The 56,478-nt window shown below is 61.3% G+C and carries 53 protein-coding genes, 1 tRNA gene, 1 other RNA gene and 2 pseudogenes (2 of these 57 running past the window's edge); 33 read left to right on the top strand and 24 right to left on the bottom strand.

Features of this window, described 5'->3' with window-relative positions; genetic code table 11:
* The 5 genes from LKE65_RS02605 to LKE65_RS02585 all read right to left on the bottom strand — a co-directional run.
* Positions 1-738, bottom strand: the 5' portion of a protein-coding gene (locus LKE65_RS02605; RefSeq protein ID WP_278740346.1) for an AGE family epimerase/isomerase. The gene continues 429 nt to the left of window position 1, outside the view; 738 of the gene's 1,167 nt are visible here — the first part of the coding sequence; its start codon is at positions 736-738; its stop codon lies beyond the left edge, outside the window.
* On the bottom strand, positions 731-2,185 hold the full coding sequence (gene rfaE1, locus LKE65_RS02600; RefSeq protein ID WP_278740344.1) for a D-glycero-beta-D-manno-heptose-7-phosphate kinase: 1,455 nt from the start codon (positions 2,183-2,185) through the stop codon (positions 731-733). Before rfaE1 ends, LKE65_RS02605 begins: the two co-directional genes overlap by 8 nt.
* 37 nt (positions 2,186-2,222) lie before the next feature.
* A complete protein-coding gene (gene rfaD / locus LKE65_RS02595) occupies positions 2,223-3,236 on the bottom strand; it encodes an ADP-glyceromanno-heptose 6-epimerase (protein ID WP_278740342.1) in 1,014 nt (337 codons plus the stop codon).
* 210 nt (positions 3,237-3,446) lie between these two features.
* Positions 3,447-4,613 (bottom strand): nucleotide sugar dehydrogenase, encoded by a 1,167-nt coding sequence (locus LKE65_RS02590; protein WP_086646139.1) that lies wholly within the window; start codon positions 4,611-4,613, stop codon positions 3,447-3,449.
* 139 nt (positions 4,614-4,752) lie between these two features.
* Positions 4,753-5,280: a hypothetical protein gene (locus tag LKE65_RS02585; protein WP_086646138.1), complete on the bottom strand. Its 528-nt coding sequence runs from the start codon at positions 5,278-5,280 to the stop codon at positions 4,753-4,755.
* A gap of 308 nt (positions 5,281-5,588) precedes the next feature.
* Here LKE65_RS02585 and LKE65_RS02580 point away from each other — a divergent pair, with 308 nt between their 5' ends.
* Positions 5,589-7,163: a glucoamylase family protein gene (locus LKE65_RS02580; RefSeq protein WP_278740341.1), complete on the top strand. Its 1,575-nt coding sequence runs from the start codon at positions 5,589-5,591 to the stop codon at positions 7,161-7,163.
* Between the two features lie 58 nt (positions 7,164-7,221).
* Here the strand turns inward: LKE65_RS02580 and LKE65_RS02575 are convergent, their stop codons facing one another.
* From LKE65_RS02575 to ssrA, 6 genes are all read right to left on the bottom strand, one after another.
* Complete coding sequence (locus LKE65_RS02575; RefSeq protein ID WP_278740340.1) at positions 7,222-7,713, bottom strand: hypothetical protein; 492 nt, start codon at positions 7,711-7,713, stop codon at positions 7,222-7,224.
* Between the two features lie 142 nt (positions 7,714-7,855).
* Positions 7,856-8,248 carry a VOC family protein gene (locus LKE65_RS02570; RefSeq protein WP_086646135.1) on the bottom strand — a complete coding sequence of 131 codons (393 nt, stop codon included), beginning with the start codon at positions 8,246-8,248 and terminating at the stop codon, positions 7,856-7,858.
* 68 nt (positions 8,249-8,316) lie between these two features.
* Positions 8,317-9,972: a fumarate hydratase gene (locus LKE65_RS02565; protein WP_278740338.1), complete on the bottom strand. Its 1,656-nt coding sequence runs from the start codon at positions 9,970-9,972 to the stop codon at positions 8,317-8,319.
* Positions 9,973-10,021: 49 nt separating this feature from the next.
* Complete coding sequence (locus LKE65_RS02560) at positions 10,022-10,555, bottom strand: SspB family protein (protein WP_086646185.1); 534 nt, start codon at positions 10,553-10,555, stop codon at positions 10,022-10,024.
* A gap of 58 nt (positions 10,556-10,613) precedes the next feature.
* Positions 10,614-10,757: a hypothetical protein gene (locus LKE65_RS02555; protein WP_158093036.1), complete on the bottom strand. Its 144-nt coding sequence runs from the start codon at positions 10,755-10,757 to the stop codon at positions 10,614-10,616.
* Between the two features lie 2 nt (positions 10,758-10,759).
* Positions 10,760-11,086: a transfer-messenger RNA gene (ssrA, locus tag LKE65_RS02550) on the bottom strand.
* Between the two features lie 115 nt (positions 11,087-11,201).
* On the opposite strand from ssrA, the gene thyX reads away from it, so the two are divergent.
* Positions 11,202-12,119: an FAD-dependent thymidylate synthase gene (gene thyX, locus LKE65_RS02545; RefSeq protein WP_278740336.1), complete on the top strand. Its 918-nt coding sequence runs from the start codon at positions 11,202-11,204 to the stop codon at positions 12,117-12,119.
* Positions 12,120-12,460: 341 nt separating this feature from the next.
* Positions 12,461-12,685, top strand: coding sequence for a hypothetical protein (locus tag LKE65_RS02540; RefSeq protein WP_143296460.1), 225 nt, complete (start codon positions 12,461-12,463; stop codon positions 12,683-12,685).
* Between the two features lie 220 nt (positions 12,686-12,905).
* On the opposite strand, the gene LKE65_RS02535 is transcribed toward LKE65_RS02540, so the two are convergent.
* Positions 12,906-14,051 (bottom strand): Mrp/NBP35 family ATP-binding protein, encoded by a 1,146-nt coding sequence (locus LKE65_RS02535; protein ID WP_408744019.1) that lies wholly within the window; start codon positions 14,049-14,051, stop codon positions 12,906-12,908.
* 186 nt (positions 14,052-14,237) lie between these two features.
* Between LKE65_RS02535 and LKE65_RS02530 the strand changes: the two genes are divergently transcribed.
* From LKE65_RS02530 to LKE65_RS02495, 8 genes and pseudogenes are all read left to right on the top strand, one after another.
* On the top strand, positions 14,238-15,485 hold the full coding sequence (locus LKE65_RS02530; RefSeq protein ID WP_095349692.1) for an OpgC family protein: 1,248 nt from the start codon (positions 14,238-14,240) through the stop codon (positions 15,483-15,485).
* 88 nt (positions 15,486-15,573) lie between these two features.
* Entirely contained in the window at positions 15,574-17,103 is a 1,530-nt protein-coding gene (locus LKE65_RS02525; RefSeq protein ID WP_278740335.1) for a DegQ family serine endoprotease, read from the top strand.
* Positions 17,104-17,132: 29 nt separating this feature from the next.
* Entirely contained in the window at positions 17,133-18,179 is a 1,047-nt protein-coding gene (locus tag LKE65_RS02520; protein ID WP_233129096.1) for an FUSC family protein, read from the top strand.
* A 97-nt stretch (positions 18,180-18,276) separates the two neighbouring features.
* A complete protein-coding gene (locus LKE65_RS02515; protein WP_278740333.1) occupies positions 18,277-19,260 on the top strand; it encodes a quinone oxidoreductase family protein in 984 nt (327 codons plus the stop codon).
* Positions 19,261-19,297: 37 nt separating this feature from the next.
* Entirely contained in the window at positions 19,298-19,501 is a 204-nt protein-coding gene (locus LKE65_RS02510; protein ID WP_086646130.1) for a hypothetical protein, read from the top strand.
* A gap of 304 nt (positions 19,502-19,805) precedes the next feature.
* Positions 19,806-20,024, top strand: a pseudogene (locus LKE65_RS02505) (hypothetical protein); the annotation flags it as partial.
* 91 nt (positions 20,025-20,115) lie between these two features.
* Entirely contained in the window at positions 20,116-21,729 is a 1,614-nt protein-coding gene (locus LKE65_RS02500) for an ISL3 family transposase (protein ID WP_075624942.1), read from the top strand.
* 35 nt (positions 21,730-21,764) lie between these two features.
* Positions 21,765-22,148: pseudogene (locus LKE65_RS02495) on the top strand (hypothetical protein); the annotation flags it as partial.
* A 154-nt stretch (positions 22,149-22,302) separates the two neighbouring features.
* Here the strand turns inward: LKE65_RS02495 and LKE65_RS02490 are convergent.
* Both LKE65_RS02490 and ilvD read right to left on the bottom strand, forming a co-directional pair.
* Positions 22,303-23,556 (bottom strand): cation:proton antiporter, encoded by a 1,254-nt coding sequence (locus LKE65_RS02490; protein ID WP_278740330.1) that lies wholly within the window; start codon positions 23,554-23,556, stop codon positions 22,303-22,305.
* 159 nt (positions 23,557-23,715) lie between these two features.
* Positions 23,716-25,584 (bottom strand): dihydroxy-acid dehydratase, encoded by a 1,869-nt coding sequence (gene ilvD / locus LKE65_RS02485; RefSeq protein WP_086646128.1) that lies wholly within the window; start codon positions 25,582-25,584, stop codon positions 23,716-23,718.
* A gap of 327 nt (positions 25,585-25,911) precedes the next feature.
* Here ilvD and pstC point away from each other — a divergent pair, with 327 nt between their 5' ends.
* The 4 genes from pstC to phoU are packed head-to-tail and all read left to right on the top strand — an operon-like array spanning position 25,912 to position 29,351.
* Positions 25,912-26,895 carry a phosphate ABC transporter permease subunit PstC gene (pstC, locus tag LKE65_RS02480; protein WP_086646127.1) on the top strand — a complete coding sequence of 328 codons (984 nt, stop codon included), beginning with the start codon at positions 25,912-25,914 and terminating at the stop codon, positions 26,893-26,895.
* A 2-nt stretch (positions 26,896-26,897) separates the two neighbouring features.
* Positions 26,898-27,773: a phosphate ABC transporter permease PstA gene (gene pstA / locus LKE65_RS02475; protein ID WP_086646126.1), complete on the top strand. Its 876-nt coding sequence runs from the start codon at positions 26,898-26,900 to the stop codon at positions 27,771-27,773.
* Between the two features lie 29 nt (positions 27,774-27,802).
* Entirely contained in the window at positions 27,803-28,603 is an 801-nt protein-coding gene (gene pstB / locus LKE65_RS02470; RefSeq protein WP_165925700.1) for a phosphate ABC transporter ATP-binding protein PstB, read from the top strand.
* A 31-nt stretch (positions 28,604-28,634) separates the two neighbouring features.
* A complete protein-coding gene (gene phoU, locus LKE65_RS02465; protein WP_086646124.1) occupies positions 28,635-29,351 on the top strand; it encodes a phosphate signaling complex protein PhoU in 717 nt (238 codons plus the stop codon).
* Between the two features lie 111 nt (positions 29,352-29,462).
* On the opposite strand, the gene LKE65_RS02460 is transcribed toward phoU, so the two are convergent.
* Positions 29,463-30,350 (bottom strand): SDR family oxidoreductase, encoded by an 888-nt coding sequence (locus tag LKE65_RS02460; RefSeq protein WP_278740328.1) that lies wholly within the window; start codon positions 30,348-30,350, stop codon positions 29,463-29,465.
* Between the two features lie 35 nt (positions 30,351-30,385).
* Positions 30,386-31,726: a hypothetical protein gene (locus tag LKE65_RS02455; RefSeq protein WP_278740327.1), complete on the bottom strand. Its 1,341-nt coding sequence runs from the start codon at positions 31,724-31,726 to the stop codon at positions 30,386-30,388.
* Positions 31,727-31,929: 203 nt separating this feature from the next.
* Here LKE65_RS02455 and rplM point away from each other — a divergent pair, with 203 nt between their 5' ends.
* Positions 31,930-32,406, top strand: a complete 477-nt coding sequence (rplM, locus tag LKE65_RS02450; RefSeq protein ID WP_086646121.1) for a 50S ribosomal protein L13 — start codon at positions 31,930-31,932, stop codon at positions 32,404-32,406.
* A 4-nt stretch (positions 32,407-32,410) separates the two neighbouring features.
* A complete protein-coding gene (rpsI, locus tag LKE65_RS02445) occupies positions 32,411-32,899 on the top strand; it encodes a 30S ribosomal protein S9 (RefSeq protein WP_086646120.1) in 489 nt (162 codons plus the stop codon).
* A 198-nt stretch (positions 32,900-33,097) separates the two neighbouring features.
* On the opposite strand, the gene LKE65_RS02440 is transcribed toward rpsI, so the two are convergent.
* Positions 33,098-34,624, bottom strand: coding sequence for a S10 family peptidase (locus tag LKE65_RS02440; RefSeq protein WP_408744078.1), 1,527 nt, complete (start codon positions 34,622-34,624; stop codon positions 33,098-33,100).
* Positions 34,625-34,831: 207 nt separating this feature from the next.
* Here LKE65_RS02440 and LKE65_RS02435 point away from each other — a divergent pair, with 207 nt between their 5' ends.
* A complete protein-coding gene (locus LKE65_RS02435) occupies positions 34,832-35,362 on the top strand; it encodes a hypothetical protein (RefSeq protein ID WP_086646118.1) in 531 nt (176 codons plus the stop codon).
* Between the two features lie 114 nt (positions 35,363-35,476).
* Here LKE65_RS02435 and LKE65_RS02430 read toward each other — a convergent pair whose 3' ends face one another.
* Positions 35,477-37,240: a DEAD/DEAH box helicase gene (locus LKE65_RS02430; RefSeq protein WP_086646117.1), complete on the bottom strand. Its 1,764-nt coding sequence runs from the start codon at positions 37,238-37,240 to the stop codon at positions 35,477-35,479.
* Positions 37,241-37,366: 126 nt separating this feature from the next.
* Positions 37,367-39,232 carry a hypothetical protein gene (locus tag LKE65_RS02425; RefSeq protein WP_244896416.1) on the bottom strand — a complete coding sequence of 622 codons (1,866 nt, stop codon included), beginning with the start codon at positions 39,230-39,232 and terminating at the stop codon, positions 37,367-37,369.
* 220 nt (positions 39,233-39,452) lie between these two features.
* Between LKE65_RS02425 and LKE65_RS02420 the strand changes: the two genes are divergently transcribed.
* The 11 genes from LKE65_RS02420 to LKE65_RS02370 all read left to right on the top strand — a co-directional run bounded on the left by LKE65_RS02420 (position 39,453) and on the right by LKE65_RS02370 (position 48,128).
* Positions 39,453-39,854, top strand: a complete 402-nt coding sequence (locus tag LKE65_RS02420; RefSeq protein WP_086646116.1) for a VOC family protein — start codon at positions 39,453-39,455, stop codon at positions 39,852-39,854.
* 127 nt (positions 39,855-39,981) lie between these two features.
* Positions 39,982-40,797 (top strand): diaminopimelate epimerase, encoded by an 816-nt coding sequence (gene dapF / locus LKE65_RS02415; protein WP_086646115.1) that lies wholly within the window; start codon positions 39,982-39,984, stop codon positions 40,795-40,797.
* Entirely contained in the window at positions 40,794-42,041 is a 1,248-nt protein-coding gene (gene mtaB, locus LKE65_RS02410) for a tRNA (N(6)-L-threonylcarbamoyladenosine(37)-C(2))-methylthiotransferase MtaB (RefSeq protein ID WP_086646114.1), read from the top strand. The genes dapF and mtaB overlap by 4 nt, the downstream gene beginning before the upstream one ends.
* A gap of 1 nt (position 42,042) precedes the next feature.
* On the top strand, positions 42,043-42,972 hold the full coding sequence (gene ftsY / locus LKE65_RS02405; protein ID WP_086646113.1) for a signal recognition particle-docking protein FtsY: 930 nt from the start codon (positions 42,043-42,045) through the stop codon (positions 42,970-42,972).
* Positions 42,973-43,092: 120 nt separating this feature from the next.
* Positions 43,093-43,398 (top strand): AtpZ/AtpI family protein, encoded by a 306-nt coding sequence (locus LKE65_RS02400; RefSeq protein ID WP_278740321.1) that lies wholly within the window; start codon positions 43,093-43,095, stop codon positions 43,396-43,398.
* Between the two features lie 50 nt (positions 43,399-43,448).
* Positions 43,449-44,198, top strand: coding sequence for a F0F1 ATP synthase subunit A (locus LKE65_RS02395; protein ID WP_086646111.1), 750 nt, complete (start codon positions 43,449-43,451; stop codon positions 44,196-44,198).
* A gap of 52 nt (positions 44,199-44,250) precedes the next feature.
* The gene (locus LKE65_RS02390; protein WP_025828682.1) at positions 44,251-44,475 is read left to right on the top strand and encodes an ATP synthase subunit C family protein; all 225 of its coding nucleotides are present in this window, start codon (positions 44,251-44,253) and stop codon (positions 44,473-44,475) included.
* A 28-nt stretch (positions 44,476-44,503) separates the two neighbouring features.
* Positions 44,504-45,106 (top strand): F0F1 ATP synthase subunit B family protein, encoded by a 603-nt coding sequence (locus LKE65_RS02385; RefSeq protein ID WP_086646110.1) that lies wholly within the window; start codon positions 44,504-44,506, stop codon positions 45,104-45,106.
* Between the two features lie 35 nt (positions 45,107-45,141).
* Complete coding sequence (gene atpF, locus LKE65_RS02380) at positions 45,142-45,636, top strand: F0F1 ATP synthase subunit B (protein WP_369823033.1); 495 nt, start codon at positions 45,142-45,144, stop codon at positions 45,634-45,636.
* Positions 45,637-45,663: 27 nt separating this feature from the next.
* Positions 45,664-46,431, top strand: a complete 768-nt coding sequence (locus tag LKE65_RS02375) for a glycosyltransferase (RefSeq protein WP_086646108.1) — start codon at positions 45,664-45,666, stop codon at positions 46,429-46,431.
* A complete protein-coding gene (locus LKE65_RS02370; RefSeq protein WP_278740315.1) occupies positions 46,425-48,128 on the top strand; it encodes an ArnT family glycosyltransferase in 1,704 nt (567 codons plus the stop codon). Before LKE65_RS02375 ends, LKE65_RS02370 begins: the two co-directional genes overlap by 7 nt.
* Before the next feature lie 206 nt (positions 48,129-48,334).
* Here the strand turns inward: LKE65_RS02370 and LKE65_RS02365 are convergent.
* Positions 48,335-48,410: transfer RNA gene (locus LKE65_RS02365), tRNA-Thr, on the bottom strand.
* Between the two features lie 226 nt (positions 48,411-48,636).
* Here LKE65_RS02365 and LKE65_RS02360 point away from each other — a divergent pair.
* The 4 genes from LKE65_RS02360 (at position 48,637) to LKE65_RS02345 (ending at position 53,457) form a co-directional block, all read left to right on the top strand.
* Positions 48,637-50,115, top strand: coding sequence for a paraquat-inducible protein A (locus LKE65_RS02360; protein WP_278740314.1), 1,479 nt, complete (start codon positions 48,637-48,639; stop codon positions 50,113-50,115).
* A complete protein-coding gene (locus LKE65_RS02355; protein ID WP_086646104.1) occupies positions 50,112-51,818 on the top strand; it encodes a PqiB family protein in 1,707 nt (568 codons plus the stop codon). The genes LKE65_RS02360 and LKE65_RS02355 overlap by 4 nt, the downstream gene beginning before the upstream one ends.
* 4 nt (positions 51,819-51,822) lie before the next feature.
* Positions 51,823-52,539 (top strand): PqiC family protein, encoded by a 717-nt coding sequence (locus tag LKE65_RS02350; protein WP_278740313.1) that lies wholly within the window; start codon positions 51,823-51,825, stop codon positions 52,537-52,539.
* A gap of 135 nt (positions 52,540-52,674) precedes the next feature.
* Positions 52,675-53,457 carry an acetoin reductase gene (locus tag LKE65_RS02345; RefSeq protein WP_095349704.1) on the top strand — a complete coding sequence of 261 codons (783 nt, stop codon included), beginning with the start codon at positions 52,675-52,677 and terminating at the stop codon, positions 53,455-53,457.
* An 89-nt stretch (positions 53,458-53,546) separates the two neighbouring features.
* On the opposite strand, the gene purF is transcribed toward LKE65_RS02345, so the two are convergent.
* From purF to metH, 4 genes are all read right to left on the bottom strand, one after another.
* Entirely contained in the window at positions 53,547-55,034 is a 1,488-nt protein-coding gene (gene purF, locus LKE65_RS02340; RefSeq protein ID WP_086646102.1) for an amidophosphoribosyltransferase, read from the bottom strand.
* A gap of 46 nt (positions 55,035-55,080) precedes the next feature.
* Positions 55,081-55,605 (bottom strand): CvpA family protein, encoded by a 525-nt coding sequence (locus tag LKE65_RS02335; RefSeq protein WP_095349705.1) that lies wholly within the window; start codon positions 55,603-55,605, stop codon positions 55,081-55,083.
* Positions 55,606-55,671: 66 nt separating this feature from the next.
* Positions 55,672-56,001, bottom strand: a complete 330-nt coding sequence (locus LKE65_RS02330) for a phosphoribosyl-ATP pyrophosphatase (RefSeq protein ID WP_278740310.1) — start codon at positions 55,999-56,001, stop codon at positions 55,672-55,674.
* 47 nt (positions 56,002-56,048) lie between these two features.
* Positions 56,049-56,478 carry the end of a methionine synthase gene (gene metH, locus LKE65_RS02325; protein WP_278740308.1) on the bottom strand. It continues 3,077 nt past the right edge of the window, so 430 of the gene's 3,507 nt are visible here — the last part of the coding sequence; its start codon lies off the right edge, out of view — the gene reads right to left on this strand; the stop codon is at positions 56,049-56,051.

The raw sequence follows: 56,478 nt of genomic DNA, 5'->3' as shown, positions 1-56,478 counted from the left end.
CCACTCAAACAGGTGCCCCGGTTCCACCGGGTTCTGGCCATATGCGTGGCAGGGTGTCCAGTCGGGGCCAAAAAATTCCAGCAGCAGGCCCGAACGCGGGCTGATAAAGCGCTCGCGCGCCAGAGCGACCAGAGACTGCGCGCGGTCGAGGTAAAACTGGTCCGCCGTGGCCTCAAAAAGCGCAAGATACGCTTCCAGCAGGTGCATGTGCGGGTTCTGGCGGCGGGTGGCATCTGGTGCGGGCACGGCATCGGCAAAGCCGCCGTGGGGGGCATGGAAAATGCTTTCCACCTCCAGCACGGTTTTTTGCGCAACCGCAAGCAGTGCGGGCTCCCCGCTCAGGCGGTAGGCCCATGCGTAGGCAAACAGGATGAAGGCGTGGGCATACAGGTCACGCACGGTGCTGGACGGGCGGCCATCTGGCCCGATGGCAAACACCCAGCCCGGCTGGCCATCGGCCTGCCAGTAGCGGGCCTGCACTGTGGCCAGAGCGTGCAGGGCGTTGTCTGCCGCGTTAAAAACACCATCCAGCCGGGCCTGGCAGAAGGTGGCAATCTGGCGGGCCTGCACCATAAGGCGCAGATGCGGCAGGGGCAGTGGGGTGGCATCAAATCCCAGCCGCTCGTGGTACAGGTGGCGGGTGGGGTCGTAGCCCGCGCTGCTCCATAAGGGGAGCGCCTGATGGGCCAGCCACGCGGCCCATGGCGGTGTGCCGGGCTGCGCCATATGCTCAGACATTGGAAGGCTTGGCGTGCGGCGCGTTCATTTTCCGGACCAGATTGCTGGTTGAACAGCCCGCGACCAGCGAGACCAGTTCCACCCGCCCCCCGGCGGCCTTGACCACATCGGCCCCGACTACGGTATCCTCTGTGTAATCCGCTCCTTTAACCAGCACATCGGGCTGGAGGGCGGTAATCAGCTCCAGTGGGGTATCTTCTTCAAAAATGACCACCATATCCACGTCGCGCAGGGCGCGGATTACCGTGGCGCGCGCCATTTCGTCCTGCACGGGGCGGGTTGGGCCCTTGAGCCTGCGGACGGAGGCATCGCTGTTAATGGCCACCACCAGCTTGTCCCCCAGTTGTGCCGCAGCATGAAGGAGGGAGACATGCCCCGGATGCAGCAGGTCAAAACAGCCATTGGTGAACACAACGCTGGCCCCGTGCTGGTGCCACCGACGCATGACCGCACAGGCCTGTGGCCATGTGGCGATCAGCCCCGTATCGGGGTTGTCTTCCTTGAGCTCCTCGGCCAGCTCGGCGCGGGTAACGGCGGCGGTGCCCAGCTTGCTGACGGCAATGGAGGCCGCTACCGTGGCAATGACAATGGCGGTATCCAGGTCCTGCCCGGCGGAGAGCACGCTGCCAATGGTAGCGACCACCGCATCCCCAGCCCCCGAGACATCATACACCTCGGACTTGCGGGCGACCTGATGGCGGATATGCCCGTTGCGCTGCCACAGGGTCATGCCCTCTTCGGAGCGGGTGATCAGCACATCGCCCCCGAACTGGACGGAGGCTGCCTGAGCCGCGTGTTCCACCTCTGCGTTCGTGTGCAGGGGCAGGCCGGTGGCCACGGCCATTTCCGCCCGGTTGGGGGTTATCAGGCTGGCGCCACGGTATGCGGCAAAGGTCTTGCGCTTGGGGTCCACAATAACGGGAATATTTTTGGCCCGTGCATGTCCGATAACCGCCTGTAGCACCGGCTCGGACAGAACACCCTTGGCGTAATCGGAGCAGATCAGCACGTCTGCCGTATCCAGTGCGGCAATGCAGTGCGCGATCAGGCTGTTCCGGGTGGCGGGGGAAAAGTCGATAATGGTTTCATCATCAATGCGCACGATCTGCTGGTGCCCGCTGACAACCCGCATTTTGGAAATGGTCGCCCAGCCCGGTTCAGCCACAAGGCCGTGCACGTCTATGCCGGGCCATGCGGCAAGGGCGTTGCGCAGGGTCTGGGCGTTTTCATCCTGCCCGACAACGCCAATCAGGCTGACTGTACAGCCCAGTGCCGCGGCATTGACGGCCACATTGGCGGCCCCGCCGGGTACGGCACTCTGGCGGGCCTTGCGCAGTACCGGCACGGGGGCCTCGGGCGAGATCCGCTCCACCGCGCCAAAAACATACTGGTCCAGCAGCAGGTCGCCGATAACAACAAGCCGTCCGAATTCAAAATTTTCAATCATGGATGCTCATGCTCTCGGGGGGCGGGGGGTATGGCGGTCATGGTGTGTGGTCTGGCCGGGTGCGCAGCAGGTGGTGCACATAGTCGGCCACGCCGTTGGCCACATTGTCCAGTGCTACGGTGCACCCGGTGGCGCGCAGGGCGCGCATGTCCGCCTGTGTGTAGCACTGGTAGCGGCCACGCAGCGTGTCGGGGAAGGGAACATACTCCAGTAGGCCGGTGCGTACCATTTCGGCCCGGTCCAGCGGCGGCAGGCTGCGCGCGGCGCGCACGGTGTTCACGACTGTTGTGGCAACATCATTAAACGGCTGTGCCTTGCCTGTGCCCAGGTTGAACACGCCGCTATGCCCGGGGTTGTCAAAGAACCAGAGCTTGGTGGCCACCAGATCCTTGACCGCAATAAAATCGCGCATCTGCTCGCCCGGCTGGTACGGCCCGTATTCCCCAAACAGGCGGACGCGCCCTTCGGCCATGAACTGGTTGAAGTTGTGGAACGCCACGGAGGCCATGCCGCCCTTGTGCTGCTCGCGCGGGCCATACACGTTAAAGTAACGGAAGCCCGCAACCTGCGTGCTCAGCCCGGGCAGGGCGCGCCTGACCACCTGATCAAACAGCAGTTTGGAATAGCCATAGACGTTGAGCGGCTTTTCGTTGGCGGGGGCTTCGGTAAAGGTGGTGGACGCGCCATAGGTGGCCGCACTGGAGGCGTAGAGCAGGCGGGTGCCCGTGTTCTGGCAGTAGGCCAGCAGTTTTTTGCTGGGCTCGTAATTGCTGGCCATCACGTAGCGGCCATTGCGCTCGGTGGTGGAGGAGCAGGCCCCTTCATGAAAAATCGTATCTATTGGCCCGTAATGGCCAGCACTCAGGGCATCGTAGAACGTGTCCTTGTCCACGTAGTCGCTGATCGCAAGGTCGGCCAGATTAAGCGCCTTGTCGCCGTTGGTCAGGTTGTCCACGGCAATAATGTCGGTCAGCCCGCGCTGGTTGAGGGCATGGATGATGTTGCTGCCAATAAACCCGGCACCCCCGGTGACAATAAGACGTCTGGCCATATCAGCACGGCACCATGTGCTCGGGGGGAGGAACGGTTACGGTCATAGGCGCCAGCTCTGGGTTCTGTGTCTTTGCACGGTGGTTCAAAACAGCGGACGCGCCCATGGTGCTTCCAGCCTGAGCCGATACTAATTGCACAGGCATGAACAGGCAAATACAACCCCGCCCCCCACCCGCGGCGGGTGCGCCGGGGTGTGCTTGGGGGGTGCTCAGTCGCTGCCGAACAGGTCGCGGGTGAACACGCGGTCCTTTACATCAGCCAGTTCGGGGTGGTGGCGGTTGCTGACAATAATGGACGACACAGCCTTGAACTCATCCAGATTGCGCAGCACGCGCGAGCCAAAGAACTGTTCTTCCGCCATGGCGGGCTCATAGACCACAATCTCGATCCCCTTGGCTTTGAGCCGCTTCATGATCCCCTGAATGGAGCTTTGCCGGAAGTTATCGGATGCCGTTTTCATGGCCAGCCGGTAAATGCCGACCACCTTGGGCTGCATGGCCAGAATCTGGTCGGCCAGAAAATCCTTGCGGGTGCGGTTGGCGTCCACAATGGCGCGGATCAGGTTCTGGGGGACCTGCATGTAGTTGGCCAGAAGCTGTTTGGTGTCTTTGGGCAGGCAGTAGCCGCCATAGCCAAAGGAGGGGTTGTTGTAATGCTGGCCTATGCGCGGGTCGAGGCAGACACCCTCTATAATCTGGCGGGTGTCCAGCCCACGGGCCAGTGCGTAGCTGTCCAGTTCGTTAAAAAAGGCCACGCGCATGGCAAGGTAGGTGTTGGCAAACAGCTTTATGGCCTCGGCCTCTGTGGCTTCGGTAAACAGCAGGGGCACGTCTTTTTTGATCGCCCCTTCAAGCATAAGGGCGGCAAAGCGTTCGGCCCGGGCGCTGCGTTCCCCCACAATAATGCGCGACGGGTGGAGGTTGTCATACAGTGCGCGGCCTTCGCGCAGGAACTCGGGGGAAAAGATGACCTGCTCGGTGTTCAGCTCCGCGCGGATCTGGTCCACAAACCCGACCGGAATGGTGGATTTGATAACAATGGTCGCCTCGGGGTTGAGCGCGCTGACACGGGCAATCACATCCGTTACGGAGGATGTGTCAAAGTAGTTTTCCTGCGCGTCATAATTGGTCGGGGTGGCAATGATGACAAAGCTGGCATCTTGGCTGGCTGCGGTCAGGTCTGTTGTGGCACTCAGGCTGAGTGGCCTGTTGTGCAGGTAGTCCTCGATCTCGGTATCAATAATGGGGGAGACCCGGTTATTCACCTTGTGGACCCGCCCGGCATCCACATCCACGGCCATTACGTCATGGTGCTGGGCCAGCAGAATGGCGTTGGACAGGCCAACATACCCAAGACCGACAACTGCAATTTTCATGGTGTTCTTTCCCCCACACCCTGCGTGATCGGGGCGTATTGTCCCGGTGCGTCAAGGCGTTGCAATACATGAGCCGCCAGAATCCGTCACGCTGTTTTGCAGGGCGTTGTGCCGCGGCCGGGGGCTTAAAAGGCCCGGCCTAATGGGCCTGTGCGCGCAGGCGGAATGTTGGCGGGCGCGGGGGTATGGCGGTTTTTTTGGAAATAACCAGATACTCATGCGGGTAACGGCCCAGTTTGATGGCGCGCATATGGGCCTTAAGGGCCAGCAGGGTTTCAAACGAGTGGGGGTGGTACTCGGCTATTGTGTCTTCACGCCCGACAACCAGAGTGGAATCCGCAAAGGCAATCAGCAGGCAGTGCTGGGTGTTTTGCAAGAACAGGTGGTCTTTCCCCTGGGCAAAATATCCGCTCAGTCGTTCGCGGGTTTTGGAAAACAGGTAATAGGCGGGCTTGTAAAAGGTTCTGCCCCCTTTTTCCTCCGCGGTCATGACCAGAAATGAGTGGCTTTTTGCTGGTGGGGGAACCAGCACATGGCTGGTGGCAAGGCCACGCAGGCCATATTCCAGCCGGGATACCAGAATATCCACAAGCTCATAAACAAATCGGAAAATGTTGTAGCGGTATGTCATGGCGGAATCATATTCGGGGCTGGAATGATCAGGCACTCCTTATATCCTTAACAGGAGGAGCTGCGCACGGTGTTGTTTTGCATGCTTGTGGGGCGGTCAGGGCTGGGCAGGCATGCTGTATGGGTGGTGGCCGCCCACATAGCCTTTGAGGCACACATAAAACGTGAATATTTTCTGAAATTCGGCAGATTCCGTGGCGCAGGCCCCCGCTCCGCTCTGGCGGGGTGCGGGACATGGCCCCTATATTCAACGCCCGTTCCGGTGCAGCGCGGCAACCGGGCCGGACAGAAAACAGCCCGCTGCGGCAGTGGCGCTGGTGTGAACAGATGAGGAATGCAAGGCTTATGGTACTGAGGCGCTTTTTTGCACATGGCAAGACAAAAACCAGCCTGCCCGCACAGGGGCAACGCCAGAGGAACGGTCGGGTTTGTCTGTCCTTGCTCATGCTCTGTAGCGCATTGACCGGCCTTGCAGCAGGGGGGGGCGCACAGGCGGCAGCGACATCCTCTGTTGTGGCGCGAGCCCCCAGCCCCTTCCACCCTGACCAGACAGACAGGGCTTTTCTGGCGGATCTGGAGCACCGGACCTTCCTGTGGTTCTGGGATTCGGCAGACCCTGCAACCGGGCTGGTGCCCGACCGCTACCCATCGGACCAGACCCAGTCCAGCGTTGCGTCCATTGGCTTTGCGCTGACCGCCTACGGCATTGGTGCGGACCGGGGCTACATTAACCGCCAGCAGGCCGTGGACCGGACCCTGACAACCCTGCGCTACCTGTGGAAGCTCCCCCAGAACGACAGCCCGGACAAAGCCGCGGGCTTCCATGGCTTTTTCTACCACTTCCTCAAGCGTGAGAACGGGCTGCGCCTTAACCCGGATATTGAACTGTCGAGCATAGACACGGCCCTGCTCATGCAGGGGGTGCTGTTTACGACCAGTTACTATACGCATGATTCCGCCGCCGAGGCCGAAATACGTGACCTGGCCGCCAAGCTGTTCAACCGCGTGGACTGGCGCTGGATGCTGCGCCCGGATAACCGGCTGAGCATGGGCTGGTCGCCCGAACGTGGCTTTTTATCCAATTACTGGGAAGGGTATAATGAGGGCATGATGCTGTATGTGATGGGCCTTGGCTCCACCACGCATCCGCTCGACCCGTCATCATGGCAGGCATGGATTTCCACCAACAAGAGCCGTTGGGGCGAATCTTATGGCCAGACCTTCCTCAACTTCGCCCCCTTGTTCGGCCATCAGTACACCCATGCATGGATCGACTTCCGGGGTATCAAGGATGACTGGAGCCGTTCGGCCGGGATTGATTATTTTGAAAACAGCCGCCGCGCCGTGTACGCCCAGCAGGGCTACGCGACCCAAAACCCCGGCAAATGGCAGGATTACGGGCCAAATATCTGGGGCCTGACAGCAAGTGACGGCCCGGCAGAAACCACAAAGGTGGAAAACGGCCAGCAGCGCAAGTTCATGGCCTATACCGCCCGTGGCGTCGGGCGTGACTACACGCTTGATGATGGCACACTGGCCCCAACAGCGGCGGGTGGCTCCGTGGCGTTTGCGCCAGAACTGGCCATTCCCGCCCTGCGCACCATGCGCGACAAATACGGGGACCGCATCTACAGCACCTACGGCTTTGTAGATGCCTTCAACCCCAGCTACCATGATGGCAAACAGGCCTACTGGGCGGATGATACCTATATTGGTATCGACCAGGGGCCCATTCTGCTCATGGTGGAAAACTGGCGGGATGGCATGGTGTGGAACACCATGAAGGATAATCCCATTATCTGCCGTGGCCTGCTGCGCGCGGGCTTTAGAGGGGGCTGGCTGACCACCCGCCACGGGATTGTGGACCATGATGATGCCGTGCGGCTCAAGCAGCAGCAGGCACAGACCAAGGCAGGTTAGGTCAGGGCAAGGCCCGCGGCCGGGAAAGTAAAAACAGACTTCTTTCCCGGCCTATCGGTTAGTATTTTTCGGCCTGTATGGGCGCGCTAAGGGGCTCGCGATGATTTTTTTCGTCATCCGTGTCATGGCTCAGGCGGTATAGGCTGTACACGTCGGGGTCATCCTTATCGAGTTTGTGCATTTTGATCCGGATGCTCTCGCCGTACACATCATCTGCGGAGGTGGAGAGATCCACAATCGTGCCGATCAGAGTACCGATCACCATATTGCCAAAAATCCAGCCTGCGTTGTGGCTTTCATCCACACCGGTAACGGGGGCATAACCGGGCTTCTGGCACCGGATGATCAGGTTGTTGTGGCTCTTGGCAACCGTAAATTCGCCCGGCGTATGGAATGTGCTGATCGGTTTGCCCGCTCTGGTTACGTCGCAGACAGCCCCCGGAGGGTCAGAGTTGATGGAGATGGTCTGCTTGGGAGGTTCCAGAATTGTTGCACAGCCTGATAATGCCATCAGACCCAGTAAAAAGAGTTTCTGCTGAGATTTTTGCATATTCCGGGAACCTAGAAATTATTTTCAAAATCAATACAAAATAATTTGTTACCGGACTATAGCGCGCCCCAGCATAGATGAACAGCATACTCTGGCCTGAGTCCTGCTGTTCATTCTCTGCTTTGGGGGAATCTGTTGTGTTTTATCCTTGGTAAGATGCAATTTCGATCAGGTTTTCATCCGGATCGTGGCAGTAAACCGAGGTAATGGGGCCAATGGCGCCAAGGCGGGCGACGGGGCCATCCACAATGGTAATGCCGCAGTTCTTCAGGTGCTCTACCACGTCATCACTGGTAATGGCGGTAATAAAGCACAGGTCATTACCACCGGGCAGGGCATGGGTTGCCGTGTCCCAGCCGGTGGCATCGTGCGGGCGGAGGTTAAGCTTCTGCCCGCCAAAGCGCAGGGCGGTGCGGTTGTTGCGCCCGTATTCTTCCCGCTCCATGCCAAGTACACGCTGGTACCATGATGCGGAAATTTCGACATCGCGCACGGTCAGGACAACATGATCCAGACGATCGACTGTAAAGCGCATGAAAACCACACAGCTCCTCTTCTGTCTGCCCCGCCATGGTGTGGCGGCGGGGCAGCCCCGGTGGGGGGTTACAGTTCAGCGTAGAAGTCGTTGCCTTTATCATCAATAACAATAAAGGCGGGAAAATCCTCTACCTCGATCTTCCACACTGCTTCCATGCCCAGTTCGGGGTATTCCAGCACCTCCACCTTGCGGATGCAGTCCTTGGCCAGCCGGGCGGCGGGGCCACCAACGGAGCCGAGGTAGAAGCCGCCGTATTGCTGGCATGCATCCCGCACGGCCTTGGAGCGGTTGCCCTTGGCAAGCATAACGTAGGAACCGCCATTGGCCTGCAATTCGGCCACGTACGAATCCATGCGCCCGGCCGTTGTGGGGCCAAAGGAGCCTGTGGGCATGCCTGCGGGCGTTTTGGCCGGGCCTGCGTAGTAAACGGGGTGGTCTTTCAGGTACTGGGGCAGGCCCTCGCCGCGCTGGAGCCGCTCACGGAACTTGGCATGCGCAATATCACGCGCAACAACCACGGTGCCGGTCAGGGCCAGCCGGGTCTTGACCGGGTATTGCGAGAGGGTCTTGCGGATTTCATCCATCGGGCGGTTGAGGTCAATGCGCACGGCTTCGCCCTCAAGGTGTTCGTCCGTGGTTTCGGGCAGGAAGCGCGCGGGGTCGTGTTCAAGCTGTTCCAGAAAGAACCCTTCCGCCGTGACCCGCGCCTTGATCTGCCGGTCGGCGGAGCAGGACACACCAATCCCCACGGGGAGCGAAGCCCCATGCCGGGGCAGGCGCACCACGCGCACGTCGTGGCAGAAATACTTGCCGCCAAACTGTGCGCCAATACCCAGCTTGCGGGTAAGCTCAAGCACCTTCTGCTCCATCTCCAGATCACGGAAGGCGTGGCCGGTCATGTCGCCTTTGGTGGGCAGGGCGTCATACCAGTGGGTGGAGGCCAGTTTTACGGTCTTGAGCGTCTGCTCGGCGGACATGCCGCCAATAACAATGGCAAGGTGGTAAGGCGGGCAGGCGGAGGTGCCCAGCGTGCGCACCTTTGTATCCAGCCAGTCCAGCAACTGCTGCTCGGACCCCAGCAGGGCGCGCGTTTCCTGGAACAGGAAGGTCTTGTTGGCCGAGCCGCCACCCTTGGCCACAAACATCAGGTCCATCTGCTCGTCATGCACGCCGGCGGGGCTGGCGAAGATGTCGCATTGCACGGGCAGGTTGGTGCCTGTGTTCTTTTCCTCGAACATGGTGAGCGGGGCCATCTGCGAATAGCGCAGGTTGGTGCGGGTATAGGTTTCGTACACACCGCGGGAAAAGGCGATTTCCTCGTTCCCTTCCACCCAGACGCGCTGGCCCTTTTTACCAAATACAATGGCGGTCCCGGTGTCCTGGCACATGGGCAGGATGCCCCCTGCGGCAATGCAGGCGTTCTTGAGCAGGTCAAGCGCTACAAAGCGGTCATTGTCCGAGGCTTCGGGGTCTTTGAGGATATTGGCCAGTTTCTGCAGGTGCGAAGGGCGCAGGAAATGCGCAACCTCATGGAAGGCGCGGGCTGTCAGCTCGGTCAGCGCTTCGGGGGTAACGTGCAGAACGGTTTTGCCACCGCAATGCGATGTGCTGACACCACCTGCAATATCCACCTTGCGGTATTCTGTTGTGTCCTCCCCCAGAGGGAACAGGGGGAAATAGGCAAACTCTGGCAGTGGGGGGCGGGGGGGCTGGCTGGTCATGGTCGTGTCTCTACTCTCTCCGTCGGCCTGACCCCCGCGCACCGGGGGCTCAGGCTGGTGATGGTCCCTTGCGGCGGAAGGCGTCAAGGCTGACAACCTGGGAAGAGGAGTCGCCCTGTGCTTCCGCACTCTCTCCGGCATCGGCCGGCGTGTGGTCTGTGGGTGCGGGCTCCTCATCCTCCACCGGCTCAAAATGCAGGTTGAAGTGGATGGAGGGGTCTGCAAACCCGGTAATCGCCCGGACGGGAATGACCAGAATGGACCCAACACCCCCAAAGGACAGACCAACGGACACAATACCGGCATCGCGGTCCACGTTGAGGTCCCAGAACTGGTGTTGGAGCACAATGGTCATCTCGTGCGGGTACTGGGCACGGAGCCGGTCGGGAATTTGCACGCCAGACAGGTCCGTGCGGAAACTCAGATAGAAATGGTGCTCGCCTGCAAGCCCTTCGCGGCTCACATGTTCGAGTGCTTTGAGCATGACGTCCCTGTAGGCTTCCTCCAACCACTGGTCGTAGGGCAGCAGGCTGGGGGGGAGGGTACCGTCATTTCCCGGGGTATTGTTGTGGTCATCAGCCATGCTTGGTCTCCTTGCTTCAGCCGTCTGGGGGCGGCTGGCCATACGTATCACTCTAGCGTCAGCCATGCGCGAAAGGTTCGGCCAGTGCAAGCGCCAAGGCCTGCCTGCGGCCATGCCGCAGGGCAGGGGCCGGGCGGGCCGCCACAGCACATACGGGCCATGCCTCAGGGCGTGGCGGAATATAATAGGGGAAAAATGGCATGAAGTGGGAGGGCTTCTGTTGCCCGGTGCCCTCCCGAACCGCGCTTATTGCTTATGCAGCAACAGCGAGCACCTCAGTGTTATCATTGGCACTTGTAAAATTAGCCCGATAACGGTGGTACAATACCGGGCAAAAAAGATGTCTTTACTGCGCGTGTCGAGCCTGTTTCGTCCCCATCTGTCCGGGTCTTGCGATCCGGATTTATGGTGGAGACGCCGGGTACCGCCCCCGGGTCCACTACGCCTATGCCACATCCCGTTTATTGCCATAGCCGCAAGAAATCTTCCGGCACCCCACACATAGGAACTTGGCTTCCAAAATGCAAGCGCCCGCTGGTGTTTCTGCCTTCCCCGTGTGGGGGTATGCCTGCTACAACCGCGCGCATACACGCGGGCCTACCGTGTGCGCTGTCTGTTTTTTTCTAGCATGGTGGAGATCCTGCGCATGTCACTGACCGAAGCACAACGCGCCGAAATTGCGGCCCACGGGCAGGAAACATTCTCCACCCGCCGCCCGACCGTGGCAGCACTTGAAGCCATGCTGTACGCCCCGCAGGAAGTGCTCGACCACGGCTTTTTGCGCGTGATCGACTATATGGGCGATGATGCGGCCATTGTGCAGGCGGCCCGTGTTTCCTACGGCCGGGGCACGCGCAAGGTATCGGAAGATGCCGGGCTGATCCGCTACCTGATGCGGCACCGCCATTCCTCCCCGTTTGAAATGTGCGAGATCAAGTTCCACGTCAAACTGCCCATTTTTGTAGCGCGGCAGTGGATTCGCCACCGTATGGCGAGCGTGAACGAGTATTCGGCCCGCTACTCCATTCTGGATAGCGAGTTCTATCTGCCCGACCCCGCCCACATGGCTGCCCAGAGCGAAGTCAACCGTCAGGGCCGGGGCGAGATTCTGGCCCCCGAAGCCGCCGCCGAGGTGCTGGACATCCTGCGTGAAGACGCCATGCGCACCTACCGCGACTACGAGCGCATGCTGGACGGGGAAAACGGTTACGGCCTTGCGCGTGAGCTGGGGCGCATCAACCTGACGCTGAACACCTACACGCAGTGGTACTGGAAGATTGACCTGCATAACCTCATGCACTTCCTCGCCCTGCGCATTGACCCCCACGCACAGTACGAAATTCGCGTGTATGCCGAAGCCATGCTGAAAATCCTGCACGCATGGGTGCCCACCACCGCCGCCGCGTTTGAGGAATACCGGCGCGGGGCGGTGACATTCTCGGCCTCCATGATGGCGGTTGTCCGCCGCATGCTGGCGGGCGAGGTTGTGGAGCAGGCTGGCTCGGGCCTGAGCCGCCGTGAGTGGGATGAAATGATGGCCACCCTGCAAACCTCCACACCCTGAGCAGGCGCGGGGCGCATTGCAGCCCAACCTGTTTTTATGCGAGCGCCGTGGGGCCTACCCCTCCGGCGCTCATTTTTTATCAAGACATCTGCATTAAATCTGGGCGGACTTGACGCCTGTCCTGTCAAACGCCGCAGCAGCGGGCCATAAACAGGGCAGCGCTCGGGTTTGTATTGCCGTGCGCCATGTTTGCCTGCCATGCTCGCCCTACCCGCAAGCCCGGTTCCGGGGGACGGCAAGACCGTAGGATTTCTGGGGAATTATAAGGAGCATTCATGTCTTGTCCCAACCGGCGTTCTGCCCGCCTTGCCCTGTCCGCCTTTGCCTGTGCGTTCACATTGATGGCAGCGGGCCTGCCAGCCCGGGCCGATACGGCGCGCGAACAGCAGACCAAAGCCTGCAAGGGCGATGCCCTGCGCCTTTGCGCCTTTGCCATTCCCAATGAAAAAAGAATTACAGCCTGCATGGAGCGTAAAAAAGACAAGCTCAGCCCCGCCTGCCGTGCGTATTTCAAGGACACACCAGCCCCGCAGGCCAAGGCTAAAACGCCCCAGCCCAAGCGCTAGGCTATACCGGCTCCGGTATTGGGCCTGACATTTGGCCCCATATCTGGGCTGCTATGGAGCGGCTGCGTGTGAGGGGCTGTTGAGTGGGCAGGATGCCTGCCGGGTGGCCCTTTGGCATAAGGTCTGCCCATGGCCCGTGTTGGGGCTTTTGCGGCGGTCTACGTGGGCCTGATGCCTTGCAGGCAGGGAGCGTCCGGCCCGCAAGGTGCAGGGGGTGGTTTTAGGCCTGTAGGGTCTGTATGGCCGTGGCCACGGTGTGGGCAATGGCGCGCCATGCCTTACCGCCTTCGCTCTGGGGTGCGCCAATAACCAGCGGTACGCCACTATCCGCGCTGGAGCGGATGTCTGCCAGCAGCGGCACTTCCCCCAGAAAGGGAACCCCCATGGCTTCGGCCTCACGCCGTGCGCCGCCATGGCCAAACAGCTCTGTATTATGCCCGCAGTTGGGGCAGCAGAAGTAGGACATGTTCTCCACCAGCCCCAGCACCGGCACCTTGACCTTTTCAAACATGGTCACGCCCCGGCGGGCGTCGATCAGGGCGATGTCCTGCGGGGTGGAGACAATAACAGCCCCGCTCAGCGGCACCTTCTGGGTGAGCGAGAGATGGGCATCCCCCGTGCCCGGCGGCAGGTCCACCACCATGACATCCAGATTGCCCCAGTCCACATCGGTCAGCAGCTGGTTGATTGCGCCCATAACCATGGGGCCACGCCAGATCATGGCGGCTTTTTCGTCCACCAGCATGCCAAGGGAGACGGCACGGATACCCCATGCCTGCACGGGTTGCAGGCGGCCTTCCACAACCTCTGGCTTGCCCGTTGTGCCCAGCATGCGGTGCAGGGAGGGGCCATGAATATCGGCATCCAGCAGGCCGGTTTTCAGCCCTTCCATGCCCAGCCCTACGGCAAGGTTGACTGCGGTGGTGGACTTGCCCACCCCACCCTTGCCCGAGGCCACGGCAATAATGGTTTTAACACCGGGCAGCACGGGGGCATCGGGCGCTGCGGGTGTGCCCCCAAGCGGGCGGTGCCCACCGGCAGCCGGTTGGGCCGCGGCGGGTGCGCTGCGCTGTGGGCGGGTGTTTGGCTCCGGCGCACCTGCGGGGCGGTGCGCGGTCAGGATAAGGGTGGCGCTGGTGATGTTGGGCAGGGTTTGCAGCTTTTGGGCGGCTTCATCACACAGGCCGGACAGCTCGGGCGCCTGCTCGCGCGGGACGGCCAGCGTCAGGGTCAGGCGGCCGGTATCATCCACCATGCAGCTTTCCAGTCGCCCGGCGCTGGCAAGGGAAAGCCCGGTCTGTGGCGTTCTGATGGTCTTGAGAAGGTCCATCAGTGTGTCAGAAGAAAAAGGAGCAGTCTGCGCCAAGGGTCTTGTCCTGTGCCGTGGGGGTTACAACACCGTACTTGGGGGAAGATACGGCAAAGAGGGGCGCGCCGTTGGGGGCGGCCATGGGTTATAACGCCTTTTTTCTGGCACATACAGGGTGGTATGGGTAGAGGAACAGCCGGGGAATAACCAACGGGCGAGGCAGGGCCGTGCCGAAAGGGTAAGATGCAGGCGCACACGGACAAGGCAGGCACGGTACAGGCAACACCCGCCACGGGTGCGCCTGCGCAGGAGCCGGGTGGTGCAGCCGCCCCCACGGTACCAGTGGCAACCCCCACGCGCAGCCGCCGCGACCACAGGATTGACGCCCTGCGGGGTGCCGCCCTGCTGATGATGTTCATAGACCATATTCCCCAGAACCTGCTTAACCGCTTTACCATGCGCAACGTAGGCTTTGCCGATGCGGCGGAGGTGTTTGTGCTGCTGGCGGGCTATGCGTCGTGGCTGGCCTATGGGCGGGGCTTTACCAAATACGGTGTGCTGCCCACCCTGCAACGCCTGTTCAAACGCTGTGTGCAGCTCTACATCGGCCAGACCATTATGGTCATGGCGTATGTGTTTACGGTTCGGGGCTGGCGGCACTTTACCCCTGTTTCGGTCGATTATCTGGAGCCGGAGCTGGCCCATGGTCTGGGCTGGGTCTGGCGGGTGATGATGTTTGACGCCCTGCCCAGCAACCTCAACATCATGCCGCTCTACCTTGTGCTGCTGGGCGGGTTCCCCATTTTTTACCTGCTGATGCGGATCCACCGTTCGCTGGCCCTGCTGCTTTCGGGGGCCTTGTGGATGCTGGTGAACATGGACCCGGGGCTGAATTTTCCCAACTGGCTGGACCCCGATGGCTGGTACTTCAACCCGCTGGCGTGGCAGTTCCTGTTTGCACTCGGGCTGACGGCCTCCGCCCAGACCCAGCAGCGCGGCCGTGACTTCAAACGGGTGCCAGCCCTTGTGGCGCTGTGCTGGGTGTACCTGCTGTTTTCGGCCATTCAGGCATTTCCGTGGGCCCTGTGGGGTCTGCCGGACCTGCGCCCGTTTGGCGATACGCTTGCCCCGGCCAAAAGCTGGCTCTCGCCTTTGCGGCTGCTGGATGTGATGGCCATTTTCTACCTTGTCCAGTCCTCCGAGCCTGCGCGCCGGTGGGCGGCCGAATCGTGGGTAGGGCAGGAACTGGCCCGTGTTGGCCGCAGTTCGCTGGAGGTATTTGTGGTCGGCACCATACTGGACCTGTATGCGCGGCTTATCTTCAGCACCTTTGGGGAGGGCTGGGCCCTGCAGGTTGCGGTAAACGTTGTGGGGCTGGCTATTCTGATCAGCCTTGCCTCATGGCTGGACCGGCGGCGCACACGGGCGCGGGCTGGCCGGCCGGTAGCTCCGGCGGCACCCGTTGCGGCCCCCGGCGCGACACAGGGGTAGGCTATGCTTGCCGTTTTGGTACGCCATGAATAACCTTACCCCCCAGTCTTCGAGAATTGTCCTGTCCCGGCAGAAAGTTGTGTTGTCCATGCGTGTGTCCGTCCGTCTGTTCTGCTCTGTTTCCCTTTCCACCCTGTTGGTGGCGGGCCTTGGGGTGTGTGCCCCGCTGCATGCGGCGGAGGCTCCGGTGCCTGCGGTTGTGGCCGCCGGTGGCCGCGCGCCAGACAGCTTTGCCGACCTTGCGGCCCGGCTGCTGCCTGCCGTGGTCAATGTGTCCACCACCCAGACCGTGCGTGAAGCGGATGCGGAGGAGGATGACGAGGACGACCAGCTCCCCCAGATGCCCAACTTCCCGCAGGGCTCCCCGTTCGAGAAGTTTTTCCATGACTTCATGAACCGCCAGACAGACCCCAACGCCCCGCCAAGGCGGATGCAGGCGCTGGGTTCGGGCTTTATCATCGACCCGACCGGCTACATCGTGACCAATAACCACGTGATCCGCAAAGCAGACCGCATAACGGTAACCTTGCAGGACAACACGGTGCTCAGCGCCCATGCCGTTGGGCATGATGACCGCACGGACCTTGCCCTGCTTAAGGTGGACAGCAAAAAGCCGCTGCCGTTTGTCAGCTTCGGGGATAGCGAACACCGCCGGGTGGGGGACTGGGTTCTGGCCATTGGCAACCCGTTTGGCCTGTCCGGCACGGTTACGGCGGGCATTATCTCTTCACGCGGGCGTAATATTGACCAAGGCCCGTATGATGACTTCATCCAGACCGATGCGCCCATCAACAAAGGCAATTCCGGTGGCCCGCTGTTTGATATGGATGGCAACGTCATTGGGGTGAACACCGCCATTTATTCCCCCTCCGGCGGGTCGGTCGGGATTGGCTTTTCCATTCCCTCCAACGAGGCACGCGGCGTGGTGGAGCAGCTGCGCAAGACCGGCAGGGTCTCGCGCGGGTGGCTTGGTGTGCGTATCCAGAATGTCACGCAGGACATAGCTGACGGGCTGGGCCTGAGCACACCCACCGGCGCGCTGGTGGCCGGGGTGGAAAAAGGTGGCCCGGCCGACAAGGCGGGGCTTAAAACGGGCGATGTGATCCAGAGCCTGAACGGCCAGCCGATTGAGGGTAAGGCCCTGCCGCGCCTGTCCGCCCAGTTGTCGGTGGGCACGCAGGCCAAGCTGGGCCTGTGGCGGCATGGCAAGGTGATGGATGTGCCCGTAACCATAGGCGCTCTGCCCGAAACCCCGGAGGAAGCCCCGGCCAAGCCCGTAACCGCTCCTAAATCCGCGGCCTCTGTCAGCTTTGCGGATTTTGGCTTTACCGTTGGCCCGCTCGATGCGGCCGGGCGGCAGAAGTATAACCTGCCTGCCAGCCTTAAAGGTGTGCTGGTCAGCAGTGTCAAACCCGATGGCACGGCGGCGGACCGGGGGCTGAAGGAAGGGGATGTGATTACCGAGGTCCAGCAGGCCGAGGTGGGAACGCCCGCGGCCCTCAAACAGCGGATCGAGGCCGCGCGCAAAGCCAAAAAGCGTTCGGTCCTGCTTTTGGTGCATGATGCGGATGGCCTGCGCTGGATTCCCTTCCCCCTGAGCGCGGAGGACGCGCCCTGATTGCACTTTTAACGGGCAGGCGCGCGCCCGTGCTGGATATAGGCCGGTATTGCCCATGGCTGGCACGGTGGCTGAGCAACGCCACCGTCTGCCAGACCGTGCGCCTGCTCAGTGCTGTTGGTGTGGCCGGGTTTGTGGCCTGGCTGACCAACCTGCAGGAACCGGGCTGGGCACTGATTACCTCGGTCATTGTGACCCAGAACAGCATTACGGATACAATCTCCAAGGGGCGTGACCAGCTTGTGGGCACGCTTATCGGGGCTACGGTCAGTATTGTGCCCATTACGCTGCTCATGTTTGCGCACTGGCCGCTGTGGGGGGCGTTTACCATTGCGTTTGTGCCGCTGGCCGTTCTGGTATCCTGGAAGCCGGAGGCCCGCATGGGCGTGGTCACGCTTATGGTGGCCATACTGTTCCCCTCCGATAACGACCCCTACCTGCGCCCGATCGAGCGTGTGCTGGCTATTCTGATCGGGGTCGGGGCGGGCACGCTGGTCACGTATGTGGTGCTGCACGAACAGGCCCGGCGCGATGCGTTCCGCAACGCCGCCCTTACGGTGCGCCAGATTGTGGCCATGTTGCAAAAGGCCCGCACGGGGCACGTGGAATGGTCGGTCATTCAGGACATGAATGACGAATGTGCGGCCTCCCTGCGCAAGGTACAGGCCGCGCTGGAAGAGGCCCGGCGCGAACACTGGCGCCCGCTGGATGAGCGCGACCCCATGCTGGCCCGCCTGCCTGCACGGATACGGCAGTTGCAAATGGATGCGCTGGTGGTGGCCCGCGCCATACTGGTGCTGCCCCAGAGTGCTACGGCGGAGGAGCTGGAGCGCGCGGCCAGCGTACGCGCCGGCATGCTGCGTGGATTCCAGTGGATCATCCAGCGTTGTGAGAGCGAGGCCGTGGCCCGCACGGGGGATGAATACCGCATTGCCGCAGAAGTGATGGCCGCCCTGCCGACGGAAAATGAAACGGCAGACCCGATCATACGTTTTGTGGTGGGTATTCTGCTCACGGACCTGCGCCAGCTCATCCAGCTTCTGGGTGAGGATGACAAGGACCGTGCAGCCCCATAAACCACATTGTGGCGGCCAGCCGGTACGCGCCACCGTGGCCCGTTGGCCACGCCCATGCCCGTAGCCGCCACCTTTAGGAACCAGAGGGGCCAACAGCATGACGGCGCAGCATAATCAGGTTGTTCGGGTCCACCATACCGGCGGGCCGGACGTTCTTCTGCCCGAGTTCGTATCCGTACCTCTGCCCCACAGGGGGGAGGTGCTGGTGCGGCAGGAGGCAATTGGCGTCAACTTCATCGACACGTATTTTCGGAGCGGGCTGTACAAGTTCCCCCACCTGCCTGCCATTCCCGGCATGGAAGGGGCCGGGGTGGTGGAGGCCGTAGGGGCCGATGTTGTGGGGCTGAGCGTTGGCGCACGCGTGGCCTATGCCGGGGTGCTTGGGGGGTATGCCCAGTACCGTGTGGTTGCGGCAGACCGGCTTGTGGTTCTGCCCGATGGGATTTCTACCGAGCAGGCGGCTGCGGTCATGCTGCGGGGGTTGTCTGCCCATATGCTGGTCTGGCAGGTCCACAGGGTGCGGCAGGGGGAAAATATTCTGGTCTATGCCCCCGCCGGAGGGGTGGGCCAGCTGTTGTGCCAGTGGGGGAGCTACCTTGGCGCACGGGTTATTGGCGTAACCTCATCGGAGCAGAAGGCGGAAATTGCCCGTGCCTGCGGGGCGGCAGATGTGCTGGTGGGCATGGACAACCTGCCCGACCGTGTGCGCGCGTTAACCAACGGAGCCATGGTGCCCATTGTGTATGACAGCATAGGCCGCGCCACGTTTGAGACCAGTCTGGCCTGCCTTGCCCCCCGTGGGCTTATGGTCAGCTACGGCAATGCCTCCGGCCCGGTTACGGGGGTGGATGTGGGTGTGCTTGCAGCACGGGGCAGCCTGTACCTGACCCGGCCTACGCTTTCCACCTACATTGCTACCCGCCCGGCACTGGAGGCCGCAGCGCAGGAGCTGTTTGCCATGCTTGAGCAGGGTGCGCTCCGCCCCACCATTGGCCAGCGTTTTGCACTGGCCGAGGCCCACAAGGCGCATGAGGCGCTGGAGGCGGGAACAACCCTTGGCAGCACTATTCTGCTTCCATAAGTATTTTGCGCGGCAGGCATGAGGTCTGGCGGTGATTATGCACGCCAGATGGCATGACGTGGCCCACCAATTACGCTACAACAGAACCGGAACGCCCGACCCGTGTTGGGTGGAAACCCATATTGAGGAAGCTCAAGACATGGCAAAATGCCCCAAATCCCCCTGTGCACGTGGTATTCTGGCTCTGGGCCTGATTGCAGCGGTTGTTTATTTCATCCGTAAAAAGAAGTGCTGCGGCTAAGCCCGCGTCGGGCCTGTTCCTGAACGCCCGACACACGGCAAAAACCCGTCTGGTCCGCCCAGACGGGTTTTTTCTTTTGCGGTGGCGGGCTCTGCCACAGGCGCAAACGCGCAACGCAACGCTTTGGCTTGTGTTATGGTGTAGGCGTTGTATCACTGCCAGTAACATATCTGGCCTGGCGCTGTTTGCTTCAGGCTTCTGACGGAAAGGATTGAGAGTGTTGCATCCTCTTGTTTCCCGCTTTTCCTCCAAGGCTGCGGCATCTGTTGCGGCCTGTGCACTCGGTTTTGCGGGGCTGGCCACAATGGCCATGCCAACGGCGGCCCATGCGCAGGCCTCTGTTCTGCTCAAGAGCCAGCAGGCGACCGCTATTGTGGAAAGTGTTGACCGCGAAGCGCGTGAACTGCTGCTGCGTGAAGGCAATGGCCACCTGCTGACCATTGAATACGGCGCTGCCGTAAAGGACGTGCCGCACCTGCACGAAGGTGATGAACTGAAAATCCAGTTCGTGGAAACACTGGGGGTTCTTCCGCACTTTTCGTGATGGGTATCTTGTACTTAGGTTCCGGAACTGGGAAATCCAGAAAGTCGTTCACTTTCATGGATATTCCCCAGTGTCACGCCTTCGGTCTCTTGATCTTCCCCGTTCCCTCGTCGTTCGTCGTGTTGTTGCACTGGACAACAGAGTGGAGATCGAAGTCAGTCTGCGAAAGCGGAGTGCAGTGTGTCCGGACTGTCAGTGCCCGACACGACGCATTCACAGTTTCTATCAGAGAAAACTCGCGGATCTTCCATGGCAGGGCCGTCCAGCCACGCTGATCGTTTCTGTGCCGCGCTTTTTCTGCCAGACGATGCTTTGTCCACGTCGGACGTTTGTCATGCCCCTTGAGGGGATAACCGTGCGTCATGGCAGACAGACCACACGTCTTGCCGATCTTCATTATTATATCGCCCATACCCTGGGCGGTTCCGCTGGAGCACGAATGACCGTGCGCCTGTGTTGCCCCATCAGCGCCGATACTCTTGTCCGCCGTCTTCTCTCACGTGCGCAGAACACCACAAAAGGCATGGCCCGTACACGTGTGGTGGGGGTGGATGACTGGGCATGGCGGCGGGGACATCACTATGGAACGATTGTGGTTGATCTTGAGAAAAATGATGTCATTGACCTCCTGCCAGATCGGGACGCTGATACCCTTGCCCGATGGCTGCAGGTCCATCCCGGTATTGAAATCATTGCCAGAGACCGTGCCGGTGCTTATGCAGACGGATGCCGCAGAGGCGCACCATCCGCTCTTCAGGTGACAGACCGCTGGCATCTGCTGAAGAACCTGTCAGACGCTTTTGTCAGCATTCTGGACCGTTTTACGACAACAGTGAGGACCCTGACACGACAGCTGAACGTATCAACGGCAGTAAGCAAAATATCTGAAACAATCAGAGCGCATCCAGAAGAGGCGCAGGCGGTCGTCAGGTCAGCCTCTGGGGAACGACGTGATATTCTTTTCAAGGAAGCTCTTGCCCTGAAAGCAGAGGGACACAGCATTCAGGCTATCGCCACAACGATCGGGGTAGAGAGAAAAACCGTGCGGCGCTGGTTTCAGCGGGGCCATGCACCACCATGGAAAAGGACGGTTCCGCTACGCAGCATACTCGTGCCTTACGCAGCCCACCTGGAAAAGAGATGGTCCGAAGGATGTCGCAATAGTCGTCAGCTATGGCGGGAACTCCTGGAGCAGGGCTTTGCAGGACAATATGGCACCGTCTGGAAATGGGTGGCGACGCGACAGGGATGTTCCGCGAAACCCGTTCCTTCCGCGCATGTCGTTGCACCTCGGGGACGCAGACTTGCGCGGCTTCTCCTCGCAGAGGATCCGTTATCTGCCGGACAGGAGGGACTGCTGGTTCCTGCCCTTCTGGAAGCTGAACCGCACCTTGCCGTCACACTCTGCTGGCTCAGGAAAATGCAGACCCTGCTCTGTAAAAGGGGTGACACCTGCACGGGAGGCGATCTGAAGGCTCTGCTGGAAGAAGGAAAGACGACGCTGCTGTCACGTCTGATTCCCGCGCTTGAACGGGATGCGGCTGCCATTGAAGCGTCTCTTGTCACACCTTGGACAACCAGCCCGGTTGAAGGACAGATCAGCCGACTGAAAATGATCAAGCGAACCATGTTCGGAAGAGCAGGCTTCGAACTCCTCAGGGCGCGTGTCCTTCAGCCCGCATAATCAAAAAACATCATCACGAAAAGTGCGGAAGAACCACACTGGGCGCGCAGCTTGCTCCTCCGGGCAGCCCCCTGCCCGAATCCACGCTCACCACGGCACGGGGCTTTGTGCATGGTCACCCGCGCGGCATTATTGCGGCCTTTAACCGCGAGCGCGCCCTGATCAAGACCATCGACCTGCCCTCCAGCACCATCTCCTTCACCACGGAGGGGGATGATTCCCTGCACGTGGCAGTGCTGCGCACCAAGGCGATGCAGGACTTCCTGAAAACACTCAAGATTGGTGACGTGGTGGATATTACCCGCGCCGAATCCATTACCTATATCGTGACCAACAAGACCGTGCCGCAGCCTGCGCCCGCAGCCCCCCAGCTTGCCGCTCCGGCGGGGGATGTGGTTGCACCTGCTCCCGCGCAGTAAACGCTGCGTAGCAGACAGGTACGTTTTTTTAAAAGGTGCTTTCCCCCGTGCCGGGTTTTAACCCCTGCACGGGGTTTTTTGTTCCCCCGCCGGGCATACGCATGACCGGTATGGTGCAGAGTGTGCGGGGGGCTTCCCGCACAGGCTTTGCGCGTTAGCCCGGAGCGTTGGGGTAGAGTGCGCGGGCAACCCGCTCCATGGTCAGCCCCTGCACGATAATGGTAAAAACCACCACGCCGTAACAGACGGGCAGGAGCAGGTCGCGCATGTCCCCCGCAGGCAGGCCGAGTGCCAGCGAGACCGAAATACCGCCCCGCAGCCCACCCCATGTGAGCAGGGCCGGAACACGCCCCCTGTCCCATTGCCGCAGATGCACTGGCAATGTGCTGACCAGCACACTCGCGGCGCGCACGGCAATGGAGAGCGGGATAACCGCCAGAGTGAGCACAAACGTGAACAGGCGCGGGGTTATGTCCAGCAGTTCAAGCCCGATCAGCAGGAACAGGAACACGTTCAGAACCTCGTCAATCACTGTCCATGTTGTATCAAGGTTCGTGCGGGCCTCCGTGTGGAGGATGGCGCGGCTGTAGCGTGTGCCAAGGCATAGCCCGGCCACCACAACCGCAATGGCGCCAGACATGCCAAACTGGCTGGCAAGGCTAAAGGTGCCTGTGGCCAGCGCCAGAGATGTCAGCAGGTCAATATGCGGGTCTCTTTGCCCCCGGAGCACAAACAGCGCGGCCCAGCCTGTGGCCAGTCCCAGCAGCCCACCCCCTATGGCCTCGTGGCAGAACCGCACAAGCAGGTCGGGCAGGGTAATGGTGGGGCTTTGCCCCGTTGCCAGCCCGATGGCCACGCCAGAAATCACGACACCCACGCCATCATTAAACAGGCTTTCCCCCGCAAAAATGGCCTGTAGGGGGGCAGGCAGGCCCAGCCTTTTCAGCATCCCCACAACGGAAACCGGGTCCGTGGGGGCCAGAATGGCACCCAGCACAACACACCAGATAAAGGGCACGGGGTGGCCTGCCAGACTAAGCCCGCCCCATGTTGCCCCCGCCATGAACCCCACCGCCAGAATAGTCCCGGCAACGGACAGGGCCGTGACCGAGAGCAGGTGCTTTTGCAGTTGCCCAAGGTCAACCTGCATGGCTCCGGCAAAAAGGAGGAACGAGAGCGCGCCATTGAGCAAGGCATCAGGCAGGTTGACCGCGCCGAGCACCCTGCGCGGAAATGCCTGAAGGTCATAGGCGGGAAACAGCGGGTTAAGCACCATGACCAGCAGGGATGCCAGCAGCGAAAACACCAGAACACCAATGGTGACAGGCATACGCAGCGTGTGGTGGTTGAGAATACTGAACCCGGCAGAAAGGCACAGCAGCAGGGCAAGAAGATCAAGGGTGTTCATGGCCCTTATCGCTGGCTGCTCAGGCGCGGGCCGTCAAGCAAAACCGGAGGTTACCCTGCCCGGTTGTGCCGTTTGTGGCTTTATGGGGGAGGGGGCACAAAAAACCCCCGCAAGGCGCTGCCCTGCGGGGGTTTTTGCGTTGTGCTGCCGGGCCGCGTGTTAGCGCGGGGTGCGGCGGGTCAGCTGGCTTACGTCACGCACCGCGCCACGGGCCGCACTGGTGGTCAGGGCTGCATAGGCCTTGAGCGCGTTGGAGACCACGCGCTCACGCTTGGGCTGCCAGGCCTGATCGCCCAGATCATCCATGCGTGCGCGGCGGTCGGACAGAACGCTGTCCGCCACAGCCACGGACAGGCGGCGGTTGGGAATGTCGATCTCGATCGTATCGCCTTCCTCCACCAGCCCGATAACGCCACCTTCACCCGCTTCGGGGGAGATATGGCCAATGGACAGGCCCGAACTCCCGCCAGAAAAGCGACCATCGGTAATGAGCGCGCATTTTTCGGCCAGCCCCTTGGATTTAAGGTAGCTGGTCGGGTACAGCATTTCCTGCATGCCGGGGCCGCCCTTGGGGCCTTCGTAGCGGATCAGCACCACATCGCCGGGGTTGATTTTGTTGCCCAGAATGGCGGCAACCGCGTCATCCTGACTTTCAAAAATCCGGGCGGGGCCGGAGAATGTTTCCAGCCCTGCGGCAACACCTGCGGTTTTAACAATCGCGCCGTCTTCGGCCAGATTGCCGTAGAGCACGCATAGCCCGCCATCCTGATTATAGGCATGCGCGCCATCGCGGATGGCCCCGTTGGCCTGATCCGTATCCAGCGTTTTGTAGGTGCTGGACTGCGAGAACGCGACCGTGGTGCGTACCCCGCCGGGTGCTGCGCTGAAGAACTCCCGTGCTGCCGTCCGGCTCTCGGCTCCGGGGGCGCGGATGTCCCATTTATCCAGTGCTTCGGGCAGGTTGGCGGCGTGGACCATGTTGACATCACGGTGCAGCAGGCCCAGCCGGTCCAGCTCGCCCATAATGGCGGGAATACCGCCAGCACGGTGCACGTCTTCCATGTGCACATCCGGGCGGGAGGGGGAGACCTTGCACAGATGCGGCACCTTGCGGGAGAGGCGGTCAATGTCCTTCATGGTAAAGGGCACTTCGCCTTCATGCGCTGCGGCCAGCAGGTGCAGCACCGTGTTGGTGGACCCACCCATGGCAATATCGACCGACATGGCGTTCTCAAACGCGGCCATGGTGGCAATGTTGCGCGGCAGCACGGAGGTATCATCCTGCTCGTAGTAGCGGCGGGCAAGGTCCACAATGCGGCGTCCGGCCTCCACAAACAGGTTGCGGCGTGCGGCATGGGTGGCCACAAGGCTGCCGTTGCCGGGCAGGGACAGGCCAAGGGCTTCGGTCAGGCAGTTCATGGAATTGGCGGTGAACATGCCCGAGCACGAGCCGCAGGTGGGGCAGGCGGAGCGTTCGATGGCAAGGGAGTCGGCCTCGCTCACGCCCGGGCTTGCGGCTGCGACCATGGAGGTCACAAGGTCTGCGCGCTGTTCAATGTCATCCAGTGTCACGCGCCCGGCTTCCATGGGGCCGCCGGATACAAAAATGACCGGAATGTTCAGCCGCATGGAGGCCATGAGCATGCCCGGCGTAATTTTGTCGCAGTTGCTGATGCACACAATGGCGTCCGCGCAGTGGGCGTTCACCATGTATTCCACGGCATCGGCAATCAGCTCGCGCGAGGGCAGGCTGTACAGCATGCCGCCGTGGCCCATGGCAATGCCGTCATCCACCGCAATGGTGTTGAACTCGCGGCCAATGCCACCGGCTTCGGCAATGGCCTCGCACACAAGCTGCCCCATATCCTTGAGGTGCACATGGCCGGGCACGAACTGGGTAAAGGAGTTGGCGACGGCAATAATGGGTTTGCCAAAATCGGAGTCTTTTACACCGGTTGCGCGCCACAGGCTGCGGGCACCCGCCATGTTGCGCCCGTGGGTGGTGGTGCGTGATCGGTAGCCGGCCATTATGGGGTCTCTTCTGCTATGGTGCTGGGTAAAGCATCGGGTCGTGGGGTATGCGCGGTGGGTCCACCGGCATGGGCTTGGGCACATTACGCCACATTGTGCTGGCTGTCAGGGCCGGATTATGCAGAAATGGCCGGGCAGGTTCCCGGTTGCCGGGGGCTGAATGCGCGAGGTGCCGGTCCGCTGTCCACCAATGTCCCTGATAACACTACAGTTTTGTGACAAAACTCTGTTTAAAGGGACTTTCATGGGGTCTCCGTGTTGCAGGAGCGCACAGCGTTCAGTATTTCTCGCCCCATCCGGCTGATAGTTCGGAACGGAGAGCAGATGGAAATTCCCGCACGGCAGTCCCTGCCCGCGATGAAACAGGCCCCTTCCCATCAGGGAGGGCAGAAGGGCGACCCCGCCTTCAGGCTTCTGGTAACGGCAACAGGTGTTGGCGTGCTGGTTGTTCTGGGTGCCATTATTGCCGTTATGGTAACAGGTGGCTGGAAGGCGTTTGCAACCTTTGGTCCGGGCTTTCTGGTTTCCGCGGTATGGAACCCGGTCACGCAGCATTTCGGGGCCGCCGCCCCGGTTTTTGGCACCGTTATCAGCAGTGCGCTGGCTCTCCTTGTGGCCGTGCCGCTGGCCTTTGGTACCGCATTCTGGCTGACCGCCCTTGCGCCACCCGCCGCCGCCTCGGTTATTGGCATGGCCGTGCAGCTTCTGGCCGCCGTGCCCTCCATTATCTTTGGCATGTGGGGCTTTTTTGTGGTGGTGCCGGTGGTGGCGCATTACGTGCAGCCCGCTGCCCGCCAGCTTTTTGGCCATGTGCCCGGCCTGTCCGCCCTTGTGGCGGGTGCGCCGTTTGGCACGGGGCTGTTTACGGCAGCACTTATTCTGGCGGTCATGATCACCCCGTCCATTACCGCCGTCATGCGTGATGTGTTCCTGTCCATGCCTGCTGTTCTGCGTGAGAGCGGGTACGGGCTGGGTGCTACCCGGTGGGAGGTCATGCGCCATGTTGTGCTGCCCTGGTCCCGTCAGGGGGTTGTGGGCGGCATTGTGCTGGGCATGGGCCGCGCAATGGGTGAGACCATGGCCGTGACCTTTGTGATCGGGGATAGCAACCACATTGGCTGGTCGCTGTTTGCACCGGCCAACACCATTGCCTCGCTGATCGCCCTTGAATTCCCCGAAAGCCCGGCAGGGAGCCTCAAGCTGGCTTCCCTCATGGCGCTGGGGGCCATTCTTATGGCCATCTCCTTTGTAACACTCTGGTTCTCCCGCTGGCTGCTGGCCCGTGGCGAACAGGCAGCAGGACGTTGAGGATGAAGGCGAACAATACCCTCATGCGGGCTGACCGCTCCGCCTCGCTGCTCTGGCGGCGCCACATGTGCGACAAGCTGGCCACGGGCCTGAGCTGGCTGGGCATGCTGATCGTGGTGTTCATGCTCGGCTCCATTTTGTGGACCCTGTTCAAAAATGGCCTGGCGGGCATGAGCGTGCACCTGTTCACCCTGTCCATGGCAGCGCCGGGGCAGCCCGGTGGGTTGGCCAACGCCATTATGGGCAGCATTATCCAGACCGGGCTTGCGATTCTGATCGGTGCGCCGGCAGGGCTGATGACAGGCATCTATCTGGCCGAATACGGGGCTGGTAGCCGCATGGCGCGCATTGTGCGCTTTGTGTCGGACATGCTGCTCTCTGCCCCTTCCATCCTGATCGGCCTGTTCATTTACATGATGCTGGTTGTCCCGTTCGGGCACTTTTCCGGTTTTTCGGGGGCTGTGGCGCTGGCCATTCTGGCCATGCCTATTGTGGTCCGCACGACCGAGGACATGCTGCGCCTTGTGCCTGTTGCCATGCGTGAGGCAGGCATTGCGCTGGGCGCGCCCAAATGGCGGGTTATCCTGTTTATCTGTGTGCGTGCCGTGCGTGCGGGTATTATGACCGGCGTGCTGCTGTCCATCGCCCGCGTTGCGGGGGAGACAGCCCCCCTTCTGTTTACCTCGCTGGGCAATTCCGAATGGTCGCTTGACCTCGGGCGCCCCATGGCCAGCCTGCCCGTGGCCATCTACCAGTATGCCGGCTCTGCTTATCAGGACTGGATGCAGCAGGCATGGACCGGCGCGCTGCTGGTGACACTGGGTGTGCTTATTATCAATATTGTAGTGCGGGTCGGAACCCGCGGAGGACGGTCATGAGCGTAGAGGTTCCCGTAAAAGCGACAGGCATGACCCAACCGCTGGACAGCGCCACCACAAGCAAGGACGCACCGCACCCTGTAGCCATGCAGGTCCGGGGGCTGAACTTCTATTACGGCACGTCCCACGCGCTGCATGACATCTCGCTCGACTTCCCCGAGCGTAGTGTTACGGGCATGATCGGCCCTTCAGGCTGTGGCAAATCCACCCTGCTGCGTGTGCTCAACCGGATGTACGACCTGTACCCCGGCCAGCGCGCCACGGGTGAGGTGATCTTTGATAAGCAGAACATCCTCAATTCGGGGGTGGACCTTAACGTTCTGCGCTCGCGCATTGGCATGGTGTTCCAGAAGCCCACGCCATTCCCCATGTCCATCTATGACAACATTGCTTTTGGCATCCGCCTGCATGAGCGTGTCTCCCGCTCCGAAATGGACGGACGGGTAGAGGATGCCCTGCGCCGCGTGGCCCTGTGGCCAGAGGTACAGGACCGGCTGAGCGCTTCGGCCACGGCCCTGTCCGGTGGGCAGCAGCAGCGCCTGTGCATTGCCCGCACCATTGCCGTACGCCCCGAAGTGATCTTGCTTGACGAGCCAACCAGTGCGCTGGACCCGGTTTCCACCGCCCGGATCGAGGAACTGCTCGACGAGCTTAAAACCGAGTTCACCATTGCCATTGTCACGCATAACATGCAGCAGGCTGCCCGCTGTGCGGACCAGGTGGCGTTTTTCTACATGGGGCGCCTGATCGAAGTGGACAGCACCGCCCGTATGTTCACCACCCCGCGTGAACAGCAGACGCAGGACTACATTACAGGCCGCTTCGGCTAAACGCCGAGCACAGGGCACGGAGGAAAGCGTTATGGGCAACGAACCCGCACATACCATTACCCGCTACGATCAGGAGCTGGACCGGCTGCGTGGCATTGTGGCGCGCATGGGTGGTCTGGTGGAGCGGCAGACCGCTCAGGCCATTGCCGCCGTGGTGAACCAGAATGAAGAAGCCGCTCTGGAACCCCCGGAGCTGGACCCCGAAGTGGACGCGCTGGAGCGTGAGGCCGAAATGCTGGCTATTCGCATTCTGGCCCTGCGCGCACCCATGGCGGTGGACCTGCGCGTGATTGTGGCCGTGCTCAAAATGAGCGGCGACCTTGAGCGGATCGGGGATTACGCCTCCTCCATTGCGCGCCGTGCTGGCAAGGTGGAAGTGCTGGACGGGGCGGTTTCCTTCAGCGCTCTGCGGGCCATGGCGCGTCTGGTGCAGGAAAACCTGCACATGGCCGTGGAATCCATGGTCGAGAACGATGCCGAGCGCGCGCAGGAAGTGTGGAAGGCCGATACGGCGGTGGACGAACTGTACACCACCATGTTCCGCGAACTGGTGACCTACATGATGGAAGACCCCCGCAAGATCGGGCCGTGCATCCATCTGCTGTTTGTTGCCAAAAACCTTGAGCGGATCGGGGACCACGCCACCAATATTGCCGAGCGTGTGTACTATGCGGTTACGGGGGAAATGCTGCCATCCGTTCGCCCACGCGGCGGTGCGGCCCGTACCAATGTTGAACAGCCTGAATAAGCCAGCCCCCGGCAGGGGCGGGCACTAACACCGCAGGGTTTGCCGCAGGATCGGGCATTTTGGCTTTAAAAGGTCAGGGTGCCCGTTTTTGTTGGCACCACCGCATGGGCTTCAGGCCTGCGGGGTTTTTGGCCCCAGCGCAAAAAACGTATGGTGCAGCCCTTCGGCCAGCCCAATGGGCCGTACCCCCAGCGTGGTCTGCATGGGGGTAATATCAAAATTCTTGTTTTCCAGCAGGCGGCGGATTTCGTCCGGGCCAATGCGGGGCAGGCCGGGCACGCAGGCACTTAGCTTGGCAAGGGCCATCAGCAGGCCTGCTGGCACGGGTATGGTCGGGCGTGGCGCAAGCCCTGCGGCTGCACCCACCATGGCGGCAAACTGGCGGTAGGGCACGGCATCTGCGCCTGCAATAACCAGACTGTGCGGGCCATCCCATGCTTTGTTCAGGGCGGCCAGAATGCAGGCGGTTACATCCCCCTGCCAGATGGGCTGCACCAGAGCGCGCCCCCCACCGGGCAGGGGCGTAAACGGGAGCAGGCGCAGCACGGCGGCCAGCCGCTGTACGGTGTTCTCGCCCTGTGCGCCGTAAATCATGGTGGGGTGCAGGATTACGCCTGAATGGCCAGAGGCCAGCAGGGCCTGCTCCCCCAACAGCACGCCCTTGCCGTGTGCATCCGGCCAGCGGGTGAACTTGCGCGTGCTGCCAAGACACACAAGCCTAGCTGTGGCGGGGGCCGTAGCCAGCAGTGCGGGAATATGGCGGGCATGGGCTGTGCAGATAATACGCGTTGCATCAGCCAGTGCGGCGCGCAGCGGGCCGGTTGGGCCGCTCAGGTCCGCAATACGGGGGGTGGGCAGGCCGGTGGCGCGGGCGGGGTTGCGTATAACGGGCACAACGGGTGTGCCCCGCAGGGCCAGTGCCTGACACACCGCCCGCCCCGACCGGCCGGATGCGCCAATAACATGCACGGGGTGCGGGGGTGTCTGGGGGGAGCGCATGGTGTGTGCCTGCTGGCTGCTCGGGTTATGCGGCGTTAGTGCGCCTGAACGGACAGCCCGATTTTTTGTGCCAGTTCGGGCATGGAGGTCAGCTCACCCAGCGAGGCGGCAACCAGCATGAGCGGCATGGGCTGCACGGGCTTGAGGGTGATGCTCAGGGTCTGCTTGCCGGGGTTGGCCAGCCAGTGGAAGAAGCTGGCAAAGGCGGGGTTCTGCGCCGTGGCGGACTGGGCCTGTACATAGGCCAGCAGGCCTTGCGGTGGCAGGCCGCGGGCTGCGGCAATGGCCCCAAGAGCTTTGGGGACCAGCCCGTGGTCTATGTAATCGAGCGAGAGCGAGATCACCTGCATGTCCGTATTGCTGTCCACCAGCACGGAGGCGGATGTTGCCTGCCCGAGTTCGCCATGAATATGCAGCCGTCCCATGTTGGCGGAATCGATGCTGAGGGTTTCCAGATGCAGCGCGCCTGTTTTGGGGGTGTGCGTGTCATTGAGCACCACATTGCCCACAAAATGGTCATACCCGAGTGAGGGCATCCAGCCCATGTTGGGCACGTTCGGCCAGAGCTCCAGCCCCTGTATGCTGGAGACTTCCTGCTCCGTGGACTCGGTATGGGTTGCGTGGGACAGCACACGCTTTGCCCGTATGAGCGGGGTGGTACCATCCATGCTCAGCTGGTCAATGGTGATGTCGCGCGTATTGGCATGGGTGGTGTAGGGCGCGCCCGTGGTCAGGGTTTTGTACAGGTCGGCAAGGGCAACGCCATCCACGTTAATGGATTCGGCCTTTATATGGCGCGGCGGAGCAACATCGGTGGAAAGCTGCACGTTGCGTGCCTGCAGGTGCGATGTTTCGTTCGCGCCAAAATCGTCCATGCTGGCGCTATCGGCTGAGAGGTCGGATTGCAGGGCGCTGACAAAACCGTGCAGGCCGGTTGCCTGTGCGTGGCCGATGCTCAGGGTCTGCACACCGGGGGCGGTGGGGTCCTCGGCCTTGGTGGGCAGGGCCAGATCGTCCATTTCCATGGTTTTCAGGTGCAGGCTGCCTGCGGGGTCTGCAAGCTGGAAGTTACGGAAGCTCAGGTGGTGAATCCGGGTAACGTCGGAATCCTGCGTGTCGGGCTTGGTCAGTTCCGCCTCATCGGCGGTCATGGTTTCCGGCCCCTGACGGAACACCAGGCCACTAAACCGCACGCTGCGGCCCAGCAGGCCGGGCTTGGCCCGCGTGTAGGTGAAGGAGACATCCGGCCCCAGCGCCTGTTTGAACCGCTCGATCCCTTTATCAACCATCACACGTTCTGCGTGGTGGGCGCCAAACCATGCGATCCCGCCAAGAATGGCAATGCCGGAGACCGTGACAAGAACGTTCTTCTTCACGCGTTGGAAATCCTGCTGTTTTCACCACAGCCTTCAGCTTTAGTGCATGCGGGGGTGGGGGGCAAGCGGCGCCACGGTAACATGTTACCTAGAGAAAACTGCCTGAAAATACGGTCATTAACTGCAATACCTCTTGACTGCCCGTGCGCCACCCATCATAACGCGCCATCAATACGTAACTGTTCTCATATGGAATCAGTGTCATGAAGACCACCCTCTCGCTGAAGCCCGCGGAGGTGACGAAGAACTGGATCCTGATCGATGCCGAAGGTCTCGCTCTGGGTCGTCTCGCCGTCATCATCGCCACGCGCCTGCGCGGCAAGCACAAGCCTCAGTTCACACCGCATGTTGACTGCGGTGACCACGTTGTTGTCATCAACGCCGAAAAAGTGGCGCTGACCGGCAACAAAGCGGACCAGAAGCTTTTTCATTACCACACCGGCTATGCCGGCGGTATCAAGACCCGCACGGTCTCGCAGCGCCTGAACGGCAAGCACCCCGGCCATCTGGTCGAAAAGGCAGTTGAACGCATGATCACGCGTGGTCCGCTCCAGCGTGAGCAGATGCGCAACCTGCATGTGTATGCTGGCGCTGAACACCCCCACGGTGGTCAGACCCCCCAGGTGCTTGACGTTGCGGCGCTGAACCGCAAAAACGTCGTTAACGCTCAGAAGGGCTGAGACAATGTCTGAAACTCAGGAACGCACAGGCACGCTGGCCGATCTGAAGACCGTTGCACCGGTTCTGGCCGATTCCGCTCCGGTTTACGAAGCAAAGCGTGACGCACAGGGCCGCTCCTACGCCACAGGCCGCCGTAAGGATGCCGTGGCTCGCGTATGGATCAAGCCGGGTAAAGGTGAAGTCACCGTTAACGGCCGTCCGGTTGTTCAGTATTTCGCACGCCCAGTGCTGCGCATGCTGCTCACCCAGCCTTTCCTCGTATCCGATCGTTACAACCAGTTTGACGTGGTCTGCACCGTAACCGGTGGCGGTCTGTCCGGTCAGGCTGGTGCGGTTCGCCACGGTATCAGCCGCGCGCTGACCCACTACGAACCCGAACTGCGCAGCATCCTCAAGGCTGCTGGCTTCCTGACCCGCGATTCGCGTCAGGTTGAACGTAAAAAGTACGGTCGCGCAAAAGCACGTCGTTCCTTCCAGTTCAGCAAGCGCTGATCCGGTTCGGACTTCGGTTTTTCGTTCGGCAGACGGGCGGGGGGATTTTGGTCCCCCCGCCCGTTTTGCGTTTGGGGTCTGCGGGAGTGGTTGTGCCCTCTACGTGGGCCAGCCCTTGCAGCCTTGGGGCTGGACCGGGCTAGGGCGCGTGCCCGGCCCCCGTATGTTTGATGGGGCGGGCGTTACGTGCCCTCTGGCTCAGGGAGCCAGAAAGGTGCGAACATCGCGCGCAAGGGCTGCACGGCTGTCCGGGCGGGTGTAGAGCATGTGCCCACCGGGATAAACATGCAGGCCAATACGGCTGCGGCCCACGGGAATATGCTCCGCCACCCAGCGGGAGGAAGCATAGGGGCACACCAGATCATACGCGCCGTTGGCAATAAACACCCGCAGGGTGGGGTTAAGGGCCAGCAGGCGGCGCAGGGTGGGAATGGGGCGTACAATAGGGGCGTTTGTGTCGCGGTAGTCCCATGCCTGGCTTATGGCGTAGTTGAGCAGGTTGTAGCTTAGTTCTGTCTGGTAGCGCAGTTCGGTGGTGGCATAATGCTCAAAGGCGCTGCCATAGGCGTGGCCAAACCCGTCCAACGTGGGTTCGGGGCTTTCCCCATTATCCACCCCTTCGGGGAAGGGGTCGGCAATGGATAATGTGGCGTCATACAGCGAATACAGGCGGCCATCGCGGCTGCGTATGTCGTGTGCCTCTGGCCGGGGCATGCCGCGCTGCTTGGCAATAATGTCCTGCTCAATGCCGGTATGGTTGGCAACGGCCTCGTAAAAATCTTCCGCATCATCACCCGTGGGGGGCGTGCCTGCCAGTGTGCTCAGGTATGGCCCCATGGCGTACTGGTATGCCTTGTCCAGATGCTGGGCGGTGTTTTCAGGGGTCAGCTTGTGCTGGAGAGCCAGATTTGCGGCCTCAAGCGTGGGCAACACAAAAGCTTCGGCCAGAATGTCGTTTTCCGTATCCAGCAGGGTCATGTCCAGTGCGGGGGAGACCATGATAATGCCGTTGAGCAGAATGTGCTGGTCCTCGGCCAGCGCATTGGCCACCTCTATGGCCCGCAGGCCGCCATAGCTTTCCCCCGCAAGGTAGCGGGGGGAGGTCAGGCGTTTGTTGGCATTGGCCCAGAGCTGAATGGCCTTGGCAAAGGTTTTGGCATCCTGTTTGACGCCATAAAACTGCTTGTCCGCCTGTTTGGGGTCGGTCGGGACTGACCAGCCCGTGCCCGGTGCATCCAGAAAAACCAGATCGGCAGCCCCCAGCCAGCTTTCGGGGTTGGGTTTGATCTGTGCATTGGCGCCATCGGCTGGGTTGCCTGTGGGAAAATCAAGCATGACCGGGCCAGCCGCCCCAAGGTGTAGGTAGGCGGTACCCGCGCCGGGGCCACCGTTAAAAAAATACACAACCGGCCTGTGTGCAGGGTCCGCCCCATCACGCGTGTAGGCGGTATAGAACATGCGCGCTGTGGGTTTGCCGGTATCGTCACGCAGGGTCAGTGTGCCTGCTGTTGCGGTGTAGGTCATTTTTTGCCCGCCAAAGGTCCCGTTATGGTGGGTGACCGAATCCTTGGGCAGCAGGGCGGCTGCGTCATGGAAGGTATCGGGGGCATCGGGGGTCTGGGCGGGCTGGCCTGCCTCGGCCCGGGTGGGGGCGGAGGCTGTAGCCGCCAGTGCGGATGTGGTGGACAGGCAAAGGGCAAGGCAGAGGGGCAGACCGGGCCACAGGCCAGCGCGGGCGCGGGTGGGGTTGTAAGGTGCTGGGCGTGTGGTCACGGCTGTATCTTCCTTTGCAGGCTTTTGCTCGGGAGCCATGCTGCTTGTGCAAACGTGTTCCTGCAAGGGTGGGCTGGACTATTTTTTGCCCCAATCCCATGTCTTACACATAACCGATGTTCGCACTGTGAGGGTGTGGAACACAGGAAAGGAATATTTATGCTCTCTATTCGGAAAATTGCGCTTCTTGGCCTGCCTCTGTTTGCCTTTGCTGGTACGGCATCTGTTGCGCATGCCGATCCGTGCCTGTCCCTGAGTGGCTGTGTCCAGCAGGGTGTGAACAATCAGGTGGAGTCCGCCAAAAACGCAGGCAACCAGTTTACGTCCGGTGTGCGCGACCAGGCCAAGCAGCGCTGGAACAGCGCAACCGAAGCCGAGCGTGAAAAACTGCTGGCCAAGGGCGGCGCGCTGACCAGCAAGGGCGCGAATGCTACGGAAAAACTGAACAACGCGGAAAAAACCGTTAAAGAACGCTGGAACAACGCCAGCACGACCGAACGGCAGAAAATTCTGGCCCAGCGCGACAAGCTGACCAACGCCACCAATAACGTGACCAATGCGGAAAAAAATGTGAAGGACCGTTGGAACAACGCGTCCGAAAGCACCAAAAACGCATGGAAAAGCAAAAAAGACCAGCTTAAGTCGGATGTGAACAACGCCACCACCCTGCCGTCCATTCCCTCCCTGTAAGGGGAGGCTGGCTGCGGGCCTAAGCGTATCAGGTCACAAAAGAAAGGCTGCTCCCTAACCGGGGGCAGCCTTTTTTGTAGGCCCCCTCTTCAACCGAAGAAGGGGGCGCGCAATTTACTTGCGCTTGCGGGAGGATGCACCGCTTTTGCCAGCCGGTGGGCCTTTGCGGTCAAAATTGGCACGGCCTTTTGGCGGGCCACGGCGTTCGCCAAACGGGGGGCGGCCACCACCTGCACCAGACGGACCTTTGCGGGGTGCTGCTGCGGGTTCCACGGTCATTTCATCCGCATCGGCAGCGGCTGCGCAGGCGGCAAAGCGCTCGGCCTTGTCCTGTGCGATTTCAACCAGTGTGTGGTCGTTTACAATGCGGATTGCACCAATATCCTGCTTTTTAATGCCGCCCAGACGGCACAGAACAGGCACCAGCCATTTGGGGTCTGCCCGGTCTGCCCGGCCGACGGAAAGGCGGAACCAGCTCCCGTTCATGTCGGGTGCGCGTTCACGCGGCTCGCGCGGGGGGGCGTTTTCGTCCCGTGGGCCGCGGGTGCGGGTGGCGTCAGGCGTAATCACGCGCAGCTGTGCGGGTTCGGGCAGGCTTTTGCGCCACAGGCCCACAAGGGCGGTGGCAAGCTGCTCAGGCGTATGCTCGGCCACAAGGCGTGCGGTGAGCGCCTGAATGTTCTCGTTCTCCGAAGGGGGGAGCGAGAGGAAGTGCGCGCCCAGAAGGCGCTCGGCATCGGCCTCGGCAATAGCCTGCGGGGTGGGGGCACCGCTCCATTCTGCCGTAACCTTGGCAGCCTGCAACAGGCGTTCGGCCAGACGGCGGCGTGAGGGCGGAACCAGCAGAACACAGGTGCCCTTTTTGCCCGCACGGCCCGTACGGCCCGAGCGATGCAGCAGGGTAGCCGGGTTGGACGGCAGGCTGGCATGGATAACCAGCCCGAGGTCCGGAATATCAATGCCGCGCGCGGCCACGTCGGTTGCTACGCAAACGCGGGCCTGACCGTGGCGCAGGCTTTCAATGGCGCGGGTGCGCTCGTTCTGGCCCAGATCGCCCGAAATGGCGACAGAGGCAAAACCGCGCTCGGTCAGAATGCTCTGGAGTTGGCGCACGGCCTCACGCGTGTGGCAGAACACAATGGCAGAGGGGGATTCAATCAGGCGCAGCACGTTAACCACGGCGCGGGCCATGTCGCCCTGATCCACCAGTACGCCACGGTAGGTAATGTCGGTATGGGCGGCGTTGGGGCCAACCGTATCCACGCGCAGGGCATCATGCTGGTAGCGTTTGGCAAGGCCTGCGATTTCCCGCGCGATGGTGGCGGAGAACAGCAGGGTACGGCGGTCCTTGGGGGTGGCGTCCAGCAGGGTTTCCAGCTCATCGCGGAAGCCGAGGTCGAGCATTTCGTCTGCTTCGTCCAGCACGGCGGCCTTGAGCTGCGACAAGTCGAGGTTACCGCGCTTGAGGTGGTCGCACAGGCGGCCGGGCGTGCCTACAACAATGTGGCAGCCAGCGGACAGGTGGCGGGCTTCCGTGCGGGGTTCCATCCCCCCTACGCAGGACACGATCCGTGCGCCGGTTTTGGCATAGAGCCATTCCAGCTCGCTGCGGACCTGAAGAGCCAGCTCGCGCGTGGGGGCAATGACCAGCGCCATTGGTGCGCCAGCAGGGCCGCAGCGGTCCGCGCCGTTAAGGAGTGTATCTGCAAGGGAAAGGCCAAAGGCGACCGTTTTACCCGAGCCCGTGCGGGCGGAAACCAGAAGGTCGCGGCCTTTGGCATCATCCGCCAGAATGGCGGCCTGAACAGAGGTCGGGGCTTCAAACCCGCGCGCGGCCAGAGCCTGGGCGAGCGGGGCGGGAGCATTTTGGAAAGGCATATAAAGAGGTCCAGACAAACAGGTATGAGAGAGGGAATAAAGCGTCCTGTCCGGAAAGACCTCTCTCTCGTGCCGGGGGGATGTACTGCTGACCCGCAGTGCCCCGGCAACCTGTAAAAGACATCCTTACTGGAAGGGTAGGTAACGGAAATCCATAAAGAGTTCGCTCAGGCTGGTGTCTGGCGCGCCACCGTTGCCCTCCCACGCATGAATGCGCGAATAGGCAAGCTGCACACCAGCTTCCACCGTACCATAACGGCCTTTAAGGAAACGATACCACGCTCCGATTGTGGCTTCCATAACACTATGGATGTTACTGCCAGCCGCACAATTACCACTCAGCTCGGTATAGCACCCCGTGTTGTTATAGGCAGGGTTGCCGTAACCGTAGGCTTGACCACCTTCCGAGAAGTAGCTGCGACCGGCCTGTTGGTAGCCAAAATAGCCATACACGTCAATGAGCGGGTTGGGGTGGGCGATAATTCCCGCCGTGCCCTGTAGGGAGAACAGGGGCGAGGGCGCACCATTGGCCCTGAGCGTGGCATCGGGCAGCAGCACGGAGCCGTAGCGGCCAATGCCATAACCCGCCAGCCCTGCCAGCCGCACTTCCACCTTGTGCGGAATAACCGGCAGAATCATGGACCCACCGCCACCACCACCCACGGCGGTATGGTTTTTGCCCGCCCCAAGGGTGGAAACACGGTCATGCGGGAAGTGGAGAATCCCCTCCACTTCGTAATGGCCCCAGTGCGGGTCCCAGGCGATCTTGCCGATCACATCGGGGGCAATTTCGTTGGGGAACAGGGCATCGTTGGTCAGGCCTGTGCCGCTGGACCCCACGGTAACGGTCTGCCCGCCGGGCATGATCACCTGCCCGTCCGATGTGCCGTTGCGGAAGGAACTGGTGCTGTACAGCGTTGCCGAGTTTTCAATCGAAAGGCCGGTCCACAGGCGGTGGCTCAGGAAGTCCTTTACAAAGCGGAACTGGAGTTGCCGCGCCCATGTCTGCCCTGCCAGCATGGAGGATTCTATGGTTTCAGGCAGGCTTTCCTGGCGGGGGATAATCCCTACGCGGCCGGGGGTGAGCATGCTCCACGCCTGCCCGGCAAGGAAGTGGAAGTTCTCCTTGCTGTTGTCATACGCAAGGTAGGCCTGACGCATGCGGAAGGCGTAGCTGTTGCTCTCATACGCATCGGTGGTGGCGGCACCCGCGCCAAAGTCCATTTCGAACACGCCGGAAATGGTGGAGTATTTGTCAATATTCCCACGCGCCATAAGCGAGAGGCGGCTGTAACGCGCGCTGCCCTCAAAGTTGTCGGTATGGTAGCGCGGTTCGTTCTTGAACGGTGTGTCCTGCCAGAAGTTGAAGGTGCCGCTGGCGGTGTGGCGGTTGCTCTCCACGGCCGAAGCATCAATAAACCCACCAAGGATCAGGGTAACGGGGCCGATGTGGAATACGCCGTGGTCACCCAGTGCACCTGCCGCCTGTGCGCCCGCCGTCTCGCGCGAGTGGGGGCCAACGCCGTTTTCCGCCAGACGGGAGATCACGTCTTCCGCGCGGTGGCCAACAACGGATTCTACGGTTGGGATGTCATCCGCGCTGCCAAACACGGGCTGGGCGTCCGGCCCGCCGGTATGGAAGTGCCCGCTGCCGCCAAGGTGGTGGACTCCGGGTTCTTCCTCATGGTCGGCGGAGTGTACGGCAATGCCGGCCTCGCGGTCGGCGTCATCCATGCTGGCAATCTGGTGGGTGGCCAGTCCGTGATGGGCCGCGGCACTCCCCGCATGGGCAACCGAGCGGTGCGCGGCAATCTGCTTTTGCACGCTTACCAGAGCTTTCTGCAAAGCCCGCTGTTCGGACTGGATGCGCGTAATCTGCTGTTCCAGCGCATCAAGCGCGGCTTCGTCCCCTGCGGCCATGGCTGGCGTGCCAAGGCACAGCAGCAGCGGGCCGGAGGCCAGCATTGTGCCCATACACAGGCTGGCTTTCATGCAGTGCGCCCAAGAGGCGTGCAGGGACTTAAAGATGCGCATGCTCTCTTCATTTTCTGGCAAGTGTTACGCGGGAACCTGTTTTGATCAGAACCATTTTAGCCCCCCCTTAGTAAAGAGAGACATGCTTAAAAAATAATTTCAGAACAAACGCGCTTGCCGTTAAAGAAGGCGCAATAGAGTTTGAAAAAAACAGAGCATTGGGGAAAAGGAAGTCTTTATGGCCAGAATGATCCACAGCATGCTGCGTGTGCTGGATGAACAGAAATCTGTTGCCTTCTACGCCAATACGCTGGGGCTTGCCCCGGTCGGGCGCTTTGAGTTTGACAGTTTTACACTGGTCTATCTGGCCAATGACGAGCAGAGTTTTGAGCTGGAACTCACCATCAACCACGGCCGCACGGAGCCTTATGCTCTGGGGGATGGCTATGGGCATCTGGCGGTTTCGGTGGCGGATGTGGTGGCTGAGCACGCGCGCATGCACGCAGCAGGCCACCCGGTTACGCCGGTTAAAACCCTGCAGCACGAGGGCACGGTGATCGGGCAGTTCTTCTTCCTGACCGACCCGGACGGCTATAAGATCGAGGTGCTCCAGCGCGGCGCGCCGGGCCGCTTTATCTAACCCCACCTGGCGCATACAGGCCGGGACAGCAGGGGCCGCGCCATGCTATGCCTTACGGGCCAGTACAGCGCCTACCCGTGCGGGTGGGGCATGGCATCCCGGTCTGAATTGGCATATAAGGCGCGCAATGCTGACCTCTTTTTACAAAATGCACGGTCTGGGGAATGATTTTGTCATCCTCGACGAGCGGACGGGCGACCTGCCCCTTACCCCCGGCCGCATTGCAGCTCTGGCGCACCGCCGCCGGGGTATTGGCTGCGACCAGCTTGTAACCCTGCGCGCGCCCACGGCGGATGGGGCAGATGTGCTTGTGCGCTTTTTCAACCCCGACGGGTCGGAGGCCGGGGCCTGCGGCAATGCCTCGCGCTGTGTGGCCGATCTTGTGTGGCGCTGTAGCGGTAATGCAACACCTGTGCTGCAAACCCGCGCAGGCGTGTTGCCCACCAGCAGAACCCCCGACGGGCTGATTACGGTGGACATGGGCGCTCCACGCACCCACTGGCAGGATGTGCCACTGGCCATGGCGGTGGATACACTGCACCTGCCCTTGCCGGGTGATCCGGCGGCGGCTTCCATGGGCAATCCGCACGCCACGTTTTTTGTTTCCGATTTTGGTATGGTGGCGCAGGGGCATGCTCTGGAGCACGACCCCATTTTTCCCGAACGTGCCAATATCGGTTTTGCCCGCATGGACGGGCCGCACCACATGCGCCTGAAGGTGCATGAACGGGGTGCCGGCGTGACCGAGGCCTGCGGGTCCGGTGCATGTGCCGCCGTGGTTAATGCCGTGCGGCGTGGCCTTGCCGCACGGACCTGCACGGTGGAACTGGATGGCGGCACCCTGCACATTGTCTGGTCCGAGCAGACGGGCCATGTACTCATGACCGGCTCCGCCACCACAGCTTTTGAAGGGACGGTCGATCTGGCCGCCTATCCATCATGACCACCCGGCCAGAAATCCTGACCTTCGGCTGCCGCCTGAACACGTGGGAGAGCGAGGTCATGCGGGACCACGCGCAGGGGCTGGGCAATGTGATCATTGTCAACACCTGCGCGGTTACGGGGGAGGCAGAGCGGCAGGCAAGGCAGGCCATCCGCCGCGCACATCGTGAAAACCCCGATGCCCGCATTGTCGTGACCGGCTGCGCCGCCCAGATCCACCCCGAAAACTGGTCCACCCTGCCCGGCGTGACCCGCGTGCTGGGGAATGAGGAAAAACTGAAGGCCGAAAGCTGGTCCCCCGCGGCACTGGCCGAGCCTGTAGCCGTATCCGACATTATGGCGGCAAGGGAAACGGCCGCTCATCTGGTCACCGAATTTGCAGGCCGTACCCGTGCGTTTGTGCAGGTTCAGCAGGGGTGCGACCACCGCTGTACCTTCTGCATTATTCCCTTTGGGCGCGGGCCTTCGCGCTCCGTGCCGGTTGGGGCCGTGGTGGAGCAGGTGCGCGCACTGGTGGGGGCTGGCTACCGCGAGGTGGTGCTGACCGGGGTGGACATGACCTCCTGGGGCACGGACCTGCCGGGCAAGCCCGTGCTGGGGCAGTTATGCCGCCGTGTGCTGCGGCTGGTGCCCGAGCTGGAGCGGCTGCGCCTGTCCTCGGTTGATCCGGTGGAAATTGATGAGGACATCTGGCAGCTGCTGGAGGCCGAGCCCCGGTTCATGCCGTATCTGCACCTTTCCCTACAGGCCGGGGCGGACCTTATTCTCAAACGCATGAAGCGCCGCCATCTGGTGGAAGATGCCGCCCATGTTGTGGCGCGCGCCAGAAGCCTGCGGCCCGATATTGGTATTGGTGCCGACCTTATTGCCGGGTTCCCCACTGAGGATGACGCCCTGTTCGAGCAGACGCGTGCCTTTGTGGCAGACATGGCGCTGCCTTACCTGCATGTGTTCCCCTACAGCGAGCGTGAGGGAACCCCGGCAGCGCGCATGCGTGCGGTGCCCGTGCCCCAGCGCAAGGCGCGTGCAGCCGCCCTGCGTGCGGTGGGGGCCGCATCTGCGGCGCGGTACTATGCAAGCCTGCTGGGCCAGCCCCAGCGTGTGCTGATGGAAACCCCCACAACAGGACATAGCGAGCAGTTTGCACCCGTCCGCCTGAGCGGGGCCGAAGCCTCGGTCGGGGATATTCTCTCCCTTCTGCCCATCGCGGTGGAAGAGGGCGGGCTGGTGGCGGAAAGGATCTAGAATGGCGCTTGGTTTTTTCTCTCGTCTCAAGGAGGGGCTGTCCCGCTCCACCCAGAAGCTGGGTGGCGGGCTTACGGGTATTTTTACCCGCCGCAAACTGGATGACGAGGCGCTGGAGGAACTGGAGGAACTGCTCATTACCGCAGACCTTGGCCCCGGTGTTGCGGAAAAGGTGATTGAGACTTTTCGATCCAGCCGCTTTGGTACCGAAGTCACGGATGAGGAAATCCGGCTGGCTCTGGCCGAAGAAATTGCCCGGATTCTGGAGCCGGTAGCCGTACCGTTTACCCCCGACCCCGCCCACAAACCGCACGTAGTGCTGGTTGTGGGGGTTAATGGCGTGGGCAAAACAACCACCATTGGCAAAATGGCCCGCTTTTTTTCCGCTCAGGGCAGCAAGGTCATGATGGTGGCGGGCGATACGTTCCGTGCCGCAGCCGTAGAGCAGCTCCAGATCTGGGGCGAGCGCACGGGCTGCCCGGTTATTGCTGGCCCCCCGGGGGCTGATGCCGCAGGCCTTGCATACGAAGCGCTCAAGCGTGGCAAGGCCGAAGGGGCGGACCTGGTGTTCGTGGATACGGCCGGCCGCCTGCACAACAAGTCGGCGCTGATGGAAGAGCTGGCAAAAATTATTCGCGTCATGCGCAAGTTTGATGAAAGTGCACCCCATTCGGTCCTGCTGGTGCTGGATGCCACAACGGGGCAGAATGCCGTGGAGCAGGTGCGGGTTTTTCGCGAACTTGTGAACGTGAGCGGGCTGGTCGTGACCAAACTGGATGGCTCGGCCCGTGGCGGTATTGTGGTCGCACTGGCCGATGGGTTCGGCCTGCCGGTGCATGCCGTTGGCGTGGGCGAACAGGTAGAGGATCTGCGGCCTTTTTCCGCTATGGACTACGCGCGCGGGCTGGTTGGCCTGCCCGGAACAGAGTGATCGGCGGGGTGGCGCAAATGCTACGGAGCAATATTTTGGCCCATAAGCCTGCTAAGGTTTCTTGACAGGATATGGCAGCCCCGTTAGCAAGCGCCTGCACCCCCTTGGGAGGTGCGAGGTATGTGTAAGGAAAAAGACGATTCCTTCAACGCCAGATTGCAGTCGGCAGAGCGCCGCTACGGTCTGGTCAAGGAGGAAAAACCTCAGGTTGATGCAAACATGGAGGCCGACAGGTCTCTGGCTGCATTGGCGTTCAGAGCCGGGACAGAAATGCTTGCGGGGCTGATTGTAGGGGTTGCCATGGGGTGGGGGCTGGATCACTGGCTCCATACCCGGGCGTTGTTCCTTGTCATCTTCGCACTTTTGGGCGGTAGCGCCGGAATGCTGAATGTTTGGCGTCTGGTCAGGACGATGGACGTAAAGTAAGAAGCTGAAGCCCGGATATTCGATTCGGGGCAAGGTCTAGGAGAGCGGTTGTGGCGGGCGGTTCCAGCATTAACGTACTTGAACAGTTTGAGCTCCACCCCGTTCTTGGTGGGCTGGGCGAGGCCCTGCGCTTCAGCCAGTCTCCGCTGTACATGATCGCGGCAGTCTGCCTTGTTCTTGCGTTCCTGTATTTTGGCATGCGCCCCGCAGCAGTTGTACCCGGCCGGCTTCAGGCCGCAGCCGAGGTCTGCTACGAGTTCATTCATAACATGGCCGTGGATACGATCGGGCCGGAAGGTGCAGCCTTCTTCCCGTTCATCTTCACCCTGTTCTTCTTCATTCTGGCGGGGAACTACATCGGCCTTCTGCCGTTCTCCTTCACCTTTACCAGCCATATTGCTGTCACCTTCGCCATGGCGTTCATGGTGTTCCTGCTGACGGTTGTTGTGTCGCTCAAGGTGCAGGGCCTGCGGTTTTTCGCCCACTTCATGCCGGACGGCGCCAGCCCCTTTCTGGCGCCCCTGCTGATCCCGATCGAGATTCTCTCGTTCCTTTCCCGCCCGGTCAGCCTGTCCATCCGACTGTTCGCCAACATGGTTGCCGGGCACGTCATGTTCGATATTTTCGCAAGCTTTGTTGTCATGCTCGCCGGTTTTGGCGTAGTGGGTGACGTGTTTGCGATCGGGCCCATCGCCATTAACGTGGCGCTTATGGCTCTTGAGTTGCTTGTTGGGGTATTGCAGGCCTACGTGTTTGCCATCCTGACGTGCATCTACCTGCGGGAGGCCGTGGCTCACTGAGCTGCTTTGCCCGTTTCGTTTGAAACTGTCTTGAAACAAGGAAGTGACTGATATGGACATCGCTGCAGCCCGGGAAATCGGTGCAGGTATCGCCGTTATCGCCCTCGCCGGCGTTGGTATCGGCCTCGGCAACATCTTCTCCACGCTGGTCAGCAGCATTGCCCGTAACCCGGCGGCTCGCCCGCACGTGTTCGGTCTGGGCATGCTCGGCTTCGCACTGACAGAAGCTATCGCCCTGTTCGCGCTGCTGATCGCATTCCTGATCCTCTTCGTCTGAGATCGGGAAAACAAGAGGAGACATTCCTGTGGGTGTGATTACGAAGACAGTTCGTGCCGGACTGCTTGCAACGGTTTGCGGCGTTTCTTTGCTGGCCGTTTCGGCACCTGGTGCATACGCCACGGGAATGCCTCAGCTTGACTTTGCCAACCCACTCGTGACCGGTCAGGTCATGTGGGGGGCAATTATTTTCTTCGTCTTCTATCTTGTTCTCAGCAAGGCCATGCTGCCGGGTGTTGCCCGCGTTCTGCATGACCGTAGCCAGCGTATTACAGGTGATCTTGAGGTCGCCCGGTCCGCTAAACAGGATGCTGACAAAGCCGTAGCCGAACTCCAGCAGGCCCGCAAAGATGCCATGGCAGAAGCCCAGGCGCATCTTCAGAAGGTTCTGGACGAAGAGCACCGTGCGGCCGAGCAGCAGATGCAGGAAATCAACGCACGTCTGGCTTCCGAAATTGCGGATGCCGAAAAGAATGTTGCAGCAGAAAAAGCGCGGGCCTTGAGCGCGCTTAAAGAAATTGCGGCCGATACCACACAGGCGCTGGTCCAGCGGCTGACAGGTGTTGCGCCAGACGCCCAGCTTGTTGCCCAGAGTGTTGAGAGCGCATCCGCGCATCGCAGCATTATCTGAAATCCGTACTCAGGGGAATTTTGGTCATGACTGACATTTTTCATGTGGCGGGTTTCTGGGTCGCTGTTTCGTTCGTTCTGTTCTTTGTGCTGGCCGGTAAAAAGCTGTGGACGCCTATCGCGTCCATTCTGGACAACCGCGCCAACCTGATCCGTGAGGAACTGGACGAGGCAGCCCGCCTGCGCCGCGAAGCCGAGCAGATGCTCGAAGATGCAACGCGTGAGCGTGAACAGGCTCTGGCGGAAGCCAAGTCCCTTATCGAGCAGTCCCGCATTAAGGCGGACGAAATGGCCAAGCAGGCCCGTGCCGAAGCCGAGGCCGCCGTGCGCCGCCACGAGCAGATGGCGCGTGACCGGATTGCCGCCGTTGAGCGCGCCGCCGTAAAGGAAGTGCGCCAGCTTGCTATTGATGTGGCGGTCAATGCTGCACACAGCATTATCCCCCAGACCATTGATGAGCAGAAAGCCTCTGCACTGGTTGATCAGGCACTGGCAGACCTGCCCGCCGCGTTCTCCCGTCAGGCAGCTTAAGCCCATCTCCCTTCAGGGTGCATATGTATGACACAAACGGTGCAAACCTCTGTGTCGCAGGCAAACGATGTTCAGCCCGTGCTGAGCATCGTTATTGCTGTTCTGGACGAGCAGGATAACCTGCCACAGGTCTGCCGCGAACTGGCCGAAGCCTGCAAGAGCCTCCCCCCATCGGAAGTCGTGTTTGTAAACGACGGCAGCCGGGATAACACGGTGGCCGTGCTGCGCCAGCTTCGGCAGGACTGCCTGCCTAACCTGCGCATTCTCTCGCACGATCGGTGCTGTGGTAAGTCCGCCGGGTTGCGCACGGGCATTACCGCGGCAAAAGGCGCATGGATTGCCACGATTGATGGAGACGGGCAGGACGACCCGCGTGAACTGGTGGCACTGGTGGCTCTGGCCCGGGCTGCACAGGGTACGCCCCCGCTTGTGGTTGGGGTGCGCGCCAAACGGAAGGATGGCTGGTCCCGCCGCTTTGCCACGCGCTTTGCCAATGGCCTGCGCCAGAGGCTGCTACAGGACCACTGCCCGGATACGGGTGCCCCGATCAAGATTTTTCAGCGCGCCGATTTTTTGCGCCTGCCCCAGTTTGAAGGCCTGCACCGGTTTATGCCCGCCTTTTTTGCCTCTTATGGGGTGCCTCTGGTGTGTCACCCGGTTTCGCATCGGCCGCGGCTGCATGGGCAGTCCAAATATACCAATTTCAACCGTGCTGTCGTGGGTGTGCGGGACCTGCTGGGTGTTATGTGGCTGCGCAACCGCACCCGGCTGCCCAGAACGGTTGATGAATGCTAGGGCCTGCACGCGGGGCCCGTTCCCTGCCGTGGCGTGTGCTGGTGCTGATCGGTCTGGCGGCTTTTGTGCTGTTTCTGCCCGGCCGCATGACAACTCCCCCGTTTGACCGGGATGAACCACGCTACATGGAAGCATCGGCCCAGATGCTGGAGACGCACAACTACATAGATGTGCGCTTTCAGGACAAGCCGCGCTACCTTCAGCCCGCCGGTATTTACTGGCTGGAATCCATGGCAGTTAAGGCCGTGGGCATGGAGTATGCCCGCACGGTGTGGCCGTACCGTATTCCTTCCCTGCTGGCCATGACCGGAGCGGTGGTGCTGACTGCCATAATGGGGACCAGCCTGTTTGGGGCCATGGCTGGGGTCGGGGCTGCGGTCCTGCTGATGGCCTCGGTGCTGGTGGCGGCGGAAAGCCGTATGGGCACGATTGATTCGTGCCTGCTGCTCAGCGTGCTGGTGGCCCAGTACGCGCTGGTACGGGCACTGGCAGACAGGGAAGCAGCGCGCGCCACACCTGCGGGCACGGCGCTGCTGTTCTGGGGCGCTGTGGGCTGCGGGCTTATGCTCAAAGGCCCGGTTGTGCTTATTCCCTCCCTTGCAACGCCGCTGGCCATGGGCTGGGTGGAGCGCAATCTGGACCTGTGGCGCAGGCTGCGCCCGGCATGGGGCTGGCTTGTGGCTGCTGCTGTGGTGCTGCCGTGGTGCGTGGCCATTGGGGTGGTCAGCCATGGCGAGTTCTTCCGGCGTGCGGTGGGTGGGAACTTCCTGGGCAAGGTGGCGTCCGGGCAGGAGGCGCACGGCCTGCCGCCGGGCTACCACCTGCTTGTGTTCCTGATCGCATTCTGGCCCGGCTCCTACTTTGCCGCCAGTGTGCTGCCGCAGGCATGGCGGGAGCGGCGCACTCTGCCGGTGCGTTACCTGCTGTGCTGGATTGTGCCGCACTGGGTGGTGTTTGAAAGCATAGCAACCAAGCTGCCCCATTACGTGCTGCCCACATACCCCGCCATTGCCATACTGAGTGCGGGCCTGCTGGCGCAAAGTGGTGTGGTGTGGCGGAACGGCCCGCAGACCCGCTGGGGCCGCCTGCTGCTTGGGGCCTATGCCGTTTTGTGGGGTTTTGCCGGCTGTGCGCTGGCTGCCGCGGGGCCACTTTTATTGTGGACGCTGGAGCGCCAGTTTAGTGTTCCCGCCCTTGTGCTGGCGGGTGGCGTTCTGCCGCTGGTTGGGCTGGCGGTGTGGCAGATCTGGCGGGCAGAGCTATGTTATGCAGCACTGAGCAGCTGTGTTGCGGCGGCCTTGTTATATGTGGGGCTGTTTACGGTTGTGGTGCCGCAGTTGCGCAGTATCTGGCTGGCACCCCGTCTGGTGGCACTTGTGCAGGCGCATAAACCCTGCGCACAGACACAGGTTTATTCCGTTTCCTTTACCGAGCCCAGTCTGGTGTTCCTGATCGGGGGCAAGGTGGTGCTGGGGAGCCCCGCACAGGCCGCACAGGCCATGCGCGACCACCCGGCCTGCACCGCAGCCCTTGTGGATGTGCGTGAACGCAAGGCGTTTATGGAAGCACTGGGCGCGGAAGCACCAAAGGCGTTCAGCCGTGGCACGGTTGCAGGGTTGAACTATTCCAACGGCCACGCCATGGCGATCAGCCTTTACACGCTGGACACTCCGGCGGTGGATAAAACACCCCACTAAATCTCGCCATCGGGGCGATGGGGGGCGGGCAAAGGCGCCTGTCTGGCTATCTGCCGGAGAGTTTGCTCTTTCCCGCTCTTTGGAGGCACCTGCGGAGCATGCGGGGTGTACGTCGTCTGCTGCTTTGGTCATGCAGGTATGCCTGCGTAACGCTGTAAACGCGCCAGTGGCGTGCAGCAAAGCATATGACAATTTAGGGAAAAAGGTGGTGCCCGCTGACGGATTCGAACCATCGGCCCCATCATTACGAATGATGTGCTCTACCAACTGAGCTAAGCGGGCACAGCAGTGTGTGCGGTAGGCTGACTATCATGATCATTCAGAGCATGCAACATCCATTACGGCAGTAAAGGGGGCTTTTCTCCCCCATATTCCGGTGTGGGCTGGTTTTTTTATTCTTTGCTTTGGGGGGCGGAGTACAAAAGCGCTGGGCGCAGGTCTGTATGGCAGGGGTGCCATACGGTTTTTTCAGTTACAGGGGGGGCGGTTGGTATTAAGAACAGAAGTGATGAACGCAACGCAAGTCATGGCCCTGCTGCGGGAGGCTCTGTTCCCCGGCCGGGATGTCCCGGTTGATGAGGAACGGCACGTCCGGCTTTTGCGCGGGGTGGTGGAGTGTCCGTGCTGCGGGCATTACCAGATTCTGCCAGAGCTTAACCCCGGTACACAGGCGCGCTGCTGCCGGTGTAACCAGCTGCTGGACCGGCGTAACCGCACATCCCCCATAGCAACGCCACTGGCCTTTTGCATCAGCTCGGCTGCGCTCTACCTTGCCATGCTGGCCTCAACCCTGATGATGCTGGACCTGTACGGCCGCCAGCGCACGGTCAATATCCTGACCGGCCCGATTGAACTGCTGCACGAAGGCTGGGGCGAGGTTGGCGTGCTGGTGGCCATTGCCACCATTATTGTGCCCGGTCTGGTTATTGGCATGATGCTGTCCATTCTGGTGGGGGCGTTGCAGCCCCGGCTGCCCTTCTGGGTGCCGCATCTGCTCAAATGGTACGAACGCCTGCGCCCGTGGTCCATGGTGGAGGTGTATATTCTGGGCGTGTTCGTGGCGTACACCAAACTGTCCGATCTGGCTTATGTGCAGATCGGGGCTGCGGTGTATCTGGTCTCGGGCCTGATGCTGACCATGTCCGCTACGGATGCCACGCTGGATACGGAGCTGATCTGGGAACGCAGGCAGACAGACCATAGCCTGCGCCGCATGGATAACAAGCGCGTCCGCCTGACATGCGAGAGTGTGGCGCGCCACACCCCTCTGCCGCCGCCTTCGCACATGGCATCGTGCCTGTCCTGCGGGGCTGTGCTGGCGTTTGATGAGGCCATGCCCACAACCGAGGCTCTGGGCTTTTGCCCGCGCTGTGGCCATGTGGTGCGCCGCCGCAAGTCCAATGGTCGCATGCGCGCGCTGGCACTGCTTATTTCTGCCGTGGTGTTTTACCTGCCAGCCAATATCTACCCGGTCATGACCGTCATCCGCCTGGGTGGGGGCACGGGGCATACCATTATAGCCGGGGCGGTGGAGCTGTGGCAGGACGGGATGATCCCGCTCTCGCTGCTGGTGCTGTTTGCGAGTGTAACCGTGCCGGTGCTCAAGATTTTTGGTCTGCTGTTCATGCTCTTTACCACATGGCGGCGCTCGGAGCGCTGGCTGGTGGCACGGACCAAGCTTTACCGGGTGATCGACATTATTGGCCGGTGGTCCATGATTGACGTGTTCATGGTTTCCATTCTGGTGGCCATGGTCCGCTTTAACAGCATGGCCAGCATTACCGCCAATGGGGGCATGGTCTGCTTTGCCGCCGTGGTGGTGCTGACCATTTTTGCGGTGCATGCGTTTGACCCCCGCGTTATGTGGGACGTGGTGGGCGACAATGAGACATCCTCCGATTGCGGCCTTGCCGGGCGGGCAACACCCGCCCCCGCGCCGCAGACAACTGCCGCGTATTTGAACAATATGGAGCCGGACAGGGCGTGAACGACAGGCACAATTCTCCAAAACATGGTGAAAGTGACAATCAGGATGCGCTGGTGCGCAGGATCCGGTTTTCCATTATCTGGGTTATTCCCATTATTTCGGTACTGATCGCGGGCTTTCTGGTCTGGCGTAGCTTTATGGATAACGGGCCGGAAATTTCCGTTATCTTTGATACCGCCGATGGCCTGACCAGTGGGCAGACACAGGTCAAGAACAAGTCCGTGGTGCTGGGAACGGTGCAGAACATCTCCCTCACCCCCGACCTGCGCCATGTTCGTGTGCTTATTCGCATGAACAAGGGCACCAATGACATGCTGACCGACAAGGCACGGTTCTGGGTTGTGCGCCCCCGCATTAACGGGGCCAGTATTACCGGGCTGGAAACGCTGATGTCTGGCGCGTACATCGCCTTTGACCCCGGGCTGGATGAAAGCGGGCATAATTCCGGCCAGCACATGGACCAGTTTGAAGGGCTTGAAGCCCCACCGGGCATGCGCTCGGACCAGCCGGGTCAGACCTATACGCTGGTGGCCAACAATATTGGTTCGATCGGGCAGGGGGCCCCTGTCTTTTTCCGCGATGTGGATGTGGGGGAAGTGCTGGGCTACACCATGCCACCCGGTGGGCGCGGGCCGGTGCTGATCCAGATTTTTGTCAAGGAACCCTACGACCATTACCTCAATGGGAGCACACGGTTCTGGAACGTCTCGGGCGTTAAGGTGGGCTTTGGGGCCGGTGGGCTCAAGGTTCAGTTGCAGTCCCTTCAGGCGCTGTTCTCCGGCGGGGTAGCGTTTGGCCTGCCCCCGCTGGAGGAGGGCAAACTCCAGCGTGACCTGCCCATGGCTGAGGCCAATACCGTGTTCAAGCTCTATGAGAGCGAGGAAGATGCCCAGAACGCCGGGTACCATGAGCGTGTTCCCGTTGCCACGTACCTGACCTCCTCCGTCAAGGGGCTGGCTCCGGGGGCTGTGGTCAGCATGTTTGGGATTCAGGTTGGCAACGTGACCAGTGTTAAACTGGACATGACCTCCACCCCCGGCCACCCGCGCGTGCGTATTGGCATGGAAATCCAGCCCGAACGGGTGATGACCTCCAAGGAACTCTCGCACGAGGAGGTCACGGCCATGCTGCGGACACTGGTGGCCAACGGCCTGCGGGCCTCCACCGACAGCGCAAGCCTGCTGACGGGGGAAGGGCTGATCTCGCTCAACTTTGTCAAGAACGCAGGCAAGGGCACTACCAGCATGGAGGGCACAACGCTTGTTATCCCCGGTCAGCCGGGGGGTATGAGCGGGATTATGGAATCGCTTTCCACCGTAACCGACCGTCTGGCGGCTATGCCGTTTGAGCAGATTGGCACCAACGCCAACAACCTGCTGGCCCATGCGGACGAAACGCTGACCAGCCCGGATGTTAAGCAGTCTCTGGCCAGCCTGCGTGTGTCCATGCAGCATTTTCAGGCTTTAACGCAGGACCTGCAAAAAGGACTGGCACCTCTTAGCCAGCGCCTGCCTGCCATGGCCGAGCAACTGGACCAGATGCTCCACAACGCCAACCGCCTGCTGGCCAGCTACGGGGGCAACAGCGACTTCAAGCGCAGCCTTCAGGCCATGGTTATCCAGCTTGGACAAACCGCGCGCTCCCTGCGCTTTTTGTCCGACTTCCTGACCAACCACCCCTCTGCGCTCATATCGGGACGATAAGATCATGGCTCGCGTTAAACCTTACGGACTGGCTGGGGCTGGTCTTTGCCGTCGCAACGTTCTGGTCGGCGGGGCCTCGTTGGGGCTTATGGCGTTTACCCTTGCAGGCTGTGCCAGCAGTGGGGCCTCGCTTTACACGCTGGCAGTTGTGCCGGGGCAGGCACAGGCTGGTGGCCCGCGCTTTGTGGAGGTGCGCCTGCCCAGCATTGCCTCCGGCCTGGACCGTGACCGCATTGTTACGGCCGATAGCGGTTATAGGCTGAGCGTTTCCAGCACCGATGCGTGGAGCGATTCCCTTGCCAGCCAGATCGGCCACGCACTGGCGGGGGATCTGGCCCAGCGCCTGCCCGGTACGGGCGTGTTTGTGGAAAACGATGCCGCTGCTGCGGACCCGCAGGTTTATGTGGAGCTTTCGGTCAGCCGCTTTTCCACCGGACCGTCTGGTCATGTGGAGCTGGATGCCATGCTCTCGGTCCAGCCTGCGGCGGCGGGGGCACCTTACGGGCGGGGCACGCTCCAGCGCATTAGCCTGAGTGGCCCTGCCGGTGGCAGCACCATGAGCATGGTGCAGGGCCTTAGCCAGCTTCTGGGCCAACTGGCGGATGTGGCGGCCGGGCAGATCCGCCTGCTCCCGCCCGATGCCCCCAATGCCACGGCCGCCGCGGCGGCGCAGGATGCAGCCCAGTCTGCGCCCTCCTCCGCGCAGGGGCACCGCAAATAAGGGGTGCTCCGGCCCCTGTCTGGTGTTTTATGTCAGCCCCCGCATGTGCCGTGCGGGGGCTGTTTTTTTGGTGATGGCTTTTTTTTGTTATTGCACTACGCTCGCCTCGTTTCTCATCACATGCGAGAGGTTCTCATGGCGGACATTACAGGAAAAGTGGCGCTGGTTACCGGCGGCGGGCAAGGCATTGGCCGTGGCATAGCCCTACGGTTGGCCAAGGACGGTGCGGACATAGCCCTGGTGGACATCCGCGAGGATCGTCTGGCAGGTGTGGTTAAGGAAATCGAGGCACTGGGCCGCAAGGCCACCAGCTTTATTGCCGATATTGGCGACCGCGCGCAGGTAGCGGCAGCGATTGACCATGCCGAGGCTACGCTGGGCAGTTTTGATATTATGGTCAACAACGCAGGCATTGCCCAGATCAAGCCGCTGGCGGATGTAACGCCTGAGGAAATCCAGCGCATTTACCGCATTAACGTGGAAGGCACTCTGTGGGGCATCCAGCTTGCTGCGGCCAAGTTTATTGCGCGCAAAAGCCGCGGCAAAATTATTAACGCCTGCTCCATTGCCGGGCACGAAGGGTACGCCATGCTGGGCGTTTACTCCTCCACCAAGTTTGCGGTGCGCGGCCTTACGCAGGCTGCTGCCAAGGAATATGCCTGCCATGGCATTAACGTAAACGCCTATTGCCCCGGTGTGGTGGGGACGGATATGTGGGTGGAAATCGACAAGGAATTCGCCAAGCTGACCGGTGCTCCTGTGGGTGAGACGTACAAGAAGTTCGTGGACGGCATAGCCCTTGGCCGGGCCGAAACACCGGATGATGTGGCAGGTCTTGTGTCCTGGTTTGCTGGCCCCGATTCCGATTATGTAACCGGCCAGTCGATCCTGATTGATGGGGGTATGGTGTACCGCTAAGGGGCACAGCCTGCGCGCACCACCTAACAAAAACCCCGCCAGAGCGTGCCTCTGGCGGGGTTTTTCATAACAGGGCGGCAGGCCGTGGCTCAGGCTGAGTCGGGGCCAAATTCCGCATCATGGTCAACCAGCGCAATGGGGTATTCGCCGGTAAAGCAGGCATCGCAGTAGGTGGAGCGGCTGGCCTTGCGGCTTTCATGCCCCATGGCGCGGTACAGCCCATCGAGCGAGATAAAGGCCAGACTGTCCACACCAATCAGTTCAGCCATTTTCTGCAGGTCGTTCTGGGCGGCCAGCAGCTTGCTGCGTTCTGGCGTGTCGATCCCGTAGAAGCAGGAATGCTTGGTGGGGGGGGAGGAAATGCGCATATGCACTTCCCGTGCCCCGGCCGCACGCACCATGTCCACGATCTTGCGGGATGTGGTGCCGCGCACAATGGAGTCGTCCACCAGCACAACGCGCTTGCCGTCCAGAATCGGGCGGTTGGGCGAGTGCTTCATTTTTACGCCCAGATGCCGGATCTGGTCGGTGGGTTCAATAAAGGTGCGGCCCACATAGTGGTTGCGGATGATGCCCAGCTCGAACGGAATGCCGCTGGCCTCCGCATAGCCAATGGCGGAAGGCACGCCGGAGTCGGGTACGGGCACGACCACATCGGCCTCAACCCCGCTTTCCTGCGCCAGTTCACGCCCGATTTCCTTGCGCACGTTATAGACCGGCAAGCCTTCAAGCACAGAGTCCGGGCGCGCAAAGTAGATGTATTCAAACACGCAGAAATGGGGTTGCGTGTCCCCGAACGGGCGCAGGGAGCGAATACCGTCATCATTGATGACAATCAGCTCGCCCGGTTCCACGTCGCGTACAAATTCCGCGCCAATAATGTCCAGCCCGCAGGTTTCGGATGCCAGAACCCATGCGCCGTCCTTGCTGCCTTCGCCGGGCAGCTTGCCCAGCACCAGCGGGCGCACACCCATGGGGTCACGCACGCCGATCAGCGCATCCTGCGAAAGAACAACAAGGGAGTATGCACCAGTGACCCGCTTGAGCGCGTCAATCAGCCTGTCTTCCACCGTGGCGTAAAGCGAGATGGCAATCAGGTGCACGAACACTTCCGTATCCGTGGTGGACTGGAACAGGCAGCCACGGCGGATCAGCTCGCGGCGCAGTGTGTCAGCGTTGGTCAGGTTGCCGTTATGGGCCACCGCCAGACCGCCAAAGGCGAATTCGGCAAACAGGGGCTGCACGTTGCGCAGCAGGGTAGCCCCTGTTGTGGCGTAACGGTTATGGCCAATGGCGCGTGTGCCAGCCAGTGTGGCCATAACGCGCGAATCACTGAACACATCGCCCACAAGGCCCAACCCACGGTGGGAATTGAAGCGGTGATGAGCCGGATCGAAGGAGACAATGCCCGCTGCTTCCTGCCCACGGTGCTGGAGGGCGTGCAGTCCAAGGGTTGTCAGGGTTGCTGCGTCCTTGGCGTTCCATATGCCAAAGACGGCACATTCCTCTTGCAGGTGGTCCTCGTCCGCACGGACAGGATCGGGGAGGGAAACGGACGGCGTGGAGTGGGGGTGCATAAGCGCGCAGGGCCTCCGCAAATGGCTGGTACTGGCCGTATGGGGATTACAAGGTGGCGTCATGACCTGTTGAACGCTTTGGCGCAACCCCTTTTGCATCAAATTCAGCCAGATAAGGTTGGATATAGGTTGTCGCGGAGCGAATATAAGGGGTCAGTCGCCCGTTGGCCTCTATGGCTTCCATGTCCTCGGGCTGCAAAAGCCATTGCCCGGCCATGAACAGCAGCACAACCACGCACACACCCCGCGCAAGCCCGAACAGCCCACCCAGCGTGCGGTCCAGCCCATCCAGCGGGGTGGCGCGCACCAGCCGCACAATGGCGGCGGCCAGCAGGTAACCAGCCACCAGAAAAAACAGCAGCACCAGCGCAAAGCTGGCCAGTTGCAGCCCTATGGGGGAGTGAATGAACCGCGCCAGCCAGGGCGTGGGCACAGTATGGAAGCGAAAAGCCAGCACAAATGCCAAAGCCCAGCTCAGCAGGCCCAGGGCAAGCTGCGTAAACCCCCGCCACATCCCATGCAGGGTGGAAAGGGCCACAATGATCAGGGATAGTGCATCTATGGCTGCCATGAGCGCAGGCTTACAGCCCCCAGTGGGGTGGGGGAAAGAGGGAAAAACGCATAAAGCCCGCGCCGCCTATGGCAGCTTGCTTGTGGTAACGCGCCATGGCCTGCTGGAGCTGCCGTTTTTCTTTTTACGGTGGGGGGGCTGGTTAAGCTTGTGCAGCAGCTCGGACACTTCCACCCGGCGCAGGAGTTCGGTCCAGACATCGGCCTCATCCACTCCGTCCAGCACCCACATATGGCTCAGGGTTTGGAGGAACAGGGCACTCTCGCGCACAAGGTCTGCGCGTCTGGCAGCAATAAAGGCAGTTGTGCACCCGGTCGCGTGTAGCCCCACCTGCATGTACAGGTCCTTGCGTTCCTGAGTAAGCGGAGGCGGCAGATGCGGGCGGGAATAGACCATTATGGGATGATGCGCTGCACCATCCCAACTGGTCAATGCCCGGCTGATCAGATCGTGAAATATTTGGCGTGTTTATTCAGCACCACCAGAGCAGAGGTGGACTGCTCGGGGTGGAGCTGGTCCCCATCGGTCAGGGAAACGCCAATACGCTCTGCATCAAGCAGGTTAAGGATGCTGCTCTGCTCTTCCAGCCGGGGGCAGGCCGGGTAGCCGAACGAGTAGCGCGAGCCACGATAGCCCTGCTGGAGCAGGTCTTCCATGTTCCGCGGGTCTTCGGCGGCAAAGCCCAGTTCGGCGCGGATACGTTTGTGCGTGTATTCGGCCATGGCTTCTGCCATCTCCACCGAAAGGCCGTGCAGGTAGAGGTAGTCCTGGTAACGGTTTTCCTCAAACCAGTCGCGGGCAATGTCGGAGGCTTTCTGCCCTACGGTCACAACCTGCAGGCCCACCACATCACGCTCGGGGTCGTTTATGTCA

It is taken from the genome of Acetobacter fabarum (genome assembly GCF_022483405.1).
In the GTDB taxonomy this organism is placed as follows: domain Bacteria; phylum Pseudomonadota; class Alphaproteobacteria; order Acetobacterales; family Acetobacteraceae; genus Acetobacter; species Acetobacter fabarum.
This window is presented reverse-complemented; position numbering and strand designations above follow the sequence as displayed.

What these genes read in the sequence shown, in the direction of transcription:
- rfaE1 (WP_278740344.1), bottom strand. Translation starts at nt 2,185, where the DNA reads ATGATTGAAAATTTTGAATTCGGACGGCTTGTTGTTATCGGCGACCTG.
- rfaD (WP_278740342.1), bottom strand. Translation starts at nt 3,236, where the DNA reads ATGGCCAGACGTCTTATTGTCACCGGGGGTGCCGGGTTTATTGGCAGC.
- LKE65_RS02590 (WP_086646139.1), bottom strand. Translation starts at nt 4,613, where the DNA reads ATGAAAATTGCAGTTGTCGGTCTTGGGTATGTTGGCCTGTCCAACGCC.
- LKE65_RS02580 (WP_278740341.1), top strand. Translation starts at nt 5,589, where the DNA reads ATGGTACTGAGGCGCTTTTTTGCACATGGCAAGACAAAAACCAGCCTG.
- LKE65_RS02575 (WP_278740340.1), bottom strand. Translation starts at nt 7,713, where the DNA reads ATGCAAAAATCTCAGCAGAAACTCTTTTTACTGGGTCTGATGGCATTA.
- LKE65_RS02570 (WP_086646135.1), bottom strand. Translation starts at nt 8,248, where the DNA reads ATGCGCTTTACAGTCGATCGTCTGGATCATGTTGTCCTGACCGTGCGC.
- LKE65_RS02565 (WP_278740338.1), bottom strand. Translation starts at nt 9,972, where the DNA reads ATGACCAGCCAGCCCCCCCGCCCCCCACTGCCAGAGTTTGCCTATTTC.
- LKE65_RS02560 (WP_086646185.1), bottom strand. Translation starts at nt 10,555, where the DNA reads ATGGCTGATGACCACAACAATACCCCGGGAAATGACGGTACCCTCCCC.
- LKE65_RS02555 (WP_158093036.1), bottom strand. Translation starts at nt 10,757, where the DNA reads ATGCCATTTTTCCCCTATTATATTCCGCCACGCCCTGAGGCATGGCCC.
- thyX (WP_278740336.1), top strand. Translation starts at nt 11,202, where the DNA reads ATGTCACTGACCGAAGCACAACGCGCCGAAATTGCGGCCCACGGGCAG.
- LKE65_RS02540 (WP_143296460.1), top strand. Translation starts at nt 12,461, where the DNA reads ATGGCAGCGGGCCTGCCAGCCCGGGCCGATACGGCGCGCGAACAGCAG.
- LKE65_RS02530 (WP_095349692.1), top strand. Translation starts at nt 14,238, where the DNA reads ATGCAGGCGCACACGGACAAGGCAGGCACGGTACAGGCAACACCCGCC.
- LKE65_RS02525 (WP_278740335.1), top strand. Translation starts at nt 15,574, where the DNA reads ATGCGTGTGTCCGTCCGTCTGTTCTGCTCTGTTTCCCTTTCCACCCTG.
- LKE65_RS02515 (WP_278740333.1), top strand. Translation starts at nt 18,277, where the DNA reads ATGACGGCGCAGCATAATCAGGTTGTTCGGGTCCACCATACCGGCGGG.
- LKE65_RS02510 (WP_086646130.1), top strand. Translation starts at nt 19,298, where the DNA reads ATGCACGCCAGATGGCATGACGTGGCCCACCAATTACGCTACAACAGA.
- LKE65_RS02490 (WP_278740330.1), bottom strand. Translation starts at nt 23,556, where the DNA reads ATGAACACCCTTGATCTTCTTGCCCTGCTGCTGTGCCTTTCTGCCGGG.
- ilvD (WP_086646128.1), bottom strand. Translation starts at nt 25,584, where the DNA reads ATGGCCGGCTACCGATCACGCACCACCACCCACGGGCGCAACATGGCG.
- pstC (WP_086646127.1), top strand. Translation starts at nt 25,912, where the DNA reads ATGGAAATTCCCGCACGGCAGTCCCTGCCCGCGATGAAACAGGCCCCT.
- pstA (WP_086646126.1), top strand. Translation starts at nt 26,898, where the DNA reads ATGAAGGCGAACAATACCCTCATGCGGGCTGACCGCTCCGCCTCGCTG.
- pstB (WP_165925700.1), top strand. Translation starts at nt 27,803, where the DNA reads ATGACCCAACCGCTGGACAGCGCCACCACAAGCAAGGACGCACCGCAC.
- phoU (WP_086646124.1), top strand. Translation starts at nt 28,635, where the DNA reads ATGGGCAACGAACCCGCACATACCATTACCCGCTACGATCAGGAGCTG.
- LKE65_RS02460 (WP_278740328.1), bottom strand. Translation starts at nt 30,350, where the DNA reads ATGCGCTCCCCCCAGACACCCCCGCACCCCGTGCATGTTATTGGCGCA.
- rplM (WP_086646121.1), top strand. Translation starts at nt 31,930, where the DNA reads ATGAAGACCACCCTCTCGCTGAAGCCCGCGGAGGTGACGAAGAACTGG.
- rpsI (WP_086646120.1), top strand. Translation starts at nt 32,411, where the DNA reads ATGTCTGAAACTCAGGAACGCACAGGCACGCTGGCCGATCTGAAGACC.
- LKE65_RS02435 (WP_086646118.1), top strand. Translation starts at nt 34,832, where the DNA reads ATGCTCTCTATTCGGAAAATTGCGCTTCTTGGCCTGCCTCTGTTTGCC.
- LKE65_RS02430 (WP_086646117.1), bottom strand. Translation starts at nt 37,240, where the DNA reads ATGCCTTTCCAAAATGCTCCCGCCCCGCTCGCCCAGGCTCTGGCCGCG.
- LKE65_RS02425 (WP_244896416.1), bottom strand. Translation starts at nt 39,232, where the DNA reads ATGAAAGCCAGCCTGTGTATGGGCACAATGCTGGCCTCCGGCCCGCTG.
- LKE65_RS02420 (WP_086646116.1), top strand. Translation starts at nt 39,453, where the DNA reads ATGGCCAGAATGATCCACAGCATGCTGCGTGTGCTGGATGAACAGAAA.
- dapF (WP_086646115.1), top strand. Translation starts at nt 39,982, where the DNA reads ATGCTGACCTCTTTTTACAAAATGCACGGTCTGGGGAATGATTTTGTC.
- mtaB (WP_086646114.1), top strand. Translation starts at nt 40,794, where the DNA reads ATGACCACCCGGCCAGAAATCCTGACCTTCGGCTGCCGCCTGAACACG.
- ftsY (WP_086646113.1), top strand. Translation starts at nt 42,043, where the DNA reads ATGGCGCTTGGTTTTTTCTCTCGTCTCAAGGAGGGGCTGTCCCGCTCC.
- LKE65_RS02400 (WP_278740321.1), top strand. Translation starts at nt 43,093, where the DNA reads ATGTGTAAGGAAAAAGACGATTCCTTCAACGCCAGATTGCAGTCGGCA.
- LKE65_RS02390 (WP_025828682.1), top strand. Translation starts at nt 44,251, where the DNA reads ATGGACATCGCTGCAGCCCGGGAAATCGGTGCAGGTATCGCCGTTATC.
- LKE65_RS02375 (WP_086646108.1), top strand. Translation starts at nt 45,664, where the DNA reads ATGACACAAACGGTGCAAACCTCTGTGTCGCAGGCAAACGATGTTCAG.
- LKE65_RS02370 (WP_278740315.1), top strand. Translation starts at nt 46,425, where the DNA reads ATGCTAGGGCCTGCACGCGGGGCCCGTTCCCTGCCGTGGCGTGTGCTG.
- LKE65_RS02360 (WP_278740314.1), top strand. Translation starts at nt 48,637, where the DNA reads ATGAACGCAACGCAAGTCATGGCCCTGCTGCGGGAGGCTCTGTTCCCC.
- LKE65_RS02350 (WP_278740313.1), top strand. Translation starts at nt 51,823, where the DNA reads ATGGCTCGCGTTAAACCTTACGGACTGGCTGGGGCTGGTCTTTGCCGT.
- LKE65_RS02345 (WP_095349704.1), top strand. Translation starts at nt 52,675, where the DNA reads ATGGCGGACATTACAGGAAAAGTGGCGCTGGTTACCGGCGGCGGGCAA.
- purF (WP_086646102.1), bottom strand. Translation starts at nt 55,034, where the DNA reads ATGCACCCCCACTCCACGCCGTCCGTTTCCCTCCCCGATCCTGTCCGT.
- LKE65_RS02335 (WP_095349705.1), bottom strand. Translation starts at nt 55,605, where the DNA reads ATGGCAGCCATAGATGCACTATCCCTGATCATTGTGGCCCTTTCCACC.
- LKE65_RS02330 (WP_278740310.1), bottom strand. Translation starts at nt 56,001, where the DNA reads ATGGTCTATTCCCGCCCGCATCTGCCGCCTCCGCTTACTCAGGAACGC.